The organism is Nocardioides montaniterrae (genome assembly GCF_054782655.1).
In genome coordinates this window covers 1-56,696 of sequence record NZ_BAAGSB010000010.1, presented here as the reverse complement: position 1 = coordinate 56,696, position 56,696 = coordinate 1, and the positions used below count along the sequence as shown (strand labels likewise).

55 protein-coding genes (1 of these 55 running past the window's edge) are annotated in these 56,696 nt (G+C 71.6%); 15 read left to right on the top strand and 40 right to left on the bottom strand.

The annotated features are described in order from the left end of the window. The 5 genes from ACYVJ3_RS13660 to ACYVJ3_RS13640 all read right to left on the bottom strand — a co-directional run. Positions 1–1,990, bottom strand: the 5' portion of a protein-coding gene (locus tag ACYVJ3_RS13660; protein ID WP_460853577.1) for a UPF0182 family membrane protein. The gene continues 923 nt to the left of window position 1, outside the view; only the first 1,990 of its 2,913 coding nucleotides appear in the window; it begins with the start codon at positions 1,988–1,990; the stop codon falls past the left edge of the window. Next, on the bottom strand, positions 1,983–2,534 hold the full coding sequence (locus tag ACYVJ3_RS13655) for a PPA1309 family protein (protein ID WP_460853576.1): 552 nt from the start codon (positions 2,532–2,534) through the stop codon (positions 1,983–1,985). The genes ACYVJ3_RS13660 and ACYVJ3_RS13655 overlap by 8 nt, the downstream gene beginning before the upstream one ends. A gap of 24 nt (positions 2,535–2,558) precedes the next feature. Further along, positions 2,559–3,605: a YlbL family protein gene (locus ACYVJ3_RS13650; RefSeq protein WP_460853575.1), complete on the bottom strand. Its 1,047-nt coding sequence runs from the start codon at positions 3,603–3,605 to the stop codon at positions 2,559–2,561. A 13-nt stretch (positions 3,606–3,618) separates the two neighbouring features. Continuing rightward, positions 3,619–3,846: a hypothetical protein gene (locus ACYVJ3_RS13645; RefSeq protein WP_460853574.1), complete on the bottom strand. Its 228-nt coding sequence runs from the start codon at positions 3,844–3,846 to the stop codon at positions 3,619–3,621. A 197-nt stretch (positions 3,847–4,043) separates the two neighbouring features. After that, entirely contained in the window at positions 4,044–4,472 is a 429-nt protein-coding gene (locus ACYVJ3_RS13640) for a molybdenum cofactor biosynthesis protein MoaE (RefSeq protein ID WP_460853573.1), read from the bottom strand. Between the two features lie 40 nt (positions 4,473–4,512). On the opposite strand from ACYVJ3_RS13640, the gene ACYVJ3_RS13635 reads away from it, so the two are divergent. Continuing rightward, positions 4,513–5,883, top strand: coding sequence for a zinc-dependent metalloprotease (locus ACYVJ3_RS13635; RefSeq protein WP_460853572.1), 1,371 nt, complete (start codon positions 4,513–4,515; stop codon positions 5,881–5,883). Continuing rightward, the gene (locus tag ACYVJ3_RS13630) at positions 5,880–6,437 is read left to right on the top strand and encodes an NUDIX hydrolase (RefSeq protein WP_460853571.1); all 558 of its coding nucleotides are present in this window, start codon (positions 5,880–5,882) and stop codon (positions 6,435–6,437) included. The genes ACYVJ3_RS13635 and ACYVJ3_RS13630 overlap by 4 nt, the downstream gene beginning before the upstream one ends. Before the next feature lie 115 nt (positions 6,438–6,552). Here ACYVJ3_RS13630 and ACYVJ3_RS13625 read toward each other — a convergent pair whose 3' ends face one another. The 3 genes from ACYVJ3_RS13625 to ACYVJ3_RS13615 form a co-directional block, all read right to left on the bottom strand. Further along, positions 6,553–8,016: an LCP family protein gene (locus tag ACYVJ3_RS13625; protein WP_460853570.1), complete on the bottom strand. Its 1,464-nt coding sequence runs from the start codon at positions 8,014–8,016 to the stop codon at positions 6,553–6,555. Between the two features lie 172 nt (positions 8,017–8,188). Beyond that, a complete protein-coding gene (locus tag ACYVJ3_RS13620; protein ID WP_460853569.1) occupies positions 8,189–8,575 on the bottom strand; it encodes a hypothetical protein in 387 nt (128 codons plus the stop codon). Positions 8,576–8,584: 9 nt separating this feature from the next. Further along, positions 8,585–9,109 carry an acyl-CoA thioesterase gene (locus tag ACYVJ3_RS13615; RefSeq protein WP_460853568.1) on the bottom strand — a complete coding sequence of 175 codons (525 nt, stop codon included), beginning with the start codon at positions 9,107–9,109 and terminating at the stop codon, positions 8,585–8,587. Positions 9,110–9,132: 23 nt separating this feature from the next. Here ACYVJ3_RS13615 and ACYVJ3_RS13610 point away from each other — a divergent pair, with 23 nt between their 5' ends. Together ACYVJ3_RS13610 and ACYVJ3_RS13605 are read left to right on the top strand one after the other, a co-directional pair. Continuing rightward, positions 9,133–10,401, top strand: a complete 1,269-nt coding sequence (locus tag ACYVJ3_RS13610; RefSeq protein WP_460853567.1) for an LCP family protein — start codon at positions 9,133–9,135, stop codon at positions 10,399–10,401. Beyond that, entirely contained in the window at positions 10,398–11,273 is an 876-nt protein-coding gene (locus ACYVJ3_RS13605; protein WP_460853566.1) for a crotonase/enoyl-CoA hydratase family protein, read from the top strand. Before ACYVJ3_RS13610 ends, ACYVJ3_RS13605 begins: the two co-directional genes overlap by 4 nt. Before the next feature lie 21 nt (positions 11,274–11,294). Here the strand turns inward: ACYVJ3_RS13605 and ACYVJ3_RS13600 are convergent, their stop codons facing one another. The 3 genes from ACYVJ3_RS13600 to purE form a co-directional block, all read right to left on the bottom strand. Then, positions 11,295–11,438 carry a DUF1059 domain-containing protein gene (locus ACYVJ3_RS13600; RefSeq protein ID WP_460853565.1) on the bottom strand — a complete coding sequence of 48 codons (144 nt, stop codon included), beginning with the start codon at positions 11,436–11,438 and terminating at the stop codon, positions 11,295–11,297. Positions 11,439–11,485: 47 nt separating this feature from the next. Continuing rightward, positions 11,486–12,061 carry an LPXTG cell wall anchor domain-containing protein gene (locus ACYVJ3_RS13595; protein ID WP_460853564.1) on the bottom strand — a complete coding sequence of 192 codons (576 nt, stop codon included), beginning with the start codon at positions 12,059–12,061 and terminating at the stop codon, positions 11,486–11,488. A 206-nt stretch (positions 12,062–12,267) separates the two neighbouring features. Continuing rightward, positions 12,268–12,795 (bottom strand): 5-(carboxyamino)imidazole ribonucleotide mutase, encoded by a 528-nt coding sequence (purE, locus tag ACYVJ3_RS13590; RefSeq protein ID WP_460853563.1) that lies wholly within the window; start codon positions 12,793–12,795, stop codon positions 12,268–12,270. Positions 12,796–12,914: 119 nt separating this feature from the next. On the opposite strand from purE, the gene ACYVJ3_RS13585 reads away from it, so the two are divergent. Genes ACYVJ3_RS13585 through ACYVJ3_RS13565 form a run of 5 tightly spaced genes read left to right on the top strand, consistent with a single transcriptional unit; the run spans position 12,915 to position 17,521 of the window. Then, positions 12,915–13,571 (top strand): M15 family metallopeptidase, encoded by a 657-nt coding sequence (locus tag ACYVJ3_RS13585; RefSeq protein WP_460853562.1) that lies wholly within the window; start codon positions 12,915–12,917, stop codon positions 13,569–13,571. Continuing rightward, on the top strand, positions 13,568–14,695 hold the full coding sequence (gene alr, locus ACYVJ3_RS13580) for an alanine racemase (protein WP_460853561.1): 1,128 nt from the start codon (positions 13,568–13,570) through the stop codon (positions 14,693–14,695). Before ACYVJ3_RS13585 ends, alr begins: the two co-directional genes overlap by 4 nt. Next, positions 14,692–15,618, top strand: a complete 927-nt coding sequence (locus ACYVJ3_RS13575) for a D-alanine--D-alanine ligase family protein (protein WP_460853560.1) — start codon at positions 14,692–14,694, stop codon at positions 15,616–15,618. The genes alr and ACYVJ3_RS13575 overlap by 4 nt, the downstream gene beginning before the upstream one ends. Before the next feature lie 20 nt (positions 15,619–15,638). Further along, complete coding sequence (locus tag ACYVJ3_RS13570) at positions 15,639–16,862, top strand: sensor histidine kinase (protein ID WP_460853559.1); 1,224 nt, start codon at positions 15,639–15,641, stop codon at positions 16,860–16,862. Further along, positions 16,859–17,521 carry a response regulator gene (locus ACYVJ3_RS13565; protein WP_460853558.1) on the top strand — a complete coding sequence of 221 codons (663 nt, stop codon included), beginning with the start codon at positions 16,859–16,861 and terminating at the stop codon, positions 17,519–17,521. Before ACYVJ3_RS13570 ends, ACYVJ3_RS13565 begins: the two co-directional genes overlap by 4 nt. A gap of 7 nt (positions 17,522–17,528) precedes the next feature. On the opposite strand, the gene ACYVJ3_RS13560 is transcribed toward ACYVJ3_RS13565, so the two are convergent. From ACYVJ3_RS13560 to ACYVJ3_RS13540, 5 genes are all read right to left on the bottom strand, one after another. Continuing rightward, the gene (locus tag ACYVJ3_RS13560) at positions 17,529–18,686 is read right to left on the bottom strand and encodes a 5-(carboxyamino)imidazole ribonucleotide synthase (protein ID WP_460853557.1); all 1,158 of its coding nucleotides are present in this window, start codon (positions 18,684–18,686) and stop codon (positions 17,529–17,531) included. Positions 18,687–18,719: 33 nt separating this feature from the next. Beyond that, a complete protein-coding gene (locus ACYVJ3_RS13555; RefSeq protein ID WP_460853556.1) occupies positions 18,720–19,019 on the bottom strand; it encodes a winged helix-turn-helix domain-containing protein in 300 nt (99 codons plus the stop codon). A gap of 97 nt (positions 19,020–19,116) precedes the next feature. Then, complete coding sequence (locus ACYVJ3_RS13550) at positions 19,117–19,992, bottom strand: adenylate/guanylate cyclase domain-containing protein (RefSeq protein WP_460853555.1); 876 nt, start codon at positions 19,990–19,992, stop codon at positions 19,117–19,119. Positions 19,993–19,995: 3 nt separating this feature from the next. Further along, positions 19,996–20,511, bottom strand: coding sequence for a PH domain-containing protein (locus ACYVJ3_RS13545; RefSeq protein ID WP_460853554.1), 516 nt, complete (start codon positions 20,509–20,511; stop codon positions 19,996–19,998). A 7-nt stretch (positions 20,512–20,518) separates the two neighbouring features. Continuing rightward, positions 20,519–21,355: a biotin--[acetyl-CoA-carboxylase] ligase gene (locus tag ACYVJ3_RS13540; RefSeq protein WP_460853553.1), complete on the bottom strand. Its 837-nt coding sequence runs from the start codon at positions 21,353–21,355 to the stop codon at positions 20,519–20,521. A 37-nt stretch (positions 21,356–21,392) separates the two neighbouring features. Between ACYVJ3_RS13540 and ACYVJ3_RS13535 the strand changes: the two genes are divergently transcribed. Further along, positions 21,393–23,009 carry an acyl-CoA carboxylase subunit beta gene (locus ACYVJ3_RS13535; RefSeq protein ID WP_460853552.1) on the top strand — a complete coding sequence of 539 codons (1,617 nt, stop codon included), beginning with the start codon at positions 21,393–21,395 and terminating at the stop codon, positions 23,007–23,009. Next, complete coding sequence (locus ACYVJ3_RS13530; protein WP_460853551.1) at positions 23,006–23,272, top strand: acyl-CoA carboxylase epsilon subunit; 267 nt, start codon at positions 23,006–23,008, stop codon at positions 23,270–23,272. The genes ACYVJ3_RS13535 and ACYVJ3_RS13530 overlap by 4 nt, the downstream gene beginning before the upstream one ends. A 70-nt stretch (positions 23,273–23,342) precedes the next feature. On the opposite strand, the gene ACYVJ3_RS13525 is transcribed toward ACYVJ3_RS13530, so the two are convergent. Then, a complete protein-coding gene (locus tag ACYVJ3_RS13525) occupies positions 23,343–24,380 on the bottom strand; it encodes a hypothetical protein (protein ID WP_460853550.1) in 1,038 nt (345 codons plus the stop codon). Positions 24,381–24,442: 62 nt separating this feature from the next. Here ACYVJ3_RS13525 and ACYVJ3_RS13520 point away from each other — a divergent pair, with 62 nt between their 5' ends. Then, on the top strand, positions 24,443–26,110 hold the full coding sequence (locus ACYVJ3_RS13520) for a DUF885 domain-containing protein (RefSeq protein ID WP_460853549.1): 1,668 nt from the start codon (positions 24,443–24,445) through the stop codon (positions 26,108–26,110). Between the two features lie 15 nt (positions 26,111–26,125). Here ACYVJ3_RS13520 and ACYVJ3_RS13515 read toward each other — a convergent pair whose 3' ends face one another. The 6 genes from ACYVJ3_RS13515 to ACYVJ3_RS13490 all read right to left on the bottom strand — a co-directional run bounded on the left by ACYVJ3_RS13515 (position 26,126) and on the right by ACYVJ3_RS13490 (position 32,348). Then, the gene (locus tag ACYVJ3_RS13515; RefSeq protein WP_460853548.1) at positions 26,126–27,442 is read right to left on the bottom strand and encodes a hypothetical protein; all 1,317 of its coding nucleotides are present in this window, start codon (positions 27,440–27,442) and stop codon (positions 26,126–26,128) included. A 41-nt stretch (positions 27,443–27,483) separates the two neighbouring features. Continuing rightward, on the bottom strand, positions 27,484–28,089 hold the full coding sequence (locus ACYVJ3_RS13510) for a Maf family protein (RefSeq protein WP_460853547.1): 606 nt from the start codon (positions 28,087–28,089) through the stop codon (positions 27,484–27,486). Positions 28,090–28,110: 21 nt separating this feature from the next. Beyond that, positions 28,111–28,785 carry a carboxypeptidase-like regulatory domain-containing protein gene (locus ACYVJ3_RS13505; RefSeq protein ID WP_460853546.1) on the bottom strand — a complete coding sequence of 225 codons (675 nt, stop codon included), beginning with the start codon at positions 28,783–28,785 and terminating at the stop codon, positions 28,111–28,113. A 132-nt stretch (positions 28,786–28,917) separates the two neighbouring features. Continuing rightward, positions 28,918–30,378 (bottom strand): oligosaccharide flippase family protein, encoded by a 1,461-nt coding sequence (locus tag ACYVJ3_RS13500; protein WP_460853545.1) that lies wholly within the window; start codon positions 30,376–30,378, stop codon positions 28,918–28,920. Beyond that, entirely contained in the window at positions 30,375–31,154 is a 780-nt protein-coding gene (locus tag ACYVJ3_RS13495) for a phosphotransferase (RefSeq protein ID WP_460853544.1), read from the bottom strand. The genes ACYVJ3_RS13500 and ACYVJ3_RS13495 overlap by 4 nt, the downstream gene beginning before the upstream one ends. A gap of 114 nt (positions 31,155–31,268) precedes the next feature. Beyond that, positions 31,269–32,348 carry a GNAT family N-acetyltransferase gene (locus ACYVJ3_RS13490; protein WP_460853543.1) on the bottom strand — a complete coding sequence of 360 codons (1,080 nt, stop codon included), beginning with the start codon at positions 32,346–32,348 and terminating at the stop codon, positions 31,269–31,271. Positions 32,349–32,458: 110 nt separating this feature from the next. Here ACYVJ3_RS13490 and ACYVJ3_RS13485 point away from each other — a divergent pair, with 110 nt between their 5' ends. Next, entirely contained in the window at positions 32,459–33,943 is a 1,485-nt protein-coding gene (locus ACYVJ3_RS13485; protein WP_460853542.1) for a glycosyl hydrolase family 28-related protein, read from the top strand. On the opposite strand, the gene ACYVJ3_RS13480 is transcribed toward ACYVJ3_RS13485, so the two are convergent. From ACYVJ3_RS13480 to ACYVJ3_RS13400, 17 genes are all read right to left on the bottom strand, one after another. Then, on the bottom strand, positions 33,940–34,734 hold the full coding sequence (locus tag ACYVJ3_RS13480) for a polysaccharide deacetylase family protein (RefSeq protein ID WP_460853541.1): 795 nt from the start codon (positions 34,732–34,734) through the stop codon (positions 33,940–33,942). The two genes, ACYVJ3_RS13485 and ACYVJ3_RS13480, sit on opposite strands and share 4 nt — an antisense overlap. Next, entirely contained in the window at positions 34,731–35,294 is a 564-nt protein-coding gene (locus ACYVJ3_RS13475; protein WP_460853540.1) for a hypothetical protein, read from the bottom strand. The genes ACYVJ3_RS13480 and ACYVJ3_RS13475 overlap by 4 nt, the downstream gene beginning before the upstream one ends. Beyond that, the gene (locus tag ACYVJ3_RS13470) at positions 35,294–36,628 is read right to left on the bottom strand and encodes an O-antigen ligase family protein (protein ID WP_460853539.1); all 1,335 of its coding nucleotides are present in this window, start codon (positions 36,626–36,628) and stop codon (positions 35,294–35,296) included. Before ACYVJ3_RS13470 ends, ACYVJ3_RS13475 begins: the two co-directional genes overlap by 1 nt. Next, on the bottom strand, positions 36,625–38,718 hold the full coding sequence (locus ACYVJ3_RS13465; protein ID WP_460853538.1) for a glycosyltransferase: 2,094 nt from the start codon (positions 38,716–38,718) through the stop codon (positions 36,625–36,627). Before ACYVJ3_RS13465 ends, ACYVJ3_RS13470 begins: the two co-directional genes overlap by 4 nt. Next, a complete protein-coding gene (locus ACYVJ3_RS13460) occupies positions 38,715–40,097 on the bottom strand; it encodes a hypothetical protein (protein ID WP_460853537.1) in 1,383 nt (460 codons plus the stop codon). The genes ACYVJ3_RS13465 and ACYVJ3_RS13460 overlap by 4 nt, the downstream gene beginning before the upstream one ends. Positions 40,098–40,123: 26 nt before the next feature. Next, positions 40,124–41,116 (bottom strand): glycosyltransferase, encoded by a 993-nt coding sequence (locus ACYVJ3_RS13455; protein WP_460853638.1) that lies wholly within the window; start codon positions 41,114–41,116, stop codon positions 40,124–40,126. An 88-nt stretch (positions 41,117–41,204) separates the two neighbouring features. Then, the gene (locus ACYVJ3_RS13450) at positions 41,205–41,885 is read right to left on the bottom strand and encodes a sugar transferase (protein ID WP_460853536.1); all 681 of its coding nucleotides are present in this window, start codon (positions 41,883–41,885) and stop codon (positions 41,205–41,207) included. An 86-nt stretch (positions 41,886–41,971) separates the two neighbouring features. Next, a complete protein-coding gene (locus ACYVJ3_RS13445; RefSeq protein ID WP_460853534.1) occupies positions 41,972–42,265 on the bottom strand; it encodes a hypothetical protein in 294 nt (97 codons plus the stop codon). A 134-nt stretch (positions 42,266–42,399) separates the two neighbouring features. After that, the gene (locus ACYVJ3_RS13440) at positions 42,400–44,976 is read right to left on the bottom strand and encodes a CHAT domain-containing protein (protein ID WP_460853533.1); all 2,577 of its coding nucleotides are present in this window, start codon (positions 44,974–44,976) and stop codon (positions 42,400–42,402) included. A gap of 7 nt (positions 44,977–44,983) precedes the next feature. Then, positions 44,984–45,574, bottom strand: coding sequence for an anti-sigma factor (locus ACYVJ3_RS13435; protein ID WP_460853532.1), 591 nt, complete (start codon positions 45,572–45,574; stop codon positions 44,984–44,986). After that, on the bottom strand, positions 45,571–46,200 hold the full coding sequence (locus tag ACYVJ3_RS13430) for an RNA polymerase sigma factor (RefSeq protein ID WP_460853530.1): 630 nt from the start codon (positions 46,198–46,200) through the stop codon (positions 45,571–45,573). The genes ACYVJ3_RS13435 and ACYVJ3_RS13430 overlap by 4 nt, the downstream gene beginning before the upstream one ends. Positions 46,201–46,452: 252 nt before the next feature. After that, positions 46,453–47,718 carry a tyrosine-protein kinase domain-containing protein gene (locus ACYVJ3_RS13425; RefSeq protein WP_460853529.1) on the bottom strand — a complete coding sequence of 422 codons (1,266 nt, stop codon included), beginning with the start codon at positions 47,716–47,718 and terminating at the stop codon, positions 46,453–46,455. Between the two features lies 1 nt (position 47,719). Further along, positions 47,720–48,601 carry a hypothetical protein gene (locus tag ACYVJ3_RS13420; RefSeq protein WP_460853528.1) on the bottom strand — a complete coding sequence of 294 codons (882 nt, stop codon included), beginning with the start codon at positions 48,599–48,601 and terminating at the stop codon, positions 47,720–47,722. 83 nt (positions 48,602–48,684) lie between these two features. After that, a complete protein-coding gene (locus ACYVJ3_RS13415) occupies positions 48,685–50,160 on the bottom strand; it encodes a GTPase (protein WP_460853527.1) in 1,476 nt (491 codons plus the stop codon). Further along, entirely contained in the window at positions 50,157–51,779 is a 1,623-nt protein-coding gene (locus tag ACYVJ3_RS13410) for a GTPase domain-containing protein (protein ID WP_460853526.1), read from the bottom strand. Before ACYVJ3_RS13410 ends, ACYVJ3_RS13415 begins: the two co-directional genes overlap by 4 nt. A gap of 155 nt (positions 51,780–51,934) precedes the next feature. Continuing rightward, positions 51,935–53,134 carry an acyl-CoA dehydrogenase family protein gene (locus ACYVJ3_RS13405; protein ID WP_460853525.1) on the bottom strand — a complete coding sequence of 400 codons (1,200 nt, stop codon included), beginning with the start codon at positions 53,132–53,134 and terminating at the stop codon, positions 51,935–51,937. 55 nt (positions 53,135–53,189) lie between these two features. After that, complete coding sequence (locus ACYVJ3_RS13400) at positions 53,190–54,194, bottom strand: hypothetical protein (RefSeq protein WP_460853524.1); 1,005 nt, start codon at positions 54,192–54,194, stop codon at positions 53,190–53,192. A 58-nt stretch (positions 54,195–54,252) separates the two neighbouring features. Between ACYVJ3_RS13400 and ACYVJ3_RS13395 the strand changes: the two genes are divergently transcribed. Continuing rightward, positions 54,253–54,381 carry a hypothetical protein gene (locus ACYVJ3_RS13395; RefSeq protein WP_460853523.1) on the top strand — a complete coding sequence of 43 codons (129 nt, stop codon included), beginning with the start codon at positions 54,253–54,255 and terminating at the stop codon, positions 54,379–54,381. A gap of 306 nt (positions 54,382–54,687) precedes the next feature. Further along, positions 54,688–56,475, top strand: coding sequence for an acetyl/propionyl/methylcrotonyl-CoA carboxylase subunit alpha (locus ACYVJ3_RS13390; RefSeq protein ID WP_460853522.1), 1,788 nt, complete (start codon positions 54,688–54,690; stop codon positions 56,473–56,475). The last annotated feature ends 221 nt before the right edge of the window (positions 56,476–56,696 follow it).

Below are 56,696 nucleotides of genomic sequence, written 5' to 3'. Positions count from 1 at the left end.
CGTCCCACTGGTAGAGCGTGACCGTGCCGTCGTACGCGTCGACCGTGGCCTTCACGGCGGACCGCATGTAGTTGATCTTGTCGGTCGGCACCGTCTGCACCGTGCCGTCCTGGGCGAGCGAGTCGTCGGTCATCTCCTGGAACGACTCGGTCTGGGAGTCCGGGTAGCGGTCGGTCGTCGTGTAGCCGTCGACGATCCACTGCACCTTGCCGTCGACCACGGCGGGATACGGGTCGGAGTCGACGGTCAGCCACGGCGCGACCTTCTCGACCCGGCGTGCGGGGTCACGGTTGTAGAGCACCTTCGAGTGGTCGTTGACCCGACCGGAGAGCAGGAAGTTCGGCTCGCCGAACTTCACGGCGTACAGGAACCGGTTGAAGCCGCTGGAGAGCAAAACCCCGCCCTTGCCGGCGTACGTCGTCCGCGCCTGCTCGGTCTCGCCGTCGGGGAGGCCGAGCTCGACGTCCTTGCTGTCCTTGGAGGCCTTGCCGACGATCGAGTAGCGCGGGCTGTTCTCGCCGAAGTAGATCTGCTGCTTGAAGCTGCCGAGGTCGTGGCCGGAGTGCCCGCCCGTCGAGGTGGAGCTGAGGCCCTCGGCCCACTTCAGCCGCCCGTTGGAGGTCACGTCGGTGTCGTCGAGCGGGCTCACGGTGTTGGCGTACGCCGCCACGACACCGTCGCCGTGCGTGTAGACCGTGTGCAGGTTCGCCCAGGACTGGTCGCTGGCCGGGATGTGGGACTGGTCGAGCTCACGGACGCCGAGGACCATCGGCTCCTGCGTGCCGTTGATGTCGTAGTGGTCGACGTCGAGGACCTTCGGGAGCGTGTAGTAGCTGGCCGGCTCTTGCAGCTGCTCGAAGGTGTCACGGATCTGCTTGGGGTCCAGCACGGGCACGTCGGCGACCTGACCCAGCAGCGCCCGACCGCCCGGGGACCCGTTGGTCGGCGTGTAGGGGTCGCTGGCGATGTCGTTCAGGCCGTACGCGTCGCGGGTGGCCTTGATGTTGGCCTGCATGAAGGACTTCTCCTTGGAGTCCTCCGACGGCTTGACCTGGAAGCCCTGCACGATGGCGGGCCAGATCATGCCGATGAGGATCGCGGAGAGGACGAGCAGCGCGAGGCCGACCACCGGCAGCTGCCAGGTGCGCCGCCAGATGTTGAGGAAGAACAGCAGGGCGCAGATCAGCGCGACGCCGAGCAGGATGTTGCGCGCGGGCAGCACGGCGTTCTGGCCGGTGTAGTTCATGCCCGAGAAGCGCGGGTGCTCGGAGGTGACCAGGTCGTAGCGGTCGAGGAAGTAGTCGGCAGCCTTGGCGAGCACGAAGACCCCGAGCAGCACGGAGACCTGCGCCTGCGCCGCGCCCGAGAGGCGGTCGGTGGGCAGGTGGAGCCGGATGCCGCCGTACAGGTAGTGCACGAGCGCCGTCGCGAGCAGCGCGACGATCGCCACGGCCATCACGTGGTTGACCACGAAGTGCCACCACGGCAGGTCGAAGACGTAGAACCCGATGTCCTTGTGGAAGTAGTGGTCCTTCTCGTGGAAGGAGACCGCGTTGCGCCACTGGAGGTAGGAACGCCACTGGCCCGCGGCCGACGTACCGGCGAAGCCACCGACGACCACGCACACCGCGAGCAGCAGCCAGCCGCGGATCGGGGTGACGGCGTCGCGATAGCGCTCGACGCTGGCGTCGCCGCCCATCCGGAACAGCGGGCGGAAGCGGTAGGCGAGGAAGCAGTTGACGCCGACGACCGCGGCCATCAGGCCGCCGAAGACCAGGAACAGACCGACCCTGGTCCACAGAAGGGTGGAGAAGACCGAGCCGTAGTGGAGCTGGTGGTACCAGAGGCCGTCGGTGTAGATCGAGGCGAACGCGCTGATCGCGAAGAGCAGGAGGACCAGCCCGATCGCCGCTGCGACCAGCCACCGGCCGCGACGGCGCGGCGGCTGCGGGAGCATGTCCTCGGGCTCGTCGTCGAAGAGCTCACTCATCGGCGTTGGCCTCGTCGGCGAGGGTGTCACGCAGCGCCGCGACGAGGTTGGGCACGACGTCGACGCCACCCATCACGGCCATGTCGTCGTCCTCGCTGCGCAAGCGCACGGCGCAGTACGCCGACCCGCCCCGTGTCACGCCGGCGACGATCCGGACCTCCTGGCGCTCAGGGTGCTCCCGCGCGAACTCCTCGGCCGCGGCCGGGTCCTCGGGCACCTGACCGTCGGCCGCCGGCGGGAGGACGAGGCGCTCGACCACGACGGCACAGCCGGTGACGGAGTCGGGCCAGGCGATGGTGCCGAGGACCTCCTCGAGGTTCTCGCCGGGCAGCTCCTCCTGCTCGATCGGCGTGAACGAGCCCTGCTCGCGGCTGTCGTCGAGCCCGAGCTGGGACGCGAGAGCCGGCTCGGCCGCCACGAACTGGGCGGTGTCGACGAGCGCGTAGAGGCGGGCGGGCTGGTCCCAGCCCGCCTGGGCGTGGTGCTTCTCCAGCTCCAGCACGACCGAGGCGAGGGCGGGGTCGGTGTCCAGCTCGAGGTCCACGGTTGTTGCCTTTCAGGAGGACTTTCAGGAGTTGCAGGTGGGGAGGTCGGCGTCGTGGTCGGCGACCCACGCCTTCAGCGCCGTCAGCGCCTCGTGGGTGCTGGTCGCCTTGACGAGTCGCATGCCGTCGGGGTGCAGGTCCTCGACGTCGGGGCAGTTGCCCTCGGGGACGAAGAACAGCTGGGCGTGCGCCGCGTGGGCCGCCGCGATCTTCTGGGCGATGCCGCCGATCGGCCCGACCTGGCCGTCGATGCCGAGCTCGCCGGTGCCGGCGACGACCGCTCCCCCGGTCAGCGAGCCGGGCGTGAGGGTGTCGTAGATCGCCAGCGAGAACATCAGGCCGGCCGACGGTCCGCCGACCTCGGGGTCGACGTGCAGCTCGATGTCGAAGGGGAACGAGAAGCCGACGCCCTGGGTGATGCCGATGCGGGGGCGGCCATCCATCATCTTCGGCGTCAGCGTGACACGGACCGGCTTGCGGTCGCGCAGGACGACGAGCCGGACCGGGTCCGTGCCGCCCTTGGTGATCGTGGTGACGACCTGGTCGGCGCTCTTGATCGGCTTGCCGTCGATGTCGCGCAGCACGTCGCCGGGCAGCAGCTCGCCCTGGGCCGGCGTACCGGGCTCGACGCCCTCGACCTTGAGCACCATCGCCGGCTTGTAGCCGAGCTCGCGGAGCGCCGCGGCCTTGGCGAGGTCCTGCGACGTGACCATCTCGATCGCGCCCTGCTGCTTCTCGTCGGTCGGGGTCGTCTGATCGGGGTGGACGTAGTCGTAGGGCAGCACCGCGTTGTCGTGGTCGAGCCAGCGACCCAACGCGTCGGCGAGGGTGAGCTTCTGGTCCTCGCCGCTGGAGTAGACGGTGGTGAAGCGCAGCTGGCCGCCGGTGTCGTAATAGGTCTGGTGACCGTCGACCTGCACGACCTCGGCGTCGTTGGAGTCCTTGCCGAGGATGTCGTACGTCGGGCCGGGGCTGTAGCTCGCGAACGGCATCGGCACCGTCAGGGCGAGTGCGCCGAAGACCAGCACCAGGGGCGTGGCGATGCACGCTGCGATCAGGCGCCGATTCATGGCGCACACCCTCTCACGACGTGGGCTTGCGTACGGCGACGCCCGTGCTCGGCTCCTCGACCCGACGTGGCGCGGCGTAGCCGGGATTGCCCGGCACGTCCTTGGAGAGCGCCTCGCCGAGCAGCCGGGCCGCGGTCTCGCGGTCCACACGCCCTCGGCCGTCTCGGCCCAGCCAGCTCACGACGACCATCGCGACGGCGGTCGCGATCGCGGCCGGGACGAGCCAGAGGAGGATCTGCACGAGGCCAACGGTAGGCGGGCGGTGGTAGGGCTGCGCTCAGGGCGCGCCGACATTGCGGGCGCCGTCGCGAGCGCCGTCCCGTGCGCGCGTTGGCAAGGCGGAGGAGGGAGGCGGGACGGAGTCCCGACGACTGACGACAACGCAGCCAACGTGCGTGCGGGGCGGTGCGCAGCAGGCGGGCGCAATGTCGGCGCGCCCTAAGGCGCGCCGACCCATTCCTCGGTGCCGTCCTCGAAGAGCTGGTGCTTCCAGATCGGGACCTCCGCCTTGAGGGTGTCGATCAGCAGCCGGCTGGCGGCGAAGGACTCCCCCCGGTGGGCCGAGGTGGTCGCCACGACGACGGCGAGGTCACCGATCGCCAGGTCGCCGACCCGGTGCACGGCGGCGACCAGCGTGCCGGCGTACGTCTCGGCGACGGAGGCGCAGACCTCCTGCAGCCGCTGGAGGGCCGTGGGGTGCGCGGAGTAGGCGAGCCCGGTCACGCCGGAGCCGTGGTCGTGGTCGCGCACGCGGCCGACGAAGAGGACCAGTCCCCCGGCCGACGGGTCGTCGAGGGACGCGAGGACCTCGTCGACCGACAACGGCTGGTCGCTGATCGCGCAGAGGCGTACGGCGGGGTGGGACACGTGCTGATCGTAGTTGCTGGAGCCGCGTAGATTCGGGGGCATGAGCAGTGATGGGACCAACGGCCCCGAGGACCCGAACAACCCCTTCAAGGGCACGCCGTTCGAGCAGATCTTCGGCGCCCTGGGCGGGGCGTTCGGCGGCGCGGGCGGGCCCGGCGGCCCCGCGATGGGTGGCGACTTCCTCGCGCAGATCACGCCGTTCATCGAGGCGATGATGCGCCCCGCCCCCGGCGGTGGCCCGCTCAACTGGGACGTCGCCGGCGATCTGGCGCGCAAGGTCGTCGCCGCGCAGCCCGACCCGTCGACGAGCAGCCGCGACGCGAGCCGGGTGGCCGACGCCGTGCAGCTGGCCGACCACTGGCTCGACACGGCCACCGGCTTCCCCTCCGGCGTGAGCACGACCGCCGCGTGGAGCCGGGCCGAGTGGATCGTGGAGACCCAGCCGGTGTGGAAGGTCCTCGTGGAGCCGGTCGCGGAGAAGTCCGTCGGTGGGCTCGGTGGCGCCTTGCCCGAGGAGATGAAGGCGGCCGCCGGCCCGATCATGGGCATGCTCGGCCAGGCCGTCGGCGCGATGCTCGCCAACCAGGTCGGCCAGGCCCTGGGCGGCCTCGCCGGTGAGGTGCTGACCGCCTCCGACATCGGACTCCCGCTGGGAGCCCCGGGGAAGGCCGCGTTGGTGATCACCAACGTCAAGGCGTTCGCCGAGGGCCTCGGCGTCAGCGAGGACGACGTCGTCCTCTACCTCGCGCTGCGCGAGGCGGCCCACCAGCGCCTCTTCGCCCACGTGCCGTGGCTGCGCGAGCACCTGATCGGCGCGGTCACCGACTACGCCCGCGGCCTGGAGCTCAACGCCCAGGAGCTGCAGGAGCGCGTCCAGGAGCAGATGCGCACCATCGACCCGAGCGACCTCGGCTCGATGCAGGAGCTGCTCGAGGGTGGCCTGTTCGAGGCGCCGACGTCGCCGGCCCAGGCCGCTGCGCTCGAACGCCTCGAGATCGCGCTCGCGCTGGTCGAGGGCTGGGTCGACGAGGTCGTCGGTCAGGCCACCGCCGAGCGGATGCCGGCGGCCAGCAAGCTCCGCGAGGCCGTACGTCGCCGCCGCGCGGCCGGTGGGCCCGCCGAGCAGACCTTCGCGGCGCTGGTCGGGCTCGAGCTGCGACCGCGACGCCTGCGCGACGCCTCGACCCTGTGGGGCGGCCTGCGCACCCGCTCGGGGGCCGAGGCGCGCGACGGCGTGTGGATGCATCCCGACCTGCTGCCGACCGCGACCGACCTCGACGACCCGCTGACGTTCCGCTCCGACGCCGTCTCGCCCGACACGCTGTCCGAGGACGACTTCGACGCCGAGCTGCGCAAGCTGCTCCAGGGTGAGCCCGGAGACTCCGGCTCCGACGCCGACCCCTCCGAGTGACGCTGCACGCCGACGCGCGGTCCGTGCTGGCCGACTGGGCCGCACCCGATGCCGCCCAGGCGCAGCTGCGCGAGCGCTACCTGGCGCACCTCGACGCCCACCCGGACGGGATGCTGCGCTCGGCGTACCCCGGACATGTCACGGCCGGCGGCCTGGTCATCGACCATGCGGGCGACCGGGTCCTGCTCAACCTCCACCGCAAGGCACGGCGCTGGTTCCACTTCGGCGGCCACTGCGAGCCCTCCGACGCCACACTGTTCGGCGCGGCCGCTCGCGAGGTGCGCGAGGAGTCCGGCCTGACCGAGCTCCGCTTCCACCCCGAGCCGGTCCAGCTCGACGTGCACACCGTTGCTTTCTGCGCCGCTCCCGATGGGAGCCGTCGCGGCGAGGTCGATCACCTCGACGTGCGGTACGTCGCCGCCGCTCCCCCCGGTGCCCAGGAGGTCGTCAGCGAGGAGTCGCTCGACGTGCGCTGGTGGCCGGTCGGCGACCTGCCCGAGCTCGAGCCGGCCATGCACGGACTGATCGGTCGGGCCCGCTCGCTCCTGGCCTGACCCGCGCTTGCTTGCATGCATGCAAGGAGGCGCACCCACGTGCTTGCTTGCATGCATGCAAGGAGCCGCACCGCCGTCCTTGCATGCATGCAAGCAAGGACGGCGGACCAGCCAATCAGCAGGAGGAGCCGAGGTTGCTCGTCTGGTTGGCGGCGTAACCGGTGGAGTACGACCCCAGCGCACCCTCGCCCATCTTGGCGGGCTCGTGCTTCTTGTGGTGCGAGGCGCCCGACTTGCTGGATCCAGGGCCCTGCTCCGACTTGTCGATCGCGGCGGCGATCATCGAGTGGACCTTGGCGATGTCGGGGTCGGCGGTGTTGACGGCGGGCGGAACGATCGACACGGTGGCGACCGGGTGCTGGCGGGCCTTGAGGGCCAGCTCCATGAACCGGCCCAGCTCCGAGGCGGGCAGGTCGGTGGAGATGGTGCCGGTGGTGGCCTTGGCGAGGGCAGCGAAGTGGGTGACCACGGTCTTCGGGCTGACCTGCTGCAGCATCGCGCTCATCACGCACTTCTGGCGAGCCATCCGGGAGTAGTCGTCGGAGGTCGCGCGGGAGCGGGCGTACCAGAGCAGCTTGTCGCCCTCGAGCTTCTGCCGGCCGGCGGGGATCCATCCCTGGATGTCGCCGGTCGGGCCGATCGCGATGGGCTGGCGGACGTTGAGCGTCACGCCGCCGACGGCCTTGGACAGGTCCCGGAAGCCCTGGAGGTCGACCATCGCCCAGTAGTTGAGCTTCAGGCCGGTCACGCCCTCGATCGCGGAGAGCGTGGCCTCCATGCCGGCCTTCTTCGGGTCGCCGCCGAACAGGTCGGCGTGGTCCTGGGCCCAGGTGCTGACGCCGTTGAGCTCGCAGCCGTCGGCGATGCCGCAGTCGAAGCCGTGCGGCCACTGCTTGGCCATCACCGAGCCGGGCGCGAAGTCGAAGTTTTGCAGGTTGCGCGGCAGGCCGATCAGGACGGTCTTGCCCGTGCTGGCATCGATCGAGGCGACCGTCATCGAGTCGGTCCGCATGCCCCAGCGGCTCTTCCCGGAGTCACCGCCGAGCAGCAGGATGTTGTAGCGGCCGTCGTGCGCGCCGGTGACGACACCGTCGCCGAAGATCGAGTTGAGCATCGTGTTGCCGGTCGCGGCGAGGTGCGCGCCGAACAGCAGGGCGCCGGCGGTCGCGAAGCAGAGGACGCCGTTGACACCGGTCATGGCCAGCCGCTGCTGACGCACCAGCGTCAGGGGCTGGCCGAGGCGCCAGGCATCGACGAAGAGGTAGGCCCAGCCGAGGGCCAGGGCGATGAGCGCGACCCGGGTCATGTTCAGCAGGCCGAACTTCACCACCAGGTCGATCATCACGAACGGCTTGACGTAGGTCATCGCCATCGCCAGCAGGCCGACCACCCACAGGCCCATCCAGATGCGCAGCGCGGCGATGCCGACCCGGCGGTTGCCGGCGATCATCTGGGCCGAGCCGGGGGCGACCAGCGTGAACCCCATGAGCGTCACCGCGCGGCGGAAGCGCACCCGGGCCGCGCGGTCAGCGAGGGACTGATGGGCGTGCCCGGCGGGCGCCAGGGTGTAAGTGGCCATGCAGCGACATCTCCTGCTGGGGAAGGAAGCAGTTGAGCCAGTATCACCAGTCACATGCGCCACAGGTGTCCCGACGCGCCGGAACGACCCGGCCAGTCCGAGCAGCCAGTCCGAGCAGCAAGTCCGAGCGGCCGGCCCGAGCGGCCCGACCGGCCGCAGCGATCCGAGAGGATCAGTCCAGGGAGCCGGTCTGCGGACGCGGGAGGCTCCGGTCGACGCAGATCCACCGCGTGCGATCGCCGTGCTTGTCGCGGCCGTGCACGCACGGCTTGCCGCCGATCTCCTTGACCTCGACCGTCACGCCGGGCTGGACGCGGTAGCTCACGCCGTTGAAGGTGCGCGCGGGGTCCTTGCCCGTCATCCGCAGCGGGGTGATCGGCTTGCCCTGCGCGACCGTGTCCCACTGGATCTGCATCATCTCGACCACGCTGCTGAACATCGGCCGCTTGCGATCGGTGCGGGCGTCGTCGTACACCGAGGCGACCACCAGACCGCCCATCACCAGCACGATGAGGGCGATCAAGCCCAGGGCCTTCGGGGCCAGCAGTCCTCGCAGCATGAGCGAAGTCTAGGAGAGGGCGGTGGTGTCGTTGGCCAGGCGGTCCGCGTCGATCTCCCGGCGCTTGGCCAGACGGTGCGACCTGCGGATCTCCGCCTCGCGCATCCGGCGCTCGTCGCCGGCGTCCTCGGGACGCAACGCCGGGACCCGACGGGCGTGGCCGGCGCCGTCGATGGCGACGAAGACGAAGTACGCCGAACCGACGTGGCGCCACTCCGTCACGTCGTCCCACGGCTGGGTCTCGATCCGCACCCCGATCTCCATCGAGGACGACCCCACCCAGTTGACCTGGGCCGACGTACGGATGACGTCGCCCACCCGAACCGGCTCGAGGAACGCCATCTCGTCCAGGGCCGCGGTGACCGCGGGACCGCCGCTGTGGCGCTGCGCCACGACGCCCGCGGTGGAGTCGGCCAGCTTGAGGACCTCGCCACCGTGGATGTTGCCCAGCAGGTTGGCCTGGTCGCGCGAGGTGAGCACGGCAAGCTCGGTCCGGGAGTAGGACGGCGTGCGTGCCATGAGGGCGTCGGTCACGGCCTGACGGTAGCGTCTCGGCCATGGCAGGTGGTACCGGTGACAAGGACTCGGACGGCTTCGAGTGGATGTACGGCGATCGGGCGCCCGCGAGCAAGGACGAGCCGACCCGGCAGACGCAGCGTCCCCGGACCCAGCGGCCCGCGGCGGACCAGCCCGAGCCGACGATGATGCTGCCCACCCAGCCGCGCGCCGGCCAGGGTGGCGGCACGGGCGGCGGCACGGGTGCCGGCAAGGGCACGCCCCCACCGAGCCGCGGCCTTCCGCCGGCCGCTCCGGTGCAGGACCGGCTGTCCTCGCCGGTGGCCCCGCCGCGCTCGCCCTCGCGGAGCCGGTTCAGCGGCGGCTGGAGCTCGCGCCGTCGCTGGGTCCGGATCGTGGTCGCGGTCCTCGCCGTGTGGCTCGCCTACACGATCGCGGTCCCGTTCCTCACCTGGTCGAAGGTCGACAAGCTCCCGTTCGAGCCCACCGGCAAGCGCCCGGCCGACCAGCCGGGGACGACGTACCTCATGGTCGGAAGCGACTCCCGCGCCGGCCTGACCACGGCACAGAAGAAAGAGTTCCACACCGGGCTCCACCACAACGAGAACCTCTCGGACACCATCATGCTGCTGCACGTGGGCTCCGGGCCCGACGTGCTGATCTCCTTCCCGCGTGACTGGTACGTCGACGGCAGCAAGATCAACGGCTACTACCGGCCGAACGACGGACGCAAGCTCGCCAAGGCGTTGGAGCAGCAGACCGGGATCCGCATCGACGAGTACGTCCAGGTCGGGCTCGGCGGAGTCGCCGGCGTCGTGGATGCGGTCGGTGGCATCCAGATCTGTCCCAAGAAGCGGATGGACGACCACTACTCCGGGCTGCACGTGAAGAAGGGCTGCCAGGAGGCCGATGGCAAGACCGCCCTCGCCTACGCCCGTGCCCGCCACGGCCAGGCGCTCGGCGACCTCGACCGTGTCGCGCACCAGCGGGAGGTCGTCGCCGCCGTCGGCAAGAAGGTGTTCTCGCCGTGGTCGGTGCTCAACCCGTTCCGCTGGTGGAAGCTCAACTCGGCCGTCCCGGACTTCTTCGCCTTCGGCGAGGGCACCAACCAGTACGACGTCATGCGCTGGGCGATGGCGATGCGCCACGCCGGCGGCAACGGCGGCCTGACCTGCACGATGCCCGTCACCGACGGCTCGGCGCACTACATGGACACCCAACGCGCTCGTCCGCTGTTCAAGGCCATCATCGAGGACCACACCGAGCGGATCACCAAGAACGAGTGCACGGCGAACGGACTCCCCCGATGACCAGCTACGAGACCCTCCACTGGGCCGTCGACACCGACGGCATCGCCACGCTGACGTTGCGCCGCCCCGACGCGCTCAACGCCTTCGACCTGACCATGGCGCGCGAGCTGCTGTCGGTCTTCGTCAACGAGGCGCGCGCGGACGACGTACGCGCCGTGGTCGTCACCGGCGACGGCCGCGCGTTCTGCGCCGGCATGGACCTCTCCGCCGATGGCAACGTGTTCGGGCTCGACGAGTCGCTCGCGCCCACGCCAGAGGAGTTCCGCGCGGCGTACGACCAGGCGCCGTACGAGGCGGGCATCCGCGACACGGGCGGCAAGATCACCCTCGCGATCCACGCGCTCCCCAAGCCCGTCATCGCCGCGATCAACGGGCCCGCCGTCGGCATCGGAGCCACGATGACGCTGGCGATGGACATCCGGCTCGCGTCCACCAAGGCGCGGATCGGCTTCGTCTTCGGCCGCCTCGGCATCGTCCCGGAGGCATGCTCGACGTGGTTCCTCCCCCGCATCGTCGGCATCCAGCAGGCGCTCGAGTGGGTCTACTCCGCCGAGATCCTCACCGCCGAGCAGGCGTACGCCGGCCGCCTCGTCCGCTCGCTCCACGAGCCCGACGAGCTGCTGCCGGCGGCGTACGAGCTGGCGCGGTCCTTCACCAAGGACCGCTCGCCGGTCGCGCTCGGCCTGGCCAAGCAGATGCTCTACCGCAACAGCGCGGCCGCCGACCCGCTCGAGGCGCACCTGTCGGACTCGCTGGCGATGTTCTACACCTCCATCGCCGACGGCAAGGAGGGCGTCGCGGCCTTCCGGGAGAAGCGCACGCCGCAGTTCACCGGGCGCTCCGCGGACCTGCCGCGGATCTACCCCGCCTGAACCTCCGCGGGGCGCCGCGCCTCACATGGCCAGCATCAGGATCTCGTCGCGGGTGTACTCACGACCGGGGTGCTCGGCGGCGAGGTGCGCCTGCACCTTCTCGACGAGCTCGTCGTCGTCATCGCCACGGATGATCTCGGCACAGGGACAACGCAAGGACGGCATGGAACGAGGCTAGCCCGTTCCATGCCGTCCTGAGGCGAAGCCGTGGGTCACGGCGTCCAGGCGTGGACCTTCTTGCGCTTGCTGCCGGCGACCGTGGTCGCGCCGATCAGCACCAAGCCACCACCGAGGACGACGAGCCAGATCGAGGGACCACCGGTGTTCGGCAGGCCGCCGGTCGAACCCGGGCCGTTGTTGTTGCCGCCCGGCGGGGGGTTCTCCTCGCTGAGGACGCCCTTGGAGTCGAGGCGGTTCGTGCAGTGCGCGCCGGTGTAGGTCGACGAGCTGGACGAGAACGAGCCGAGGACCTTGAACAGGCCCTTGGGGACGACCGGACCACGCATCGTCGCGGCGCGGTTGTCGTACTTCTTGCTGCCGCTCCAGAAGGTCGTGCCGTTGGGCGCGATCAGCTTGACGGTGACAGTTCCGCTGACCGGGTCCGTCGCGTTGCCCTGGACGGCGATCAGCGCACGGAGCGCCTTGCCGGAGTCAGCGACGACCTGGACATTGCAGGTGGCGGTGACCTTCGGGTGATATCCCGTGGTCGCGCCCTCGGCTGCGATCGGTGCTGCGACGAATCCCGCCAACATCACGACCACCAGCCGGGTGATGAGCCTCCCGAACATGCTCTTCCCCCCTCTTCGAGGTCCCTTGGTCCCTCGTCCAACGAAGCGACGAACCGCGAGTGACGCAGTTCATGCGCTTTTTCTACAGTCTTCTAGACCATTTCCGCCACCGAATCTCACAAATAGCGATAAGCGAATTCAAGAACGCCCGGAATTGGTTGAAATTCGAACGCATATACCGGCATTCGCGGCCGCGGGACTCGGCATCACGAAGGCCGCGACGAGGTGCTCGGCGCGAGCATCAGCTGGGACCCGCGCACGACCTCACCCTTGGCGTGCGCCGCGGCCTTGAGGTCCGCCTGGAAGGCGGTCATCTTGGCCTGGAGCTCCTTGTCGCCCGCGGCGAGGATGCGTACGGCGAGCAGGCCGGCGTTGCGCGCGCCACCGATCGCCACGGTGGCGACCGGGACGCCTGCGGGCATCTGCACGATCGAGAGCAGGGAGTCCATGCCGTCGAGGTACTTCAGCGGGACCGGCACGCCGATCACGGGCAGCGGGGTCACCGAGGCGAGCATGCCGGGCAGGTGGGCGGCGCCGCCGGCACCGGCGATGATCACCTCGAGGCCCCGGCCGGCGGCCTCCTTGCCGTAGGCCAGCATCTCCTCGGGCATCCGGTGCGCGGAGACGACGTCGGCCTCGGTCTCGATGCCGAACTCGGCCAGCGCCTCCGCGGCGGCCTGCATCACCGGCCAGTCGGAGTCGGAGCCCATCACGATGCCTACGCGCGCAGTCATGCCGGGGAGGTTACCGGTCGCGGCGCCCGCCGCCGACGGGCGGAGGTGGTCCTCCGGTACCGCGGGACGGCACCACAGGAGGACGCGGACGAGGCCCGCCGGTCCCTAGCGTGACCAGCATGAAGCCGGTCCTCCTCGCCGATCCCCGCGTCGGCGCGATCCCGTTGGCCGAGTGCGGCGACGCGCTCGTCGAGCTCGACCCGTCCATCGCGCCGGTCGGCGTCCGGGTGCGGGAGGGCCTCGCCGAGCGGTTGTACGCCGCCGCGGCGGACCTGCCCCGCGCGGTCCGGCTGCACGTGGTCGAGGGGCACCGCAGCCCGGAGGACCAGCAGCAGATCATCGACCGCTACACCGCCGAGGTCCGAGCGGCCCACCCCGGCTGCCGGCCCGACCAGCTGGCCCGGCTCGTGAGCCGCTTCGTCGCGCCGCTGGCGGTGGCGCCCCACGTGGCCGGTGCCGCCGTCGACCTGACGCTCACCGACAGCACCGGCGGCGAGCTCGACCTGGGAACCCCGATCGATGCGACGCCCGAGCAGAGCGGCGGCCGGTGCTACCTCGACGCCCGCGACATCTCCCCGGCCGCTCGCGCCCGCCGCGACCTGCTGGCGGGGACGCTCGCGCGGGCGGGCCTGGTGAACTACCCGACCGAGTGGTGGCACTGGAGCTTCGGCGACCGCTACTGGGCGCTGACCACCGGAGCGGCGGCCGCGATCTACGGCCCGGTCCCCTGCCCGACGGCGCTCCCGGCCGCCGGCCTCGCCGGAGCCCACCGATGAGCGCCCTGGTCGCGCAGCCGGCGTACGACCTGCGACAGCGGGGTGCCGCCCTGACGGTCGACCTGACCGCGATCGCCGACAACACCCGCGTCCTGGCGGCGCGGGCCGGCGGCTCCCTGATGGCGGTCGTCAAGGCCGACGGCTTCGGCCACGGCGCGGGCGCGGTCGCGCGGACCGCCCTGCACAACGGCGCGTCCTGGCTCGGCGTGACGAGCATCGACGAGGCGCTCGCACTGCGCAACGAGGGCATCACCGCGCCCACGCTGAGCTGGCTGAACCCGGTCGACGCCGACCACGCGGCCGCGCTGCGCCACGACGTCGACCTCGCCGTCCCCGGACGCGAGCACCTGGACGCGATCGTCGCGTCGGCCCGCCGTACCGGACGTACGGCGCGCCTGCACCTGCACCTCGACGTCGGCATGGCACGCGACGGCTCGGCCTCCGCGAGCTGGGCCGGCCTGTGCGCGACCGCGGCACGCGCGGAGCGCGCCGGAACGGTGCGCGTGGTCGGTCTGATGGGCCATCTCGCCTTCGCCGACCGGCCCGGACACCCGACCAACAGCTGGGCGCGCGAGCGGTTCCTCTGGGGCCTCACGGTCGCGCACCGCCACGGCCTGCGCCCGCCGCTGCGCCACCTCGCCGCGACCGCCGCGACGCTCACCGACCCGCTCAGCCACCACACGCTGTGCCGCGTCGGGGCCGGCCTGGTCGGCATCGACCCTTCCGGCAGGACCCGCCTGCGACCGGCGATGACGCTGACCGCGCCGGTCGTGTCGGTCCGCGACGTCGCTCCCGGCACCGGCGTCGGCTACGGCCACACCTGGATCGCACCCCGCGCGACGCGGCTCGCCCTCCTGCCGCTGGGGTACGCCGACGGCCTCCCCCGGGCCGCCTCCGGACGGGCCGAGGTCCAGCTGCACGGGCAGCGCTGCCCCGTCGTCGGCGCGGTGTCGATGGACCAGGTGGTCGTCGACGTCGGCACGCTGCCCGTCGCACCCGGTCACCTCGCCACCGTCTTCGGTTCGGGCAGCCAGGGCGAGCCGACCGCCGCCGAGTGGGCGGGCTGGTCGGGGACGATCGAGCACGAGATCGTGACGGGCATCGGAAGGCGGGTACGGCGATGATGCGGGTGGCGGTCGTCGGCGGCGGCGACAACGCCGAGCACGAGGTGTCGCTGGCGTCCGCCGCGGCCGTGCGCGAGCACCTGGCGCCCGAGACCTACGAGGTCGTCGGCCTCACCCTGGCCAGGGGCGGCGGCTGGGCCGACGCGTCCGGGCTGCCGATCGACGCCGACACCGCGATCAAGACCCTGACCTCCTGCGACGTCCTCTTCCCGGCGGTCCACGGCGAGGGCGGTGAGGACGGCACCCTCGCCGCGCTGGCGGGCCTCCTCGGCCTGCCCTGCGTCGGCTCCCCCGCATCGGCCGGCGCGACCGCGATGGACAAGCACCTGACCAAGCTCGTGGCCCGCGACGCGGGGATCGCCGTCGCCGGCGGAACGCTGCTGACGCGCGGGGCGGCGTACGACTGGGCCGGGCCGGTCGTCGTGAAGCCCGCGACCGCCGGCTCGAGCCGCGGGGTGTCCCTGGTCCGGCACCCCGACGGCCTGGAGGACGCCCTCGCCGAGGCGTTCGCGTACGACGACCGCGTGCTCGTCGAGGAGGTCGTCGACGGCCGGGAGATCGACGTCGCCGTCCTCGGGCTCCGCGACGAGCGCCGGGTCGCGCCTCCGCTGGAGATCGTCGGGCCGGGAGTCTTCGACTACGACACCAAGTACGGCGGTGGCGCCGACCTGCGCGTCCCTGCCGAGATCACCACCGACGAGTGCGCGGCGCTGCAGAACGCCGCGCTGCGGATGTACGACGCCCTCTGCTGCCGCGGCCTGGCCCGGATCGACTTCTTCCTGACCACGGACGGACCGGTGCTGCTGGAGGTCAACACGATGCCGGGACTGACCCAGCACTCGCAGGCGCCGCGGATGTTCGCGGCCGCCGGCGTGGACTACCCGCAGCTCCTGGACCTGATGGTCCGGGACGCGCTGCGGTGACGGGCTGGCACGATCAGCCCGTGACCACCCGCCCGCACCTGTCGCCCTGGGTCACGGCCGCCGTCGCCGGCTTCGCCGTGCTGTTGGTCGGGTCGTGGGAGATCGTGCGCACCGACACCTGGCTGCCCGTCCACCGGCCCAGCGAGGTGCTGTTCGTGCTCGGCTTCGCGGCCGCGGTGTCGGCGTACCGCCTGCGGCCGAGCGTGGCGCTCGGTCTCCTGTGGGTGCTGGGTCTGGCCCAGCTGTGGTGGGGCGAGCCGATCCTGCTCGCCGAGGCCGCCATCGCGCTCATCGCCTACGGCTGCGCCCGCTACGGCTCGGTGGCGACCCTGGTCGCCAGCGCTGCCTCGGTCCCGGCGATCGCGTTCCTCGGGCTCGCGCTGGAGACGCTCGGTCGCAGGGTGTACTTCGCCCACCAGGGCTACTACGGCCTCATCGGCTACGGCTCCTCGCTGCACGCGATCGCCGGCCGCTTCCTGGTGATCGGCCTCGCGCTGCTCCTCGTGCCGTGGCTGGTCGGCCTGCTGTTCCGCGTGCTGCGCCGCGAGGCCCGGACGCGCGCCGAGCAGGTCGAGACCGCCAAGGAGCGCGACCAGGCCGCCGAGCTGGCGGATCTCCGCGAGGGACAGGCCCGACTCGCGCGCGACGTGCACGACGTCGTCGGGCACTCGCTCGCGGTCATCCTGGCGCAGGCCGAGTCGGCGCAGTACCTCAGCGACGACGACCCCGCCCGCCTCAAGGCGACGCTCGCGACGATCGCGACCTCGGCCCGCAGCTCGCTCCAGGACGTGCGCCACGTGCTGGGCGCCACCGGCGACCGGCCGCCGAACGGTGGGCTCGACACGCTCATCGACGGCGTGCGCGCCAGTGGCCACGAGGTCATCTCGGCCGAGATCGGCGAGCCGCGGCCATTGCCGCCCGAGCTGGCGACGGTCGCCTACCGCGTCCTCCAGGAGATGCTGACCAACGCCATCCGCCACGGCCGTCGCGACGAGCCGGTCCACGTCGAGCGGCACTGGCAGGACGAGCTCAGGATCGAGGTCAGCAACGTGATCGACAGCGCGACGCAGGAGACCATGCCGCTGCACGCGATAGGCGACGTACCGCCCGCGCCCGGCAACGGCCTCCAGGGGATGGCACGCCGGCTCGAGTCGGTCGGGGGGCGGCTCGACGTACGCCCGCGCGATGTGGGCGGTACGGCGACCTTCACCGTCACCGCGTGGCTGCCGGCGGGTGCCCGATGAGCGACGTCCGGGTCGTCCTGGTCGACGACCAGGACCTGTTCCGCGAGGGGGTCCGGGTCATCGTCGACGCCCAGGACGGCATGACGGTCGTCGGTACGGCCGCCGATGGCGTCGAGGCGATCAAGGTCTGCGACGAGACCTCACCCGACGTCGTGCTGATGGACCTCCGCATGCCCGAGATGGACGGCGTCGAGGCCACCCGTCAGCTGCTCGCCCCCGAGCGCGTCGCCCGGCGCGACCGCCCGCTGCGCGTGGTCGTGCTGACCACCTTCGACCTGGACGACCGGGCCGCGACGGCGATCCGGTACGGCGCCAGCGGGTTCCTGCTCAAGGACACGACCCCCGCGGCGCTGGCCGAGGCGATCCGCACGGTCGCCGCCGGCAACGCGGTGCTCGCGCCCCGCGACCTGGCGGCCCTACTCGACCGCAGCTTCCGCACACCGGCGACCCCGCCCCCGGCGTACCTCGCCCTCACCGAGAAGGAGCGCGAGATCTTCACCGCCATCGCGCGCGGGCTGTCCAACAGCGAGATCGCCGAGACCGTCTTCCTCAGCGAGTCGACGGTGAAGACCCACGTCGGCGCCGTCCTGCGCAAGCTCGGCCTGCGCGACCGGGTCCAGGTCGTGGTGTTCGCCCATGACCACCGGCTGCTCGGCTGACGCGTCGTCAGTCGCTCTCGTTGCCGAGGTCGCCGCGGAACCAGGACGCGGCATGGCGGGCGCGCTCGAGGACGTCGTCCAGCGAGTCGCCGTAGGCGTTGACGTGGCCGACCTTGCGGCCGGGGCGCAGGTCCTTGCCGTAGAGGTGGACCCGCAGCTTCGGGTCGCGGGCCAGGGCGTGGGGGTAGCCGTCGTACAGGTGCCCGACGTCGGGGTCGGACGAGCCGAGGATGTTGACCATCACCGTCCACGGAGCACGAGGCTCGGGCGAGCCGAGCGGGAGGTCGAGGACCGCGCGGAGGTGGTTCTCGAACTGCGAGGTGACGGCGCCGTCCTGGCTCCAGTGGCCGGTGTTGTGCGGGCGCATCGCGAGCTCGTTGACGAGCAGCCGGCCGTCGACGGTCTCGAACAGCTCGACGGCCATCACACCGGTCACGCCGAGCTCGCCCGCGATCCGAAGGGCCAGCGCCTGGGCCTCGCCCGCCAGGACCGGCGAGAGGTCGGGCGCCGGGGCGATGACCTCGTGGCAGACGCCGTCGAGCTGGGTGGTCTGGACGACGGGGTACGCCGCGGCCTGGCCGCTGGGCGAGCGCGCCACGATGGCGGACAGCTCGCGGCGGAAGTCGACGAGCTCCTCGGCGAGGATCCGCACGCCCGCCCGCTCGGCGGTGGCGAAGGCCTCCTCGGCGTCGGCGAGGTCGCGGACGACCCACACGCCCTTGCCGTCGTAGCCGCCGCGCGTGGTCTTCAGGACGCACGGCAGACCGAACGCCTCCACCTCCTCCGTGGTGGCGACGATGGCGTTGCGCGGGCAGGGTGCGCCGAGCTCGCCGAGGCGCTCGCGCATCAGCCCCTTGTCCTGGGCGTAGACCAGCGCGTCGGGACCCGGACGGCAGGCGACGCCGGCCGCCTCGAGCGCGTGCAGGTGCTCGGTCGGGACGTGCTCGTGGTCGAACGTGACCACCGCACAGCCCTCGGTGACCGCGCGCAGCGTCTCGAGGTCGCGGTAGTCGCCGACCAGCTGGTCGGGGATGACCTGCGCCGCGCTGACGCCGGGCGCCTCGGCCAGGAGCCGGAGAGGTACGCCGATGGCGACCGCCGGCTGGGCCATCATCCGAGCGAGCTGACCACCGCCGATGACGGCGACACGAGGAGCGAACGACACGACCTGAAGCCTAGAGCCCCCGACGGGACGCGCTCAGGCCGCCTCGAAGCGAAGACCCTTGCCGCGGACGGTCGTGATCAGCCGGTGGGGGAAGTGGTCGTCGCCCAGCTTTCGGCGCACCCAGCCCACGTGGACGTCGATGGTCTTCGACGACGTCCAGAACGTCGCCTGCCAGACATCTCGCATCAGCACGTCCCGCGGCACGATCTCGCCGGCGTGCGACATCAGACAGCTGAGGAGCTCGAACTCCTTGCGGGTCAGTCGGATCTCCCGGTCACCACGCCATGCGCGCCGCTCGACGGGATCCAGCCGCACGTCCTGCACCTCGATCACGAGTCCAAGGTAGAAGCCGAACGCCCAGCGCGTGGGCGCTTTCGGCCTTTGTCGACCTTCCGTGGAGAAAGCCACCGACGTGCCACCGGCCGCCGGCTCAGGGACGGCGTACGGCGACCGGCTCGACGACCCCGAAGCCGCGCACCGGCCGCGGGGGCAGCGGGCGTGACTCGACGAGGTCCTCGGGCAGCAGGTCGGCGGTCCCGCGGTCCACGATGATCCGGTTGCGGCGGGCCACCTGGGTGAGCCGGCTGGCCATGTTGACCGGCGGCCCGAAGACGTCGCCCATCCGCATCACGACCGATCCCGTGGCCAGGCCGACGCGTACGTCGGGCATCCGCTGGTCGCGGCCGATGATGTTGATGATCCCCTCGGCGGTCTCGAACGCCGCCATCGCGTCGTCGTTGACGAACAGCACCGCGTCGCCGATCGACTTGATCATCCGGCCGCGCAAGCTGCCGATGACGTCGCCGCACCGCGACTCGAAGGTCTCCACGATGTCCCCGATCCGCTCGCGGGTGACCTCGTTCGAGAGCGAGGTGAAGCCGACGATGTCGGCGAACCCCACGGTCAGGGTGGTGGTCCCGGGCTCGTCCTCGATCGCCTTGGCCGCCTCGGCACGGTCCAGGGCGGCGGACAGGTGGCGCCGCCAGGCGTAGCGGAGCAGCCCCTCGAACCGTTCGGCCGACTCGGGGGTGAGCTCGGTGTTCTGCAGCAGGGCACCGACCTCCCACTCGGCCAGCCGGCCCAGCGTGATGCCGATGCCGCGGGCCACGTTGAGGGCGACGTCGAAGCCCTCCCCTGCGCCATCGACCAGCTCGCGGACCGTGGTCAGCGCGAGGACGTCCGCGTCGGCGTACGCCCTCTCGTCGCCTCGATCGGGGAAGCCGAAGCTGCGCCAGATCCGGCGGGCCTGCTCGACCGGGACCTCGGCGGCGGCGGCCGCCTCTGCCGCGGTGAGCTCTCCTGCCAAGACTCAGACCCCGTCCTCGCCCCGCGGGTCGGGCACGTTGCCGGTGTGCAGCGAGTGGAGCAGCTCGTTGAGCTCGCGCTGGACCTTCTCGACCTTGGGGATGTCGTTGAGGCGGGTCGTGCCGTTGGTGGAGGCGTCGGAGACCAGCAGGCTGCCGCAGCCGAACGGCCGATCCATCAGGTTGATCTCGAGCTCGATGTCGCTGACGCGGGCCAGCGGGATGTCGTGGCCGCGGCGGGTGATGACGCCGTGGCGGGTGATGATCCTGCGGTCGGTGAAGGCGTACTGCGTGACCGCCCACTGCAGCAGCGGCAGCCCGAACCACCAGAGCGCACCGATGGCGACCAGCGCCCAGACGATCAGCCGGCCGACCTCCCAGTCGACCGCGACCTGGACGGCCACACCGATCGCGAGCACCACGACGAGCAGGAACAGCGGGCCGAACAGCGCCTTGGGGTGCTGGCGGGTGCTGAGGATCAGTCGTTCGCCGTCGTTGAGGAGCCGCTTGGAGATCGCCACGGAGCGATCATGCCGGACGGACGTGGACGACGTCTCCTGCTCCGACCTCGGCGGGGCCGTCGGCGGTGTCGATCACCAGCCGGCCGTAGGGGTCGACGTCGGAGGCGGTGCCCTCCAGCACGCCGCCACCCGGCAGCTCCGCGCGGACTGATCGGCCGACCGTGGCGCAGTAGGAGAGGTACGACGTACGCAGGCGGTCGTGGGCGGGGTCGCCGCCGGTCTGCCACAGGTCGAGGCTCTCGCGGATGGCGGCCACAGCCCCGAGGAGTACGTCGTCGCGGGCCGGCGCGTCGGGACCGTCGGCCAGCTGCAGGCTCGTGGCGGTGGGCACGGGCAGCTCGTCGGCCGTGGTGGAGACGTTGATCCCGACCCCGACGACGGCCGCGGGGCCGGTCGGGGTGTCGATCCGCTCGACCAGGATCCCGCCGACCTTCTTCTCCTCGCCGGCGCCCGCACCCGGCTCGGCGAGGAGCAGGTCGTTGGGCCACTTCACCCTCGCCTCGTAGCCCAGCGCGGTCAGCGACTTGGCGACCGCGTGGCCCACCAGCAGCGGGATCCACGGCCAACGGGCGTCGGGAACGGTCGGCCGGACCAGCAGGGAGAACGTGACGCCGGCGCCCGGCGCGGCCTCCCAGGTGCGGTCGAGGCGGCCGCGACCGGCGGTCTGGTGGTCGACGACCACGACCAGACCGTCCGGCGCGCCCTCGCGGGCACGGGCCCCTGCGATCGCGTTGCTGGAGCCCGCCTCGGGCACCAGCTCGAGGCTGAGATCGGGGTGGGTGGCGAGCGCCGCGTCGAGTGTTGCGGCGTCGAAGGGTGGGCGGGAGGTGGGGGCCGGGCTCACGGGCACTAATCTTGCTCACCGGACCCAAGGAGGCAACGTGACCGCCCAGCCCGATCAGCAGCCCGAGATCGATCTGCACACCACCGCCGGCAAGCTCGCCGACTTCGACCGTCGTACCGAGGACGCCGTGCACGCTCCCGCCGCCCAGGCGCAGGAGAAGCAGCACGCGAAGGGTCGCAAGACCGCCCGTGAGCGCATCGAGATGCTCTTCGACGAGGGATCCTTCGTCGAGCTCGACGAGTTCGCCCGCCACCGCTCGACGGCCTTCGGCCTGGAGAAGACCCGCCCTTACGGCGACGGCGTCATCACCGGCTACGGCACCGTCGACGGCCGCCAGGTGTGCGTCTTCTCCCAGGACTTCACCGTCTTCGGTGGCTCCCTGGGCGAGGTGTACGGCGAGAAGATCGTCAAGGTCATGGACCTCGCGATGAAGACCGGCTCGCCCATCGTCGGCATCAACGAGGGCGCCGGTGCTCGCATCCAGGAGGGCGTCGTCTCGCTCGGCCTGTACGGCGAGATCTTCCGCCGCAACGTCCGTGCGTCCGGCGTGATCCCGCAGATCTCGCTGATCATGGGCAACTGCGCGGGTGGCCACGTGTACTCCCCCGCCGTCACCGACTTCACGATCATGGTCGACAAGACCTCGGGCATGTTCATCACCGGACCGGACGTCATCAAGACGGTCACCGGTGAGGAGATCTCGATGGAGGACCTGGGCGGCGCCCGGGCCCACAACACCAAGTCGGGCTGCTCGCACTACATGGCCTCCGACGAGGAGGACGCCATCGAGTACACCAAGGCGCTGCTGTCCTACCTGCCGTCGAACAACCTCGACGAGGCTCCGGCGTACGACGACGTCGCCTCCCTGGAGGCCTCCGACGAGGACCTCGCACTCGACACGCTCATCCCGGACTCCCCGAACCAGCCCTACGACATGCACGACGTGTTCACCACGGTGCTGGACGACGGCGAGTTCACCGAGGTGCACCCGCTGTTCGCGCCGAACATCATCGTCGGCTTCGGCCGCGTCGAGGGTCGCTCCGTCGGCGTCGTCGCCAACCAGCCGATGCAGTTCGCCGGCTGCCTGGACATCGACGCCTCCGAGAAGGCCGCGCGCTTCGTGCGCACCTGCGACGCGTTCAACATCCCGGTGCTGACCTTCGTCGACGTCCCGGGCTTCCTCCCGGGCACCGACCAGGAGCACACCGGCATCATCCGTCGCGGCGCCAAGCTGATCTACGCCTACGCGGAGGCGACGGTCCCGATGGTCACGATCATCACCCGCAAGGCGTACGGCGGTGCGTACGACGTGATGGGCTCCAAGCACCTGGGCGCCGACATCAACCTGTCGTGGCCGACCGGCCAGATCGCGGTGATGGGCTCCCAGGGCGCGGCGAACATCATCCACCGCCGTGAGCTGAAGAACCTGGCCGACAGCGGCGCCTCCGCCGAGCAGGTCGAGGCCCGTCGGGCCGAGCTGATCGACGAGTACGAGACCACGCTGGCCAACCCGTACATCGCGGCCGAGCGCGGCTACATCGACGGCGTCATCAAGCCGCACGAGACGCGCGCCGAGGTCGTCAAGGCGCTGCGCCTGCTCAAGACCAAGCGCGACAGCCTGCCGCCGAAGAAGCACGGGAACATCCCGCTGTGAGCGACGACGTCGAGGTCGGGACGGAGGAGCCTGTGGTCGAGCCTGCCGAGACCCAGCCGCTGCTCCGCATCATCACGCCGAGCACCACGCCGGAGGAGGTCGCGGCCATCGTCGCGGTCTTCGCCGCGATGGGTGGCGGCGAGGCGGCTCCCGAGCCGGCCAGGTCGCTCTGGGCCGCACCGCACCGCCAGCACCGGGCCGCCCCCGGTCGTGCGCTGGCCGCCGGCCGCGGCGCGTGGCGTGCCTCCGGCTTGCCTCGCTGACACCAGCTGTTCCAGAAGGTCCCCTGCACCTCGGTGCCGGGGACCTTCTGCCTTTCGGGACGCTCTCGGTCTAGCGCATGCAGAGCGGCGCGAGGTTGCCCTGGGTGGACCAGAGACGGACCGGAGGCTCGGCGTACAGCGGGAGGCAGTCGGCCCGGGTCAGGGCGAAGCGGCCGGTGGAGGTGAAGATGCCGTTGCCGACGCACCAGTCGGAGTAGACGTAGGCCTGCGGATCGCTGGGGAGCGAGCCGCCCGAGACGCGGAAGTGCAGGACCAGCGCCTGGTCACCGTGCATCGAGGTCATGCAGTCGGACGGGCGGTCCTGGCCACCGCCGGAAGGCGCGGAGCGGATGGCCCGGACGAGCGCCGAGGCCGGCTTCCCCGTGACCAGCCGCGAGGCGGCGAGGAGAGGACGCCCCGGCACGGTGCGGTCGTACGAGCACACCGCCACCGTGACCTGCCTCGGAGGCGGCACGGGATCGCCCGACGGACGGTGGGAGCGGGTGAGCCGACCCGGGGCGCGCGTCGTGCAGCCGTTCTGGTCACGCCTGACCTTCCGCGCGCTCGCGAGGACCTGCTCGCCCAGCGACGGCGACGCCGGCGGCGCGAGCACCGAGATCGAGGCGCGCCCGACGGTCGCGCGGGTCAGCGTCCAGCCGCGGTAGCTCCACGAGCCGTCAGCGCCGAGCGCGAGGTCGCGGCGGTCGAGCTCGACGTACGGCTGCCAGAGGTCGAACGGCAGCGCGCCGAACACCTTCGGCAGGTCCTTGGGGAGCTTCGGCATGCAGGCGATGTCGAGCACCACCCGGTCGATCAACCCGATCTGGACGTACGGCGCCCTCGGCACCCCGACCGCCCAGCTGTCGTGCGCGTAGTCACCGTCGCGGGTGATGCAGTCCGGCCGGCTCACGGCGTAGTCGTAACCCCAGCCGGCGGGCACGGTGACCTGCACGCCGTACGACGTGACGGCCTTGATGGGTCCGGCCGGCGGCATCGGCGCCCGGGCGTGGTGCTCACCGGGCTTGCCACACCCCGCCAGCACGAGGGCCATCACGACGGCCAGCCCCAGCACAGCGACACCAGCGCGCAGTCGACTCTTCACAGTCATAGGACGAGTGAAGCGACAAATCCGGTTCCACGGTGTCGGAAGCGGGTTCTAGGTTGGTGCTCATGAGCCGACCCGTCGATGCCCGGACCGACCGCTACGTCGAGGAGTACGCCGCCCTCGACCCGATCACGGCGACGTTCACCGGCATCCCGGGTCACGACGGGGAGCTGCCCGACCTCTCCCCCGCCGGGTTCGACGCGATGGAGGAGCTGCAGCGCAAGGCCCTCGCCGACGTGACGGCGCTCGAGGCCACCGACGAGCGCGAGCAGGTCGCCAAGGACGCGTTCCTGGAGCGGGTCGGCCTGGCCGTGGCGCGGGCGGAGGCGGGCATCGAGCGCGCCGAGATCTCCGTGATCAGCAGCGCCGCCCACGCGATGCGGGAGGTCTTCGACGTGATGCCGACCGAGACCGACGACGACTGGGCGAACATCGGCAGGCGCTTGAGTGCGATCCCCCCAGCCCTCGACGACTATCGCACCACGCTGCTCGAGGAGGCCGGCAAGGGCAACGTCTGCGCCAAGCGGCAGTACGCCGAGGTGGCGGCCCAGATCCGCGGCTGGACCGGCCAGGAGGGCAAGGCCGGGGACTACTTCGCCGGCGTCGTCGCCGCCGCTCCGGCCCACCTGCGCGACGAGCTGGCGAAGGCGGCACGGCTGGCCTCCTCGTCGTACGCCGACCTCGGCCGGTTCATCGAGGGCGAGCTCCACCCGCAGGGCCGCGAGCACGACGGCGTGGGGCGCGAGCACTACGCGCTGGCCAGCCGCTACTTCCTCGGTGCTGAGGTCGACCTCGAGGAGACCTACGCCTGGGGCTGGCAGGAGCTCAAGCGGATCGAGGACGACATGGCAGCGACGGCCGACCGCATCGTCCCCGGGGGCAGCGTCGACGACGCCGTGGCGGCGCTCGACAAGGACCCCGCCCGCGACCTCGGCTCGCGCGATGCGTTCCGGGCCTGGATGCAGCAGCGGGCCGACGAGATCATCGCCAGCTTCGACGGCGTCCATTTCGACATCGCCGACCCGATCAAGAAGATCGCCTGCAAGGTGGCGCCGACCAACGACGGCGGCGCCTGGTACCACCCGCCCACCGAGGACTTCTCGCGCCCGGGAACCATGTGGTTCTCGTTCACCGACGACCACGAGATCTACTCGACCTGGCGCGAGACCACGACGGTCTTCCACGAGGGCGTCCCCGGCCACCACCTGCAATGCGCACAGGCCGTCCACCGTGCCGACCTCCTCAACCGCTGGCAGCGCCTGCTGTGCTGGGTCAGCGGCCACGGCGAGGGCTGGGCGCTCTACTCCGAGCGGCTGATGGACGAGCTCGGCTACTTCGCCGACCCGGGCGACCGGCTGGGCTTCCTGGACATGCAGGGCTTCCGGGCGGCGCGGGTGATCGTCGACATCGGTGTCCACCTCGGCCTGGAGGTCCCGGACAACCCGTGGGGCTGGCGCGTGGGCGAGACCTGGGACGCCGACCGGGTCCTGGAGTTCATGCGCGCCCACTCGCGGATGGACGACGGCAGCCTCAGGTTCGAGGTCAACCGCTACCTCGGCTGGCCGGGCCAGGCGCCGTCGTACAAGGTCGGCGAGCGGATCTGGCTCGACGCGCGCGCCGATGCCCAGGACCGACACGGCGACGCCTTCGACCTCAAGGCCTTCCACACGGCGGCCCTGGACCTCGGCTCGCTCGGCCTGGACCCGCTGCGCGCCGCCCTCGGCCGCCTGTAGCGCTGAGGATCGGCTCTAGTGCCGGTGGTCCTGGTGACCGTGGTGGCCTCGCCCGCGGTGCTTGCCGTGGTAGTGCTTCTTGCTGCTCTCGACCGAGGCCTCGTGCAGGCGGATCACCAGCAGACCGAAGGCCGCCAGCCCCGCGACGACCAGCATCACCCACCCCCACGGGAAGTCGTTCTCGGCCACGAGCGGGGCGTTCTGGTCAGTGCCGGGACCTTGCGCGAGGCCGACGTTCAGGGCCGGGAGCGTGCCGTCGACCAGGCGCGAGCGGGCGACGGGCGGCTCGACGCCCGCCACTCGGCCGTAGAGCGGCGAGTCGGCGTCACCCTGGTCCACATGCACCGTGAGGCCTACGTCGAGCGGCGCGCTGCCGCCGGCCGGGTCGTACCTGATCGCCACGTAGTGCATGCCCGCCAGCGACGCGCCCCGCACGCGCACGTCGACCAGGTTCCGGTTGGCGTAGGAGATCTTGGAGACCATCGCGCCGGTGCTCCACGCACCGCTCGACGTCCCGCCCGACGTGTGCCCGATGTCGGTGTCGGCACCGAGCCCCCCGGTGTCGGCGACGTCGAGGAGCGGTCCGAGCACGTGCAGCTCGAGCCCGGGGTCCACGTGGGAGGCGGCCGGCGGCAGGTCGGTGTCGAGCTGCACACGCAGCGTGTTGCCCCAGTCGAGCGGCACGGCGAGGAAGTCCGACACCCCGGCGGGAATCGTGAACGACCACGTCCCCGGTCGTACGACGGGCGCCGTGTCGACCACGTGCGCCGGCTCGACCGCGCGAGGCTTGGTCGGGGTCAGCGGCGCCCAGGTGGGCGGGCTCGGGGTGGTCAGGACCGAGAGACCGGTCGTGTCCAGCGGCGGCTCCTCGTAGATCCGCAGCTGCAGCGGCCGGCCCGCGTCGGCCGGGTCGTCGGGCACGGCGATCCGCAGGTACATCGTCGACGAGGTCGTGCACGGATGCGTCGTGTCGAGGGTCCAGGTCGCGGTGGCGGCGTACAGCACCGGCGCGGTCTCACCCTGCGTCGGCCGGAAGGTGATCGCCTGCCCGCAGTCCGACGAGCCCGGTCGCACCCCGAGCCCGAGCCCGAAGCCCTCCCCCGTCGAGCCACCCCGGCCGACGAGCTGACCGCCGATGTGGAGCGTGGTGCCGGGCGCGGTCCGCGCGAGACGGAGGTACGTCGCCCGCTTGGCGGGCAGGTCGACGAGGTAGGTGCCGCTGGTGACCTTCGGTGCCTTGGCCGGGTCGGCGAGCGCATGGACGTGGCGGCCCTTCAGGGCGCTGGGCGAGGGAGCCGAGAACGCGGCGGCAGGGAGGACGAGGAGCGCCATGGCGCACAGCCATGACGCGACGGTCCCGAGACGGCGGCGCGTCAGCGAGGTGCCGCCCACAGGGCCGTCCACTCGTGGCCGGTACGCCGCACGAGGTCGCGCAGCAACGGCAGGCTGACACCGACCACGTTGTGGTGGTCGCCCTCGATCCGGGTGACGAAGGCGCCGCCGAGCCCGTCGACGGTGAACGCGCCCGCGACGTGCAGGGGCTCCTCGGTCGCGACGTACGCCGCGATCTCGGCGTCGGTGACCTCGGCGAAGTGGACCGTGGTGGCGGCGGACGCGGAGCGCGTCGTACCGCTCGCCGTGTCGGTCAGGCAGTGGCCGGTGTGCAGCACGCCGGAGCGTCCGCGCATCGCCTGCCAGCGGGCCGTGGCATCGGCAGCGTCCGAGGGCTTGCCGAGGATCTGGCCGTCGAGCTCGAGGACCGAGTCGCAGCCGAGCACCAGCGCGTCCGTGGGGACCTCGGGCCGAGCGGCGACGGCCCCGCACTTGAGCTCGGCCAGCCGCAGCGCCAGCTCACCGGCCGGCAGGCCGTCGACCTGCGACTCGTCGACCCCGGAGACGATCACGGTGGGGTCGAGACCTGCGCCGCGCAGGGTCTTGAGTCGAGCAGGGGACGCCGAGGCGAGGACGAACGGGAGCACGCCCGAACGGTACTCGACGGCTCAGGAGCGGCGGAGGAGCTGGAAGTCCGAGGCTTTCACGTCGGTGTGGGGTGAGGGGCGGAACCCGCGGGCTCTGGCCACGAGGTACTGGATCTGCGATCCATCGCTGCCGACGTAGAGGTCGTAGTGCCCGTTGGCGTCGGTCGTCGCCGAGGTGACGGCGACCGTGTGGCAGCCGCCGGCCGCACACTTCTGGTAACCGGCCAGGACACGCGCGCCGACGACAGGTCGTCCGTCGTGCCCGACGACCGTGCCGGAGGCGACCCAGAAGCGGCCGTCGACCGGGGGCGCCTCACGCTTGCGCCGGAGCGTGAAGTCGCCCGCGCCGAGGTCATGGTGTCCCGACGTCGCAAAGCCGCCCGCCGTGGCCACGACGTAGGCCAGCCGGCTGTCGTCGACATCGACCTTGAGCTTGTAGCGACCCGACCTGTCGGTCAGTGCGCAGCCGAGCGACACCGTCTCGCACCCGTCGACGCACGAGGTGTAGCCCGCCGAGACCTTGGCGCCCGCGACCGGCCGCCCCCGGCGGTCCCGCACGACGCCCACGGCGACGTAGTCGCTGCCGGACCCCGGAGACACGGTGGTGGGCGCGGCAGCTGTGCGCGCGGTGGGCGCGATCGGGTCCGGAGACGTCGACGTACGCCGATGCGCTCCGCCCGAGTGCAGCAGCAACACGCTGAGCACTCCCCCAGCGATCAGAAGGGCCGCAAGAACGGCTTGCCCGGTGCGCTTCATCTTCTCAACCCCCCAGCGGCCACATGGCCAGATCAGGTAACCCTAACAAAGCAGGTGCGTGACGTCGCATCATCAACCGACCTCTCCCCACGCGGGGGCCGGCGCGCGACGGCGCAGGACGCGCTTGAGCTCGGTGATCAACGCCGGCTCGAGCACGGCGCCAAGAGCGCCCCAGGTGAGCAGGTAGCCGACGCCGGCGGCCACCAGCGCCGGCAGGACCGGGCCGATCAGCACGGCGATGCAACCCGCCACCGCCGAGGCGAGGACGACAGGAGCCAAGCTCCGGACCGACCCGAACGAGCCGACCGTGCGATGCAGCGCGAGCACCAGGATCACCCCCTGGACGATGAACGCGGCGGTCGTCGCGATGCCGGCGCCGATGATCCCGATCGCCGGGAGGAGCACCAGGTCGAGACCGATGTTGACCACCAGCGCGGCGATGCTCGCGACCACGACCCGTGGGTCGGGGCGTCGGGCGACCAGCACCGAGCCGGCGAGATAGGCGATGCCGAAGAGCAGCGGCGCCGCGGCCAGCGACGGCATCAGCCCAGGTTCGACGTACGCCGATCCGAACAGGAACCCGACCAGATCGTCACCGCGGACCGCCAGCACCGTGGCGTAGGGCAGGTAGATGCCCACGACGACGACGAGGAAGCGTCGGCTCCACAGCTGCAGGTGCTCGACGTCGTCCGGCCGACTCGCGATCACCGGGACGAACGCGCGCGACAGGCTCCAGCTGACGAAGAGCATCGTCTCGAAGATCCGGTAGCTGACGCTGTAGATGCCGACCTCGACCGTGCCCAGCAGCAGTGCGACGAGCGCTGCGTCGATCCGGAACAGGCCCATCGTCGACACGGCCTCCAGGCCGAGAACCGGAGCCGCTCTGAGGATCTCGCGCACCTCGCTGCGCGACCCGCGCATGCGGGCGCGCGACCCCGCCCGCCGGGCAGCGGCGAACATGCCCGCGACCCCGAGGATCGAGCCGAGCGTGTAGCCGAGGGCGGCGGCCCAGGCAGTGCCGCTCACCGCGGCGAACCCGATGCAGAGGCCGAAGGTCGCGAACCGCTGGACCACCATGACCATGGCGGGACCCTGTTGCTTCTGCAGGACCCCGCAGGCCGAACGGCACGCATCATTGAACGGGTCGAGCAGCGAGCCGGCGACCAGCAGGATGACAGTCGCCGTCGTCGCGGAGAGCCCCTCCACGGCCATGGTGACCACGGACACCACCACCATCACCGCGACCGAGAGCACGGTGCGGATCGCCACCAGTGCGCCGTAGAGGCGGTCGAGGCGCTCCGGCTGCAGGCTGCCCAGCTGGAGGACCCGTGCATCAAGGCCCAGCGACGGCACGACGGACAGGAGCAGGCCGATGCTCAACCCGAAGGTCAGCACCCCGAACTCGCGCAGGCCGAGGATCCGGGCCGCCAGCAGCAGCAGGAGGAAGGTGGCGATCTTGCCGAGCACCTCGGACAGCACGAGCGCCACCACCGCGCCGGAGGTACGTCGCCCGACGCCCACCTCGCCCGTCATGCTGCACCTCCCACGTCGTCGGCCCACGAGCGGGCCAGGATCCACCGCCGACGCCGCCGCGCGAGCCTGGACCGGTCGACCTCGGCCCTGGGCTCGAGGAGCGCACTGGCATAGGTGCGGACCGCTATCCACCGCAGCTGGGTCGCCAGTGCCGCACGCGCCTCGGGCGCCGCGACCGAGAGGAGGAGCTCCCAGGCATGCAGCGCGAGGTCGTGCTCGTCGAGATCGACGATCAGCTGGACCATGTCGAGATGGCGCGGCCCGGTCGTCATCAGGTCCCAGTCGATCACCGCGACCGGACCGCCATCGGTGGACAGGTTGAAGACATTCCCGCGGTGGAAGTCGTTGTGGACAGCGCCGTCGTGCGGGAGGGCCGAGAAGGCCGCGCGCTCGGCAGCGAAGTGGCGTGGGTCGATGCCTGCGCCGATGATCCGGGCGACGCGCCAGGGCAGGCCCCGTCGGCTCGCCCGCCACCCGTCGGCCGGGTCGGAGAACCCGGGGTCGGGCGCACCCTGGATCCGTAGCGCGGTCTCCAGCGCGGCCTCGACGAACCCCTCCGACTCGATCGGCACATCGACCAGGCGGCGGCTGACCAGCCACCCGCCGTCGGGATCGCTGGCCACGACGTCGGCGGTGCGGATCCCGTGCCGGCGCGCCCAGGCGCGCCCATCGACCTCACGCAGGATCCGCGCGACATCGCGCGCCGTCCGCGCCTCGTCGACCACCAGGTCCGGGTCGAGGCGCGCGGTCGCCAACAGCGTCGGCGCGCGATCCACCTTCCTCGATGCCACTCGTTCCCCCAAGTCAGCCGGTTCGCCCGATATTGCCGACCGACCCTGATCCACTAGTGCTCTCGCAGGCCCGGTTTGATCCGGCGCAACCGCTGAATCTCATGACAGCACCCTTCGCGCCTGCTGGAGAAGCTCTCGAGGCACGATCGCCTTGAGCCTGCTTCGGGTGTCGGCGCGCACCTCATCGATCGTGCGCACGAGAGGGTGCGAGACGGCGCCGAGCGAGGTACGCCGTACCTCGGCGTTGGCGAACTTCACCGCCGACTCGCCCCGGAGCCAGTCGTAGGTGCGTGCGCCGGATGCCACCGCGTCCTGGACGGACCGGACACTCGTCGTGATCCCGCCCTTGTACCGCTGCAGGTGCTCGGCCACGCGCCCGTCGAAGATCCGGTGGATGTCGCCGTCGATCATGATCGTGGAGAACCCGCCGATCTCGCCGTCCACTACCTGGAGATGGATCCGGCAGCGCGCCGCAGCGACGGCCTCCCTCACCACCCGCTCGTAGAAGGCGAGCACCGCCGGGTCGTCGAGCTGGCTGCGTCGGCCCTGACCGTGGTCGCGCTCCCGGCGTACGGCGACGATGCGCGGCAGCCAGCGGTCGAGCTCGGCTGGCGTCGCCACGACCAGGTCCTCGCCGACCCGCCCGTCGGCACGCAACCGGTTCGCGGCGCTGCTGACGTGCTTGCGCCACGTCCGTCCGATGGCGTACGCCGGCAGGTCCTCGATCCGCGGCATCGGAGGTCCCTCGGTGAGCTCGGCGGACAATCGGCCGGCGAGCCGCGCCAGCGTTGCGTCGGCGGGGTCGAGCTGAGCGAGATCGAGGGCCCACACCCGCAAGGTTCCCAACCAGTCGGCGAGGGCGTCGCCGAGTACTCGGGCAGCAGCGTCGTCGACCGCGAAGAAGCGGCAGTAGTCGACGTGCTCTCCACCGAGGAACCCGACCCTGGTCACCGGCCAGCGCCGCACGATCGCGAGGGGGGCCACTGCGACGACCTCGCCCCGACGCTCGACGACCAGGACTGTCGGCGTCGTGGGCAACAGCTCGGCGGCCGCGACCAGGAACGCCGACGAGGTGCAGAACTCGGCGCTGCGGGCATCGATCAACACGGCCGCGCCACGGAGTGCGGCCACCGCCTCGGCGCCGAGGAGGACACGCGCACGCAACGTCTCGACGCTCATCGGCGCCAACCCGTTGTGTCTCGCTCGAAATGACCAGGCGACACTGCGACACGTCCCATCTGTCTCAGCAGACCTCGCCTGTCACACTGATCTACCCCTAGTCTTCCGCCATGAGTGGCCGCGACTTCACCTCCGAGGAGGCCCTTCGCCCCACCCGGCGACGGATGCTCGCGGGCACGGCTGCGGCGGTCGCGGCGCTGGCGGGCGATGTCGCCGCCGGCTCGCCCGTCCGTGCCGCGACCACCTCCCGTGGCCCGATCATCGACGTCACGCGGTCGCCCTACCTCGCCAAGGGCGATGGGTCCACCGACGACACCGCGGCCATCCAGAAGGCGCTCGACGCCGCCGCCGCGCAGGCTCCCGCTCACGGGGGCCGGATCCTCCTGCCCCCAGGTGTCTACAAGGTGCGGACGCTGCGGCTGCACACCAACGTCACCCTCGCGGGCGCCGGCATCCAGGCGACGATCCTGCGATCCGCCTCGACCGGGTCCCTGCTGACGGGTGGCGCCGCGACGAACGAGATCGGCACCTTCGCGGTCCGGTCGCTGACCCTGGACGGCGCTCGGTCCGGCTTCAACGGCCTCGACGTGCACGGCTACGCATGGACCGCGTTCGAGGTCGAGATCCGCAGCTTCCGCGGCCACGGCATCGTCAGCCGGCACAGCGAGGCGATCGACGAGCAGATCGGTGGGATGGAGGCGCGGCTCACCTCGGTCGTCGTCCGCGACTGCCTCGGGGGCGGCATCCAGTGGAACGGGCCCCACGACTCGATCTTCACCGGCGCGACGGTCTTTCGGAACGGTCCGTCCACAGGGTCGACGACCAGCGGCATTGCGACGACCAGCCCCGGCGCCGACGGCACGACCTTCATCGGCTGCCACGTCTGGAGCACCTTCCACCGCTACGCCTGGCACCTGGAGGGCAACGGCATCCAGCTCACCGGCTGCGAGGCCGAGGGCGCGAGCCAGGCGCAGGTGGTCTTGGCGGGCCACGACGCCGTCATCGCCGGCGGCACCATCTTCTCCGGCACGGCAGCGCCCGTTCCGGGCATCCAGCTCGGCACCCCGACCATCGCCACCGCCGGCACCCAGCTCGCGACCCGGATCGTCTCCTGCTCCCCCGGCCTGAACTTCGTCAACGACGACGGTCTCGGCGACTTCAACCTCGTGGCGTGGCAGCCGGCGGGCACTCGGCTGTTGGCCGGGAAGCCCCATCCCACCAACGGGTGGCAGGTGCGGTCCTACGGCCCCGGCGAGGGCGACACCTACACCAACCGTCAGGTGCGCGCGGCCGACTTCACCAACGGCTGGGCCCGGGCCACGACCGACGACGTCCCCGTCCGCTACTACCGCGACGGCAGCCACGTGGTGCACCTCGAGGGCAGCATCGGCGGCGGCACCCCGACTGCCACGGCGCTGACCCTGCCCGAGGGCTTCCGGCCGCCGTCGCGCCTGAGCTTCCCCGTGGTCTCCTTCAACGCCTCCGGCGAGCTGGTGATGGGTCGGATCGACGTGTTCTCCACCGGGGAGGTCGTGCCGATGACGCCGTGCACGACGGCCTGCCTCGACGGCATCCACTTCCGCTCCGACCACTAGCGCGTCCGGTCGTCGTCGCCTCGCTGCGCCCGTCCCAGCAGGTCGTGCACCCGACGGCGTACGCCGGGCACCCGACCGCTGATCCGCCGCGCGAGCGGGTAGCTCCGGCGCAGCTTGAGCCGGAACGTCAGGGCGGTGTCGGTGGCGTTCACGTCCACCCGCGGAACGGCGTACGGCCCCCGCGCGTCGTGGACCGCGAAAGCCGCCGCGTAGCCGGCGTCCTTGACGGCCCGCCGGACCCGGCTGTCGTGAGCGCCGAACGGGTGGGCGAACGAGCGCGGCTCACGTCCGACCAGTCGGCCGATCTCGGCCAGCGAATCGGCGGTGTGGCGGCGAAGGTCGTCGTCCCCCAGCGAGGTCAGGTCGGCATGGTCGTAGCCGTGCACACCGATGCTCATGCCGACCGACGCGAGGTCCGCCAGCTCGTCGGCGCCGAGGATCGGGTGGCGTTGCGCCTCGGGGAGCCAGGCCGACTCGCCACCGACGAGACCCGATGGCACATAGAGGACGCTTGGCGCATCGAGAGCGTCGAGGATCGGCGCGGCCCGCTCCGCGACGCTGCGATATCCGTCGTCGAAGGTGATCAGCACCGAGCCCCGCGGCACCGACGCCCCGTCGAGCGCCGCGATGTACTCGTCCTCGCTGATCGGGGTGTAGCCGGCCTCGAGGAGGGTCCCGATCTGGCGCTCGAAGTCGTCGGGGCACACGAACATCCCGTGCGGGTCGCGCTCGTTGTCCATGCGCTCGACGCCGTGGTACATCAGCACGCGTACGTCGGGCAGCGCGCTCATGTGCGTTCCCGGATCCGATAGAGGCCGCCTGCCAGCAGCGCGGCCACGAGCGCCAGGAAGGCCCCGAGGTACAGCTTGCGATGTGGCTTCGTGGTCACACCGGCCTTGCCGGCGTACCCGAGCACGACCATCTTGGCGACCGAGTCACCGGAGTTCATCGCCACCCCGCGCTTGGTGACCTCGTTGGCCACCTGGATCGCGAAGTCCTCGTCCTCCGACGTCGCGGCGATGCGGATGGTGGCGGTGCCCGTGTCCGCCGCGGCCACGACCGACACGTCGGGGCGCCGGTCGGACGGGTCGAGCGCCTCCGCGACCGAGGCCGCGAACTCCTTGGTCCCCATCGCCACCTCGTACCCGTGGGCGCTCAGCTCGACGTTGTCAGCCGTCTGGTCGGCGCTGACCGGCCGCAGGGTCACGCTCGCCGTCGCGGTGTAGGTCGTCGGCATCAGCAGGATGAACTGCAAGCCGAACGTCGTCAGGAGTCCAAGGCCGAGTGCGAGCAGCCCGATCGCGCGCAACCGATCGCGTCGCTGCTGTTCCTGTCCGGTGGTCCGTGCCATCAGAAGACTCCTGCTCTCGTGGTGTACGACGGGGCGGTGATCGTGTAGCGGCGCCAGCGCGCCTCCTGGACCGATGGCGCGGTCTCCGCCGCCACGGAGAAGCCGAGCAGGGTCCAGACCAACCCGGCGACGATCGGATTGCGCAGCGGCATGTCGAGCAGCCCGTGCACACCGACGGCCGTCAGCGCGGCCAGGACCGCGACGGAGGTGCTCCGCAGTCGCCCGGCGGACAGCCCGAACTGCGGCGCGAGGACCATGTGGTGGTAGGCCACCAGGCCCAGGCCGACGAGCACCACCGTGCCGAACAGCACACCGACGACGCCCCGCTCGGCGAGCAGGGTCAGGTAGATGTCGTGAGCGTGTGCCGGCGGGTCTGCCGAGACCGCGCTCGCGGAGGAGGACGCCGCCTGCGTGTAGCCGCCGGGACCGGCGCCGAGCCAGGGCCTCTCCGCGGCCTGTCGCCACGCCTCGGTCCAGATCGCCGGGCGGGCGTCGTACGGATTCTGGCTCGGGTCGCCGAGCGACTTGATCCGGTCCCCGATGATGCCGAGGACCGGGACAGTGGACGGCAGGACGACCGCTGCGACGCACAGCGAGGCGACGACCGCGGCGACGCCGCCGAGCGTACGCCGGGTCGTGGGCTCGAAGATCGCCAGGCACACGAGGGCGAACACGCCGCCGATCCAGCCGCCGCGCGACATCGACATGCCCCAGGCCGCGGCGATCGTGATGGCGCACAGACTCATCAGGACCACCAGCCGGGTGGACCTCGCCAGGGTCAGCGAGACGATCGCGACGGGCAGCATCGCCGCGCAGAACATGCCGAGCTCGTTGGGCTGGGCGAACGGTCCGAGCAGCCGTCCGTTGACGACCGATCCGCCGTCGGCGGCCTTGAGAGACCCGGCCGCGCTCAGCGCGTAGCCGGCGATGACGGCCGCCACGACGACCAGCAGCGGCACGGCGTACCGCTCGAGATCGGGTAGGTCCGCGAAGCAGATCCCGATGGCGAGGGCGTAGCCCACCTCGACGACCGTGGAGATGACCAGGTGCACCGCGAGCGTCGGGTCGTCGGCATTCGCCATGGACAACACGCTGCTGACGATGCCGAGGGCCAGCCCGAGAAGGACGAACGAGGGCGGCACGGGGTTCACGCCGTTGACGATGCGGCTCACGGCGAGGAACCCCGGGACCATCATGACGACGAAGATGAGGGACATCCCGGCACCCGGCACCTGGTAGTTGCCGAAGGGCAGGACGACGATCACCGCCCCGACGGCGAGCGGAAGCCGGTCGGCGGGAAGGTCCGAGAGCGCCGTGCGGAGCCGGGAGGTCATCGACGGGCACCCGCCTGCCTGGCGGCCGCGCTGACGGCTCCGTAGGCCTTCGCGACGTCCCGAGCGACGGTGACGGGCGGCACCCACGCCGCAGACCTCAGCGGCTGCGGGCCGCGGAGCGCGCGCACCATCGGGAGCGAGAGGTACGCCGCGGTGCCGGCGAGCGTCGCGAGCCGGGCCGTCCGTGACCCACGGACGGCGACCATGGCGGCGGTCGAGTAGGCGCCGACCCGGGCGAGGTCGCGACCCAGCAGTCGCGGGTCGAGGGAGTTGCCGCTCCCCTCGCCGTAGCGGCGGTACATCGTCAGGTTGGACCGCAGCGTCGGCCGCTGCGCCCACGAGACCTCGGCGTCGCGCACCAGGACCGCGCGTCCGCCTGCGGCGGCGATGGCGCGACCGAACGTGACGTCCTCGCCGGTCTGCAGATGCTCGGGGAACCCGCCGGCGAGCTGCCACGCCTCGCGGGTGAAGGCAACGGAGCGCCCGGTGGGCATCGTCGCGTCGAACGAACGCCCGAGCAGGCGGCCGTAGACCCGGACGAGCGGCGTCGGCCGCGCCAGCTCCTCGACGAGCGGGTAGCCGGCCGCCGCGAGCGCGCGCTCCCACGGCGCGTCTGCCACGACCCGATAGGTGCCGGTGAACAGCGAGGCGTCCGAGCACTGGGAGACCGCTGCCCGGAACGCGTCGAGCCAGCCGGCCACCGGCACACAGCCCGCGTCGGTACAGGCGATGTGCTCGTTGGCCGCGGCGGCGATGCCGATGTTGCGACCGCGGGAGATGCCGGCTCCGGGCTCGACGATCAACCGGATCCTCGGGTCGCGCTCGCCGGCCGATCCGATGAGGTCGTGGGTGCCGTCGGTCGACCCGCCGTCGACGACGACGAGCTCGTCGGCCGGACCCATCTGCGGCACGAGACGGTCCAGCAGCTCGCGCAGCCCGTCCGCGTCGTCGAGGACCGTCGTGACGATGCTCAGCGGCGTGGTCCCCGGGACGCCGGCGCCCGGGCGGTGGGCCACGGACGCCAGCAGGTCGACGAGGCGGTCTGCCGCGGTCGGCGCATCGGCGAACTCGAGCGACCGGCGACGGGCCTGCTCCGACACGGCGCTGCGCCGGGCGGGATCGGCGAGCTGCGCCAGGGCCGCGGCGACGTCGGCCGGCTGTCCCGCACCGACGGCGATGCCGCCGGCACCGACCAGCTCGTCCACCGGAGGCGCCGCGACGACCGGCACGCCGGCGGTCAGTGCCTCCAGCGCGGCCATCCCGAACGCCTCGCGGAACCACGGCATCTGCTCGGTCGGCCGGGTCAGCACGCCGACCGCGTCGAACGCACTCATGACAGCGGCGACGTCAGGGACCTGTCCGAGGAAGTGCACCCTCGAGGTGACCCCGAGGTCGGCGGCGAGCTTGGCCAGTCGCTCGCCCTCTCCCGGCTCGCTCGGGTCGACGATGCCGGCGATCGCCAGGTCCCACGACACCGCAGCCGGCAGCGCCACGGCCCTGATCGCGTCGTCGATTCCCTTGGCCGAGCTCAGTCGCGCGGCCATGCCCAGGATCGGCCGGTCGGACCGGACCGGCAGGCCGAGCTGCGCGCGCGCGAGGTCACGGACCATCGGCGGTGCCATCCGTGGCGGGTTGATCACCACCGGACGGGTGGGCGTGGCACCTTCGAGGAGCCAGGCGCTGGTCGAGATCTGGGCGTCGCTCAACCGGTCGATCGCCCCGGCGATGCGGCCCTGGAAGGAAGAGTCGTGCCGCATCCACACGAACGGGATGCCCAGCGCTCGGGCGGCGGGGCCGGCGACGAGCGCGGCCTTCACCCCGTGCGCGAGGACGACGTCGGCGTCGCAGCGGCGCAGTGCCCGGCGTACGGCGAGGGCGAGTCCGGGCATGGAGGTGGGCCGCGCCGGGTTGCCGACGACCTCGACCTGCCAGCCGCGGTCGCGCCAGGCGTCGGCGGTGGCGCCGTCGCCGAGCGCGACACCGGAGACCTCGAGCCGATCCGTGGCGTCAGCCAGGTTCAGCTGCCACCGCTCGGCGCCGCCGAGCATGCCGCCCGCCTGGACGACGGCGACCCGCAATCGTCCCGTCACTCGCTGGTCCCCCGCCCGGACACCTTCGGGATGTCCTCGAGGACCGACGGGGTGAGCCGGATCGGGCGACGGCGCTGGTGCACCGACCGGGTGCCGATCAGGACCGTGCCGAGCAGTCGGAGCTTGATCATCCGCAGGTGGTCGGCGGCGCGACGCAGGTGGCGAGGATTCGCCCGGCCGGCAACCACGGTGAGGAGCATCGCGCCGTGGATGGCCATGATCCGCGCGTCCTCGGACGCCGACACCGCCGCGGCGTGCACGACGACGACGTCGTACTCATCCTCCGCCTCGTCGAGCAGGCCGCGGAACCGCATCTCGAGCAGGCTGGGGGTGGCGAGGTGCGCGTGCCCGAGAGGCACCAGATCGACCTGGGGGTGGAGGCCGACACGGATCACCTCGGCGAGATCGCGGCTGCCGGCCAGCACGTCGTACAAGCCGTCCTCGCCGGGTACGTCGAGCGCAGGGTGGACGCGGCGGTCGCGATCGGCGTTGACCAGCAGGACCCGGTGGCCGACCTCGCCGAGCGCGCTGGCCGTGTTGACCGCCAACCAGCCCGCCCACGGGTCCTGGGACGCCGAGGCCACGACCAACAGTCGGCTCGGGCGCTCGGCGCTGGCGAACTCGACAGCGACCCGCAACGCGCGCAGCGCCTGGAACTCATCGGCCTCCGGGTCGGCGGCCGGGATCCCATCGGCGTCCGACGGTCGAGGGATCACCCCGAGGACGGGCAGACCCGTGACGGCTCCCAGCTCCTCCGGGTCGCCGACGGTGCGGAACATCCGGTCGGTCAGTGCCGCCGCCGCGAGGGCGCAGACAAGGGCGAGCAGTCCTCCGAGGAGGCCGAGCAGCCGGATGTTCGGCGCGCTCGGGTGCTCGGGCGGGATGGAGGTCTCCGAGACCTTGAGACCGAAGGCCCCGTTGCTCGGGTCGTCGTCCTTGACCGCGGCCGCGACGGCGTTGGCGATCCGCGCCGCGCGGTCGGGATCGGCGTCGGTGACCTCGATCTTGACCACGACCGTGCCCGGCAGCACAGCTGCGTGCACCTCGCCGGCCAGCTGCGGCGCCGTGCGACCGCCGACCTGAGCAGCCACGGCCTCGAGAAGCGGTCGGGAGGAGGCGTTGTGGGCCACTGTCCCCACGAGGTCCTGGTAGGTGCCGGCGTCCGGGGCGAGGGCATGGTTGAACGCCGCCTCGACCTGGGCGCTCGCGGTGTACTCGCGCGGAGCGACGACCAGCCCGGCCGCAACGGCGTTGGCCACCGCGGCGAAGGTCAGCAGGGCCACCCAGCGTCGTCGCCAGAGCAGCGCACCCGCTCGCCGGATGCCCGCCCCTGCGTTGCGCGAGGGCGCAGCCGTCGTCCCCGCGATGCTGTCCGACACGACGGCCCCCCGCTGTCCAGTCCTGCTCACGATGTCATGAGCAGAGCATCATATGCGCTTCGGAGCCTGGTCCGCTGATCCGCCGACGAGTGGGCCGAGGCGAAGGCGAGCGAGGCGCCGTGGGCCGCCTGCCAGCGGTCGGGCAGGGCATGGCTCAGCACTGTCGTGGCGAGGTCGGTCGGTGCGACGCCGAGTCCGGGGACGCCCAGGCTGACCAACGATCCGATCGCCCTGGCCGCGATCGGCAGGCCGACCTCCGCCGCCTCCAGGACGCTGATCGGAGCCGCTTCCCACGCAGCCGTGTGGACGTACGTCGTCGCGTCGACCAGCCGGCGTACGACCTCGTCGCGCGGCAGCCAGCCGGTCACCTCGATCCCGGCCGCGGTCAGTGCGGCGACACCCTGCGGGTCCCCGCCACCGATCCAGGTCCAGGTGCCGCCCTGCGGCTCTCGCCGCCGGTACTCGCGGTGCACCTGGAGGAACCAGGCCCAGTCCTTCTGCGGGCCGATCCGGCCCACGGTGACGACCTTCTGCTCGGCCGACCGCACAGCCCGACGCGTCGGCGGCCGGAGCGCACGGTTCGGGACGTACGCGACGGCGCGGTACCCGTTGGCACGGGCCAGCTCGGCCTCGTGCGGCGAGCAGGCGACCAGCAGGTCCGTACGCCGGGCCAGCGCACGCTCCGCGGCCCGGATGCCAGCCCGGGCGCCGCGCCCGACATCGCGCCGCTCGAACCCGAAGCAGTGCGGGCTGTAGGCGACCTTGGTCGTGCCCGTGTCGATCGAACGGGCGAGCACCCCTGCGAAGGAGGAGTGCGCGTGCAGGACGTCGGGGCGCTGGTCGGCGACCAGCCGGCGCAGGCCACGACGGGCCAGACCCAGGCTCGGGACCAGCCGGTGGACCGAGGAGAAGTGGGCGACAAGGCTGTCCCCGTTGTCGTCGTGGTCGCGTCGCGGCCAGATCACGAGGTGGTGCTCGAGCTCGGGAGATGCATCTGCGAGGGCCATGACCGCGGTCATCACCCCAGCGCCGACGCTCTCGACGACGTGGAGGATGCTCGTGGGGCGGGCCGGGATGACGCCTCTCGCACTACCGTCGCCGAGGCGGTCAGTACGCACCGCGGGCCGCCAGGACTGCGATCGGGGTGCGAGCCAGGATGTAGAGATCGAGGATCGGCGACTGGTTCTGCGCGTAGTACACGTCGAGCTCGACCTGCTTGCTCCACTCGAGGTCGCTGCGACCGCTCACCTGCGCCAGACCGGTCATCCCCGGGCGCACTGCGTGGCGCCGGTGCTCGCTCGGAGCGAACCGGGCGACCTCCTGCGGGCTGGACGGGCGCGGCCCGATCAGCGACATGGTCCCGTTGAGCACGTTGAACAGCTGGGGGAGCTCGTCGAGCGACAGCCGACGCATCCAGCGGCCGACGCCCGTGATGCGCGGGTCGTGCCGGATCTTGTTCAAGGGGCCGCTGCCGGTGTTGAGCCGGGCGAACAGCTCGGCGGCACGCACCTCGGCATCACGGTGCATCGTGCGGAACTTGATGACTTGGAAGGCGCGGCCGCCGTACCCGATCCGGGTGTGCTTGAAGAAGACCGGGCCGTCCGAGGTGAAGTAGACCATCGCGGCGAGTGCGATCATGATCGGCGAGACCGCGATGAGGAGCAGCGCGGCGACGGCGACCTCAGCGGTACGGCGCAGCATCGGCTCCCGGCGTACGTGCACCGCGGGCAGCCCGTGCAGGTGCCGCGGAGCCGCCTCGTGGACGGGTGCCAGCGTATGCGTGAGCAAGTCCGCCCGATCGAGCGCAACAGTCATGGTCGGAATCCCCCAATTCCTTGATGTGTCCCCGTCGGCAGGTCAGCTGCCGGGGCGTCCTACTCGGCGTTCGCAGAGGCGCGTACGCCACTTGCGGTCAGCTCGGCCTCGGCCACGATCCGCGCCGCCTGCTCCTGAGCCCGGAGCAGGCGTTCGGCAACCAGTCGATGAGTCGTCGACCGGAGGTTGTCGATCTCGCGGGTCACGAGTCGCACCAACCGCAGCACATCGGCCGGATCGACGGCCGCGCAGCTGTTGAGGCGATCGATCAGCGAGTCGATCTCGTGGTGGGGCAGGCGCGGGAACCACGTCGGGGACGGCACAACCGGCGCGGCCGCGTCGTACGACGTCATTCCTGCTCCTGCATCCTGTGAGGTGAGCTTCTCGAACACGGATGAGGAACGGATGATGGCCCCCCAGCCATCTCTCTAGTGCGTCGCGCGGGGCACCGTGATCCATGCCGGGCGAAGAATCTTCAAAAAATCTTTCAGAGGGCCGGGACGAAGTACTGGAAGGCCGCCCAGAAGTAGGGGTGAGGATGCGTCCGGGCCACGGCGCGCTGAGCGCGCGCGAGTGCGTCGCGCGGATGCATCCCGCCGGCGAGGCCGTCGTAGAAGCGGCCCATCAGGTCGAAGGTGGCCTCGTCGTCCACCGGCCACAGCGACGACAGGACGCCGGCTGCCCCGGCTGAGATGCACGCCCAGGTCAGACCCGCCGGCGTGAGCGTCCGCTCGGAGCTGCGCCCGGAGACGCAGCCGCTCAGCACGACGATCCGGCCGCTCAGGTCGAGCGTGCCGTCGACGATGTCGGCCGTCCGGAGCCAGCCGTCCCCCAGCTTGATCGCGGAGGCCATCGGATTGCCCTCACGCACGCGACCGTGCGCGGCCAGGTGCACCACGTCGGCTGAACCCACCCGCTCGGCGAGCACCTTGGACGTCGCCTCGGCGCCGACGTACACCTCTGCACCGGGGAGGTGCTCGGCGATGACCCGGGCCTCGGCCTCGATGGCGGGCGCCCGCTCGTCCGGCACCGCGAGCACCAGCGCCCGCGCGGGCCGGGTGCCCACAGGCGGCGGGTAACCGAAGTGCGGCCTCGGATCGCCGGTCAGACGCACGCGCCAGGGCGCCCCGACCTCGAGCATCGCCTCGAACGGGACCGCGAGCAGGTGACGATGGCCGACGACCGTGATCGTCGTGTCCTCGAGATCCTCCAGCCACTCCGCGACCGGCATCAGCAGAAGGTCGAAGAGGGCGTCCAGCGCGCCGGACGACGTGGCGCCGCCGTCACCGGCGGCGGCGATCAACAGGCATTCGCGACGCCATGCCGCCGCCAGCCGGCCGGCGGACTCCGAGGCGTCCTTGAGGATGCGCGCGTGCACCAGCCCCTCACGTACGACGAAGCAGGCGATGTCCTCACCCAGGACGTAGAACTCGACCGTGGGCAGGAAGGACAGCGGGGTCTGCTCGGCCGCGCCGGAGGCAGGGGCCGCCGGATGGTGCGAGCGCGCCCTGGCGACGAGCGTTTCGATCGAGTCGAGCCGCGGGTCGACGTGCCACTCCTCGGACTGTCGCAGCCAGCCGTCGATGGCATGGCGGTTCGCCGAGCGAAGACGCTGCCAGGCCTCGGTCACGGCGCCATGGCTGCCGTCCTCGAGCAGCAGCGTGATGAGCTCATCGGTCGCGCGCGCCACCGTCGCCTCGGCATCGATCCAGCCGACCGACCGGTTGAGTCGCTGGGGTGCGAACTCGGCTGCGGCCCGCAGCTCGTCCAGCGCGCCGCCGAGCTCGCCGACGTTCTGCAGGTGGCGAGCACGGGCCACGCGGAGCGCCAGCCTCAGGTCGGGCTGGCCCAATCGGTCCACCGTCGCCGAGACCTTCGCGAGGAGCTCGTGGGACTCGGCGGTGTCCGACGTGGTTCGCGCGATCAGCAGCCGGGCGTGCACGGCGGCCTGCGCCGACGGCTTGCCAGCCAAGATCGCCCGCCCGAGCACCTCCGCCCGGTCGGTGTCGTCACGGGCGAGGGCCACACCCGCGGCGAGCAGCCGGGCGCGCTCGTGGAGGCGCGGCATGTCGGCGTCGTCCGCGATCGTGTCGGCCGCGGACACCGCCGCCTCGGCAAGGTCCAGCCGCCGCAGCTGCAGCGCCGCGCGCGCGACCGCGAGCTCGGCGTACGAGTAGGACAGCCTGGCTCCCTTGTCGCGGAGCAGGTCGCGGGCCCTGGTCGCGCTGGCCAGCGACTCACGAGCCAGACCGGTACCGAGCAGCGCGCCCGCCATCGCGAGGTCGAGCTCGGCGAGCATCCGCTCCTGGCCCTTCAATGCAGGTCGGACCTGCTCGAGTATCTCGGTCGCGACGATGCCGTGGCCGGCCGACGTCAGCGCTTCGGAGATCGGCACCACGGCACGGTCGGCCCAGACCGTCGCGCCGCCCTCGATGAAGGCCGCTCGGGCCCCGCACAGCAGGTCGAGCCCTCGATGCGCCATGCCGGCCGCCAGGAGGCCTCGGCCACGGCAGACGGCGATGCGAGCCGCCTCGAGGCGGTCGCCGACCGCCAGCGCCAGCTCCTGCGCCTGGTCGAAGTGGTGCATCGCCGTGGCGTGGTCGCCGCGCGCTGACGCGATGACCCCGAGCTGTCGGTTGGCGATGAGGTGCAAGCGGGTGGCCAGCTGCTCGTGACCAGATTCGCGCTCCAGACGGTGCTGGACCGCCATCACCAGCATCCCCGCCTCATCGAGCAGACCGGCCAGGAGCATCATCTCGCCCAGGGCGAGCTTGGCGCGTCGCGCCTCGAGCTGGTTGCCGGCCGCGAGCCAGGCGATGCGAGCCGCCTGGCTCGCGAGCGCCCCCTCCCCTGCGTCGCCGCAGAGGTGGGCGAGGTCGGCACGGACGGTCTGGTAGCGGGCGTATCCGGTGTCGTCGGCTCGAAGATCGGGATGGAGGTCCAGTGCCTCCAGCACCTCGCGACAACCCGCCAGATCGGTCAGGAGCAGCTGCTCCGCGGTCGCCAACGCCTCCTCGACGGTGTCGAATGATCGGGCGCCCCCCACCCCGCCCACGCCGCTCACGACCTCGTCACGGGAGCTGCAGGTCCAGCCGTAGGCGTACGTGGTCCTCGCCGGCGACGATCCGGAGCTCGTCCACCGAGGTCGGCACGTCGTGGATCGCGAACGCGCCGTGGTTGTCGGTGTGGACCAGCTTGCGGGCCACGCCGTCCTCGAGCAAGGAGATCTCGGCGCCACCGCCGCCGCCGAGAAGCAACAGGCCCGCCACGTCGACGTACTGCTCGCGAGCGGTGGTGATGACTTCGACGACGAAGCGACCGATCTTGCTCTCGAACGCGAGGTGGCGCTCGCCGGGTCCGAGGTCGAAGCGCACACCGGACACCCCGAAGACCGCCGTGTCATAGAGGAGGTGGGCCTCGGTCCACGGGCCGCCGAGTCGCTGGGGCGCGTCGAAGAGCGCCTTCAGGCGATCGACCAGTCCGGGCTCGGGCGTCACGAGCGGAAGCAGCCGCGCCGCCTCGATGAAGCCACCGATCCACTCGACCGAACGACGAGCCTCAGGGTCCTGGCGCAGACGCTCGTGCACAGCGACCTGGCGGTCCGGCGCCAGGCGTCCCTCGGCCCAGTCGGCGAGCTCAGCGAAGGTGGGAGGTCGGTTCACCAGGGACCATCCGCGGTCAGGATCGAACGCATCTTGTCCAGGCACCGCCCGCGCAGCGGGCCGATGCCGCCGATCGACCGGCCGAGGCGCTCGGCGATCTCGGCGTAGCTGGGCTGCTCGGCGTCGATGTAGAGCGCCTCGAGCAATGTCTTGCAGGTTCCCCCCAGCTCGGCGAGCGCGGCGTGCAGCGCCACCACGGTGTCCCACTCAGCCAGGGGCTGCTCCGCGACATCGGGAACCTGATCGAGGAGGGTGACGCTCCGGGACCGGTTGCGGATCTTCCAGGACTGTCGACGAGCAACCGTCATCAGCCAGGACGAGAGCCGTTCCTCCGCGCGGATCCGGTCGAGCGAGTCGATGAGGGCGACGAAGGTCGACTGCGTCGCGTCCGAGGCGTCCTCGGCAGAGAGGCCGTTACGAAGGGCGACCGAGTAGACGAGCCGGTGGTAGCGGTTGACGAGCAGGTCCCAGGCCTCGGGCTCACGGCGCCGACACCGCTCGATCAGCTCTTGGTCGGTGGCGTGCTCGGGGTTCGTCTGCGGACGGGCGAGCACGCGGAAGGGAACGACGTTGCTCGTCGAACCGTCCAGCGCGGGCACGGCGAGTGCGCCCCTGTCCTTCGCCATTCCTGATTCCCCAGTTCAGTCGGCTCATCGGCACACCACCCCCAGATACAAGTCGCGCTCTCGCCCGACAGACCTGCTGGTGACCGAAGCCTTGATCATCCATGGATCGCACCGCGTTCATGCGATCTGATAAAGAAGTTAACTTAATGCTGCACCGAGTACCAGAGAATGATCGATGCTTTTCACAAGCACTCCTGATTCCCCAGCAAACACCAGCAGATCCGAACACCAGCGGGGCTAGACCACCGGCCGTCAGCGATGCCCGCGCACGCCGACCAGGACGCTGCCCAGGACCCGAAGCCGGATCATCCGCAGGTGCTCGATCGATCGCTGCAGCTGGCGCGGGTGCACACGGCCTGACGGTACGGCGAGCAGCACCGCGCCATGCATCGCCATGATCCGCGCGTCCTCGGACGTCGAGATCGCGGGCGCGTGCACCAGCACGATGTCGTAGTCCTCCTCGGCCTCGTCGAGGAAGCCACGGAAACGCATCTCCAGCAGGCTCGGCGCGGCCAGGTGGGCGCGCCCCTGCGGGAGCACGTCGACGCCCTCCCGCGGGCCGGCGGCGATGGCCTCGTCCAGGTCGACGGCGCCGGCCAGGACGTCGTACAGACCGCTCGCGTCAGCGCTGCCCAGCGCGGGGTGCAGGCGCTTGGCGGGGTCGGCGTTCACGAGGAGGACACGGTGGCCGACCTCGGCGAGCGCGGCCGCGACGTTGACCTCGAGCCAGCCGCCCCACGGGTCGGTGGTGGCGCCGGTGACGACGAGGAGTCGGGTGGGGTTCTCGGCGCTGACGAACTCCAACGCGATCCGCAGTGCGCGCAGCGCCTCGAACTCGCCCGCGTCGTGGTCGGTGGCACCGACGCCGTCACGGTCGGTCGGGACCGGCACGATGCCGAGGGTCGGTACGCCGGCGCGGGACGCGATCTCGTCGGCGTCGGTGACCGAGCGGAACAGGCGGTCGGCGACCAGGGCGGCCGCGACAGCGGCGAGAACGGCGACCAGCAGGCCGAGGAGGCCCCAACGGACGAGGTCCGGGCTGCTCGGGCTGCGCGGCGGCAGCGCCGTGTCGACGGACTTGAACGTCATGTGTGCCTCGGTGGGCACGAACGACGGGATCGCCGCGACGACCGCGTTCGCCAGGGCAGCCGCGCGCGCAGGCTCGCGGTCGACGACCTGCACGTTGACGATCCAGGTGTTGCTGGTGATCTGGGCCGTGAGGTGACCGCGCAGCTCGTCCTCGGTGACACCGGGGAAGTCGCCGACGACGGACTCGATCAGCGGGCGGGACCCGACGATGTCGGCGACCGTGCCGAGCAGACGGCCGTTGTCGACACGGGCGGAGTAGTCGGCGGTGTTCGGGGTGACCGCGACCCGCGCGGTGGCGCGGTAGTCACGCGGCAGCAGCGCGAGGACGACGGCGGTCGCACCGATGACGAGGACGAAGGCCAGCAGGACGACCCAGCGGCGCCGGCCGAGCAACGAGCCGAAGGCGCGCGTGGAGCTCTTGATCTGCATCTCAGGCCCCCAGCTTGGAGCCGAGGCCCCGCTTGCGCTCGGGCGCCGGCGTCTCCTCGACGGCGTCGTCGAGGACGATCGCGTCGGGCTGGGACGGCTGTACGACGTCCTCGGGCATCGGGGTGATCTTGCGCTCCAGGCCGTGACCGGCCATCAGCTCCTCGATCTCGGCGAGCTTGGCACGCATGGTGGCGGCACCCTGCTCGATCGCGCTCCACACGCCCTGTGCCGCCTCGTCGACCTCGGCGGCCAGCTCGGCGGCGCGGCTCAGCACGCCCGCGGCACGGTCGCGGATCTCGGCGGCCTGGGACTCGCCACGCTCGACCGCCTCTCCGACGTACTGCCGCGCAGCCGTCTTGGCCTGCTCCATCGCGTCAGCATGGACACGCGCCGCCAGCTCGGCGCGGAGCGTCTCGGCGCCCTGCTCGGCCTCCGCTCGGACGGCGGCCGCGGCCTGCTCGGCCTCTGCCCGCAGCGCCGCAGCGGCCTGCTCGGCCTCGACCAGGATCTGCTCGGCCTGGACGCTGGCCTCCTGCGAGGTGCGGATCGCGTGCGCCAGGAGCTCCTGGGCGCGGGTCTCGGCGTCGCGGGTCGCGCGCAGCGAGGCGGCATGGGACGAGGCGTCGACCGGCTTGGCGGCCGGCGTCTCGGCACGCTCGACGACCGTGGCAGGCTCGTCGACCGTGGCAGGCTCGGCGACCGCAGCAGGCTCGGCGACCGCAGCAGGCTCGGCGGTGTCGGCCGTGGGCAGGCCGGCGGCACGGGCTGCGGCGGCCCGGCGCCGCTCGGAGGCGGCGCCCCGCGTCGTCTTCTTCTCCTCGGCCGGCGTACCGGTCTCGAGCTCGCCCATCAGGCGGTCGAAGGACGTGTTCTCGTTCTTCATGATCTCCCCCAAGATCCGGTGTTGCCCGTCGCGCAGGAGCGCAACCGCGGAAATGTAGCGTGGATGGTTGCGGGAGCGCACCTTCACAGGCGCGCGGCCCGTTCCAGCGTGCGCCGGAGGCGGGCATGCTCGGCGAGTTCGGGACGCAGCGGATCGACGACGTACTGGTCGATGACCCGCCGGACCGTGCGCCGCGCGAGCTCCTCGACCCGGGCCGCACGACGTCGCGCCTCCTGGTCGACGATGCGCCGGCCGAGGACCGCGGTCGTGGCTGCGACGACGAGACCGGCGCCGATCAGCCCGAGCGCCCAGACGGGCGCTCCCAGCGCGACCGTCCCGGCGACCCCGGCGACCAGCAGCAGCAGCGCGAGCACCTGCCCCACCCGGAATCCGCCCAGACCGGCCTGTCCGTCGTCGCGCAGGTCGAGCGCGGCGAGATCGGCGTCGAGCCGGTCGTTCATCGCGTCGAGCCGCGCCGAGGCACGTTCGCGGATCGGCTCGGACCAACCCGGCGCGACGTCGCGGCAGACGTTGTCGACCAGCGCCCGCACGGCCATGTCGACCGCAGGACGGTCGATCGCGCCCATGCGCAGCCGGGTGTCCGGCGTACGGGACCAGGGTCGCCACAGCAGCGGCGTACGTCGTTCTCGTGCCAGGCGCTCCGCACGGGAGACGACGGTCGGCACGCCGGCGGCGTCCGCCGTACGCCGCTCCAGGTCGGCCACCCACGGCTCCGGGACGTCCGAGGGAGCCTCGCCCGCGGCCTCCAGGAGGCGGGCCGTGATGGTGCGTACGTCGGCGGCCAGCCGCATCGCGCCGCTGCGGCGGTCCTCGACGCGGCGCTTGAGCATCCGGCGGAGCTCGTCGATGCCGATCCCGTGGCGCGCGCTGACGCCCATCACCCGGACCTCGCGCAGACCGTCGGCGGAGATCACGTTGGTGACGTCGCGCAGCAGCGTCTGGCGGTCGGCCTCCGGAACGGTGTCGATGTGGTTGAGCAGGATGATCGTGACGTCGCGGTGGCCAGCGAGCGGCTGGAGGAACTCGCGGTGGATCGCGGCGTCGGCGTACTTGAGCGGGTCGACGACCCAGATCAGCACGTCGGCCAGGCCGACCACGCGCCGCGCCTCCGCGTGGTGCTGGACCTTGATCGAGTCGTGGTCGGGCAGGTCGAGCAGGACCAGTCCGTCGGGCAGGCGGTGGGGCGAGACGTCCTCGGGCAGCACCTCGGCCCGGCGGCTGCGCTGGGCCGGCGGGATCTCGAGCCAGTCCAGCAGCGCGCCGGCGTCCGCGTCGCTCCAGACGAGTGCCTTCGCGACGGCCGTGGTCGGCCGCTGGGCACTCGCCGTCGACAGCTCCAGGCCCGCCAGGGCGTTGAACAGCGTGGACTTGCCGGAGCCGGTGGCGCCGGCGATCGCGACCGTGGTGTGCAGCGCGCCGAGCTCGAGCCGGCCGCCGGCCTGCTCGAGCACCGCGGCGGCATCGTCGAGGACGGCGTCGTCCAGGCGCCCGCGAGCAAGCTCGACCGCCTCGCGGAGAGCGTCCAGCTCGGCCTTCACCGCAGGCTCCCGTCCGTCGCGAGCCGGGCGACGTTGGCGGCAGCACGGCGCAGGCGGGCGGGCGCGTCGGGCTCGAGGCCCCAGCCGAGGACCGGCTGGAAGTAGCGGGCCCGCTCCTGGTCCAGAAGACGGACCAACAGGGCGTCGACAGCCTCCGCCACGGAGGCGATGAGTCCGGTGGCGCTCGTTCGGTCCGTCGTCACGGCGCGTACGACGCACGCCACGGCCAGCGCCCGCACACGAGCAGCGTCCTCGGGCCGACCGGTGGTCTCCCCCGTGGCCTCCGCGACCTGCACGTCGAGCCCCTCGCGCCAGGCACGCGTCTCGCGGCGGATACGCCTCGGCAGCTCCCTGCTGGGCCGCGCCAGGTCCTCGTCGGTCCAGGACAGCAGGGCGTCGCCGTACGTCGTGGCCTTGAGGGTGCGCGTCGATGCCTCGGCGGCGCGCTCGGCGTGGTCGACGACCAGCGTCTCGATCGCGACGTCGAGGGCGAGACCCAGACGGTCGATCTCGGCGCGCTGCTCGTCGGAGGTGCGGCGGAGCCGCTCGCGCAGGAGCCCCATCATCGAGCCGACCTCGACGTCGAGGTCGTCGGTGCCGATCAGCTCCTGCCAGCGCGCGAGCAGGTCGCCGCGCAACAGCGAGCCGTCGCAGGCGGCGGCCAGCAACGCCTGCTTGGCGGTGTCGAACGCCGCGTCGACGGTGGACAGCATCTCGCCGACCGCGTCGACCTGCGCGACGAGCTCTCCGGCCGCCGAGGTGGCGACCTCGGCCCCCGAGCGGAGAGCCCCCGTGACGGCCTGCGTGGCGAGATCGTGCCGCCGCTCGGGCGAGCGGGCCAGGTCGTCGAGGAAGCCACGCAGCTCGCGGACGTGCTCGGCCGGCAGCATGCCGCCCTCGCCGATCGGACCGACGGCGACGAAGTAGACGTTCTCGGTCGGTACGTCGCGCTCGCGCAGGAGCTTCATCAGGTCCGTGGTGACCGTGACGTGGTCCTCGTCGGGGATCCGGTTCATCGCGATCACGACCGGGGTGTTGCGCTCGATCGCGAGGTCGAGCTGCTCCCAGGGAAGGAGGTCGGAGTAGCGCGAGGCCGAGGTGACGAACAGCCAGACGTCGGCAGCGTCGAGCAGGCGCAGCGCGAGCGCGCGATTGCCCTCCTCGATCGAGTCGAAGTCCGGGGCATCGATCAGCGCCAGGCCGCGGGGCGCCTTGTCCGTGGGGACGAGGTGCAGCGCGTCGGCCCGATCGGTCGAGGTCCGGGTCCGGGGAAGACCACCCAGCACGCGGTCGCCCGCGAACCAGTGCTCGTCCTCCGGGTGCAGCACCAGGACGGGCGAGCGCGTCGTCGGCCGGAGCATGCCCGGACGCGCGACCGCCTCACCGATCATCGAGTTGACCAGCGTGGACTTGCCGACGCCGGTCGGCCCACCGACCACCACCACCGGCGGTGCCTCGATCCGGTCCAGGCGCGGGAAGACGTAGTCGTCGAACTGCCGCAGCACCCTCTCCCGCGCGTCGCTCAGCTCCTCGGAGCCGGGGATCCGCAGCGGCAGCGGAGCCGCCGTGAAGGCGGCGTACATCTCGTCGACGGCGGCGACGACAGCGTCGTTGTGCACGGGCAGTTCCTCCGGCGACGGTCCCCACTCCCCCAGCAGGCGAACACCCGTCGCTGCGGGCGGAGACTACTCCCACCGGTCGTGTAACTACGTGTTCGGACCACTACCCGGGTGACAGACCACCCGGGTAGTGGTCGGAACACGTAGTTACATCGCTACTCGACAGGCAGACCGAGCCCGCGCGCAATCAGCATCCGCTGGACCTCCGAGGTGCCCTCACCGATCTCCAGGATCTTGGCGTCGCGGTAGAACCGGGCGACGGGATACTCCTCCATGAAGCCGTAGCCACCGAAGACCTGGGTGGCGATCCGGGTCGCGTCCATCGCGGCCTCGGAGGTGTAGAGCTTCGCGACGGACGCCGCCTGCTTGAAGTCCTTCGTTGAGGGGCCGCTGCCGCCGAGCATCGCGTCCTTCATCGCGGCCGCGCGGTAGGTCAGCAGCCGCGAGGCGTGCAGCTTGACCTCGAGGTCGGCGATCTGGAAGGCCACGCCCTGCTTGCGGCCGATCGGTCCGCCCATGGTCTGCCGCTCGAGCGAGTACGCCACGCACATCTCCAGGCAGGCCTGGATCAGGCCGACGGCCAGCGCGGCGATCGCGACGCGACCGTCGTCGAGCGTGGCCAGGAACTGCGCGTAGCCGCGCCCGCGCTCGCCCAGCAGGTTGCCGGCCGGGACGTGGCAGTCCTCGAAGGACAGCGGATGGGTGTCGGAGATGTGCCAGCCGAGCTTGTCGTACGCCGGCTCCGCGGTGAACCCGGGCGTTCCCGTCGGGATCACGATCGTCGAGATCTCGGGGGTGCCGTCCCCGCGCACGCCGGTGCGGGCAGTCACGGTGACCAGCTTGGTGATCGAGGAGCCGGAGTTGGTGATGAACTGCTTGGAGCCGTTGACGACCCAGTCGCCGCTGGCGTCCTGCTCCGCCTTGGTCTTGGTGGCGCCCGCGTCGGAGCCTGCGCCCGGCTCGGTCAGGCCGAAGCCCGCGAGCATCTGGCCGCTGACCAGGTCGGGCAGCCACTCGGCCTTCTGCTCGTCGGTGCCGTAGGTCAGGATCGGGTTGATGCCGAGGCCGACCCCGGCCTCGAGGGTGATGCCCATCGACTGGTCGACCCGGCCGAGCTCCTCGATCGCGATGCACAGGCTGGTGAACGGACCGTCCGCGGCCTCGAGCCCGGCGCCGCCGTACTCCTCCGGAGCGGTCAGCCCGAACAGCCCCAGGTCGCCCATCTTCTGCACGACGTCGGTCGGGAAGTGGTGCGCCTTGTCCCACTCGGCGACGTGCGGCGCGATCTCCGCCTCGGCGAAGCTGCGGACGGTGTGGCGGAACTCCTCGTGCTCACGCGACAGCTCAAAGCTCATGGGCCGCAGACTAGCGCCCGAGGTTAACGGTTGTTAACCCCCGAAGGGGTGGTCGTCACGACGTGTACGGCACCCGCGTCCACGTCAGCAGCGGGGCCGAGGGATCGTTGCCGACGGTGACCCGCAGGTAGTCGTCGGCGTTGCTGGAGCCGTCGACCGTGATCCGCGTCAGGTTGTCGGCCGCGCCGGTGACGCCGTACGCCGCATAGGTGGTCCGCCACGACGAGCCCGCCGCCAGCGGCTGGTCGGTGTTGTAGAGGTGGCTGTCGCCGTTGAGCAGGTACACCTGGCCGCCGAAGGCGTTCGACTCGTCGATCAGCGCTTGGATCCAGCTCGCGAAGTGCGCGATGTCGTTGGCAGTGGGGGTGTACGTCGGGTCGAACATGTCGGCCTGCTGCATGACGACGACCCCATGGTCGCCCTGCGCCTTCGCCTCGGCGAAGGCCTGGTGCAGCTCGGCGATGTTCAGGCTGTTGCGCGTGTTGTACGCGTCGGTCTGCTCCGGCGTCGGCGCCGTCTGGCCGAGGCCGGCCCACGGCTGCATCGCGTTGTCGCTGCCGGGCACGTTCGCGGTCACGAAAGTGACGTCGGCGCGGTGGTAGATGACGTTCTCGGCGATGCCCGGCTCGGCCTCCACCGTCATCGCGTGCTTCCCCAGCGTCGTGCCCGGGTGGTCGAAGAAGGTGCGGCGTACGGCGTCGAGGCGCTCGAGCGGGTTGTAGGCGCCGTTGTTGGCGCGGTGGCAGTCCGTCCACTCGTTGTCGCCTGGGGTGTAGACGAACGGGTCCACGAAGCCGTCCACGTCGGAGCGGATCAGCGAGAAGTAGCTGTCGGAGCAGACGCTCGAGCCGTTCTTGATGTCACCCAGGTGCACCACCGACCGCACCGCCGGGTCGGCGTTGATCTGCTCGATCCAGTGCGGGAACGCCGCGATCTCGGTCGCGCCGTACGGCACGTCCCCGATCAGCGCGAATGTGTAGTCCGAGCCGTTCGCCTGGGCAGTGCCGGCGGACGGGACGATGACCGTGACCGCGAGGGCGAGCGCAGCGAGGACACGCATGGGGACTCCTGAGAAGGTCGGCGGTCCACCCACCCTCGCCGCCCGTCGTGAACGGTGCGTGACCTCTCAGCGAACTCGTTGCGGCCTCCTCGAAGAGGTTCCGGCCACCTCGCAGAAGCTCGCCTGCTCGGGTGACCTGAAGCTCCCGAAGCACCACGAGAAGCTGACCGTCCAGAACCCCAGCTGATCTCCACCCGCAGGGGTCGGTCGCTCACGGCGGCCGGCCTCTTCGGCGTACTGGCACCACTTCCGTCGGGGCCGGGCGGGCGAACCTCACCAGTCCCATCCGTCACCAGCTCTCACCACTTCCTGCACTTAGACACCGTTGCAATGGGGTGGAAGTGCAGGAATCACCGGTGAACCGGTGATTCCTGCACCCCGCCGCCCACGCGCCCGGCTGCCCACGAATCGGGTCCGGCTCAGCCGTTCGAGGCGCGGCGCCCTAGACTGCCCAGCGGCTCGAAACCGCCCCGAACCATCCAAGGAGAGTCGCGTGCCCGAGATCAAGCCCCTGCAGAAGGTGCTCATCGCCAACCGTGGTGAGATCGCCGTCCGAGTGATCCGGGCGGCCAAGGATGCCGGCATCCAGTCGGTGGCGGTGTACGCCGAGCCCGACCGTGACGCCCTCTTCGTCCGGATGGCCGACGAGGCCTACAGCCTCAACGGCTCGACCCCGGCCGACTCCTACCTCGTGATCGAGAAGATCATCGACGTCGCGAAGCAGTCGGGCGCCGACAGCGTGCACCCCGGCTACGGCTTCCTCGCCGAGAACGCGAACTTCGCCCAGGCCGTCCTCGACGCCGGGCTGATCTGGATCGGCCCCTCCCCGGCCGCGATCGAGGGCCTCGGCGACAAGGCCAAGGCCAAGCAGATCGCGCTGGCCGCGGGCGCCCCGCTCGCACCGGGTCTCAAGGACGCGGTCAAGGACGCCGACGAGATCGTCGCGTTCGCCAAGGAGCACGGCCTGCCGGTCGCCATCAAGGCGGTCTTCGGCGGCGGCGGTCGCGGCCTCAAGGTCGCCCGCACCCTCGAGGAGATCCCCGAGCTCTACGAGTCCGCGACCCGCGAGGCCATCAGCGCCTTCGGCCGCGGCGAGTGCCTGGTCGAGAAGTTCCTCGACAAGCCGCGCCACGTCGAGACCCAGTGCCTCGCCGACCAGCACGGCAACGTCGTGGTCGTCTCGACCCGCGACTGCTCGCTGCAGCGCCGCCACCAGAAGCTCGTCGAGGAGGCGCCCGCGCCGTTCCTGACCGACGAGCAGAACCAGCGCCTCTACGAGTCGTCCAAGGCCATCCTCAAGGAGGCCAAGTACGTCGGCGCCGGCACCTGCGAGTTCCTCGTGGCCGCTGACGGCACGATCTCCTTCCTCGAGGTCAACACCCGCCTCCAGGTCGAGCACTGTGTCTCCGAGGAGGTCACCGGCATCGACCTCGTGCGCGAGATGTTCCGCATCGCCGCGGGCGAGGAGCTCGGCTACGACGACCCCGAGATCAAGGGTCACTCGATCGAGTTCCGCATCAACGCCGAGGACGGCGGCAACAACTTCATGCCGGCCCCCGGCACCCTGACCAAGTGGAACCCGCCGCAGGGCCCCGGTATCCGCGTCGACGGCGGCTACGAGAACGGCCAGACGATCCCGGGTGCGTTCGACTCCCTGATCGCCAAGCTGATCGTCACCGGCCGCGACCGCACGCAGGCCATCGAGCGCTCGCGTCGCGCGATCGCCGAGTTCGAGGTCGACGGCATGCCGACCGCCCTCACCTTCGACGAGGTCATCGTCAACGACCCGGCCTGGGTCGGCGCGTCCAACCCGACCGGCGAGGGCTCCTTCGACGTCTACACGACGTGGATCGAGACCGACTTCAACAACACCATCACCCCGTACGCCGGCACCGCCGGTGACGCCGAGGAGGCGGGCGAGCGCCAGAAGGTCGTCGTCGAGGTCGGTGGCAAGCGGGTCGAGGTCGTCCTGCCCGCCGGTGTCGGTGCGATCGGCGGCGGCGCGGCCGCCGGCGGCGCGAAGAAGCCCGCCCGCAAGGCCGGCAAGAAGGCCGGCGCAGCCGCCTCGGGCGACTCGGTCACCTCCCCGATGCAGGGCACCATCGTCAAGGTCGCCGTCGAGGAGGGCCAGGAGGTCGCCGAGGGCGACGTCGTGGTCGTCATGGAGGCGATGAAGATGGAGCAGCCGCTCAAGGCCCACAAGGCCGGCGTCGTCACCGGTCTCAAGGCCGAGGTCGGCGTCACGGTCACCAACGGTGAGGTCATCTGCGAGCTCAAGTGACCCGCTGAGAGACATCCCGAGGGCGCCTCCGTCGTACGACGTGGGCGCCCTCGATGCTTTTCTTGGCCGCCGCCTGTGCCGCAGGTTTCCCAAGGTATGCAGCCGAACCTGCACTCCCCAGGCGCGCGGAATCCATCGGTCTAAGCAACGCTGACCCGCAAGGAGCGTTGTGGTGCGTAGAGCGATCCCGTACGAGACACGTGAAGAGCTACTGGAGCTGG

Excerpts from the sequence above, each read along its gene's own strand:
- ACYVJ3_RS13635 (WP_460853572.1), top strand. The coding sequence starts at position 4,513 with ATGAGCAGTGATGGGACCAACGGCCCCGAGGACCCGAACAACCCCTTC.
- purE (WP_460853563.1), bottom strand. The coding sequence starts at position 12,795 with ATGACTGCGCGCGTAGGCATCGTGATGGGCTCCGACTCCGACTGGCCG.
- ACYVJ3_RS13575 (WP_460853560.1), top strand. The coding sequence starts at position 14,692 with ATGATGCGGGTGGCGGTCGTCGGCGGCGGCGACAACGCCGAGCACGAG.
- ACYVJ3_RS13585 (WP_460853562.1), top strand. The coding sequence starts at position 12,915 with ATGAAGCCGGTCCTCCTCGCCGATCCCCGCGTCGGCGCGATCCCGTTG.
- ACYVJ3_RS13445 (WP_460853534.1), bottom strand. The coding sequence starts at position 42,265 with ATGACGTCGTACGACGCGGCCGCGCCGGTTGTGCCGTCCCCGACGTGG.
- ACYVJ3_RS13610 (WP_460853567.1), top strand. The coding sequence starts at position 9,133 with ATGGCAGGTGGTACCGGTGACAAGGACTCGGACGGCTTCGAGTGGATG.
- ACYVJ3_RS13650 (WP_460853575.1), bottom strand. The coding sequence starts at position 3,605 with ATGAATCGGCGCCTGATCGCAGCGTGCATCGCCACGCCCCTGGTGCTG.
- ACYVJ3_RS13565 (WP_460853558.1), top strand. The coding sequence starts at position 16,859 with ATGAGCGACGTCCGGGTCGTCCTGGTCGACGACCAGGACCTGTTCCGC.
- ACYVJ3_RS13490 (WP_460853543.1), bottom strand. The coding sequence starts at position 32,348 with ATGAGCGTCGAGACGTTGCGTGCGCGTGTCCTCCTCGGCGCCGAGGCG.
- ACYVJ3_RS13485 (WP_460853542.1), top strand. The coding sequence starts at position 32,459 with ATGAGTGGCCGCGACTTCACCTCCGAGGAGGCCCTTCGCCCCACCCGG.
- ACYVJ3_RS13430 (WP_460853530.1), bottom strand. The coding sequence starts at position 46,200 with ATGGCGAAGGACAGGGGCGCACTCGCCGTGCCCGCGCTGGACGGTTCG.
- ACYVJ3_RS13455 (WP_460853638.1), bottom strand. The coding sequence starts at position 41,116 with ATGACCGCGGTCATGGCCCTCGCAGATGCATCTCCCGAGCTCGAGCAC.
- alr (WP_460853561.1), top strand. The coding sequence starts at position 13,568 with ATGAGCGCCCTGGTCGCGCAGCCGGCGTACGACCTGCGACAGCGGGGT.
- ACYVJ3_RS13620 (WP_460853569.1), bottom strand. The coding sequence starts at position 8,575 with ATGCTGCGAGGACTGCTGGCCCCGAAGGCCCTGGGCTTGATCGCCCTC.
- ACYVJ3_RS13425 (WP_460853529.1), bottom strand. The coding sequence starts at position 47,718 with ATGCAGATCAAGAGCTCCACGCGCGCCTTCGGCTCGTTGCTCGGCCGG.
- ACYVJ3_RS13625 (WP_460853570.1), bottom strand. The coding sequence starts at position 8,016 with ATGGCCACTTACACCCTGGCGCCCGCCGGGCACGCCCATCAGTCCCTC.
- ACYVJ3_RS13500 (WP_460853545.1), bottom strand. The coding sequence starts at position 30,378 with ATGACGGGCGAGGTGGGCGTCGGGCGACGTACCTCCGGCGCGGTGGTG.
- ACYVJ3_RS13515 (WP_460853548.1), bottom strand. The coding sequence starts at position 27,442 with ATGGCGCTCCTCGTCCTCCCTGCCGCCGCGTTCTCGGCTCCCTCGCCC.
- ACYVJ3_RS13475 (WP_460853540.1), bottom strand. The coding sequence starts at position 35,294 with ATGGCACGGACCACCGGACAGGAACAGCAGCGACGCGATCGGTTGCGC.
- ACYVJ3_RS13595 (WP_460853564.1), bottom strand. The coding sequence starts at position 12,061 with ATGTTCGGGAGGCTCATCACCCGGCTGGTGGTCGTGATGTTGGCGGGA.
- ACYVJ3_RS13600 (WP_460853565.1), bottom strand. The coding sequence starts at position 11,438 with ATGCCGTCCTTGCGTTGTCCCTGTGCCGAGATCATCCGTGGCGATGAC.
- ACYVJ3_RS13520 (WP_460853549.1), top strand. The coding sequence starts at position 24,443 with ATGAGCCGACCCGTCGATGCCCGGACCGACCGCTACGTCGAGGAGTAC.
- ACYVJ3_RS13400 (WP_460853524.1), bottom strand. The coding sequence starts at position 54,194 with ATGCGTGTCCTCGCTGCGCTCGCCCTCGCGGTCACGGTCATCGTCCCG.
- ACYVJ3_RS13480 (WP_460853541.1), bottom strand. The coding sequence starts at position 34,734 with ATGAGCGCGCTGCCCGACGTACGCGTGCTGATGTACCACGGCGTCGAG.
- ACYVJ3_RS13470 (WP_460853539.1), bottom strand. The coding sequence starts at position 36,628 with ATGACCTCCCGGCTCCGCACGGCGCTCTCGGACCTTCCCGCCGACCGG.
- ACYVJ3_RS13605 (WP_460853566.1), top strand. The coding sequence starts at position 10,398 with ATGACCAGCTACGAGACCCTCCACTGGGCCGTCGACACCGACGGCATC.
- ACYVJ3_RS13525 (WP_460853550.1), bottom strand. The coding sequence starts at position 24,380 with ATGACTGTGAAGAGTCGACTGCGCGCTGGTGTCGCTGTGCTGGGGCTG.
- ACYVJ3_RS13420 (WP_460853528.1), bottom strand. The coding sequence starts at position 48,601 with ATGAAGAACGAGAACACGTCCTTCGACCGCCTGATGGGCGAGCTCGAG.
- ACYVJ3_RS13405 (WP_460853525.1), bottom strand. The coding sequence starts at position 53,134 with ATGAGCTTTGAGCTGTCGCGTGAGCACGAGGAGTTCCGCCACACCGTC.